This window comes from Bacteroides sp. AF25-38AC (genome assembly GCF_003602995.1).
Lineage (GTDB): Bacteria > Bacteroidota > Bacteroidia > Bacteroidales > Bacteroidaceae > Bacteroides > Bacteroides uniformis.
Map to the genome: position 1 here is coordinate 1 of NZ_QTMD01000014.1, position 57,671 is coordinate 57,671.

A 57,671-nucleotide genomic window follows, 5' to 3' on the forward strand; every position below is an offset into this window, starting at 1 on the left:
CGGTTTAGGGCACTGAAAAGTGCCCTTTCAAAGGGGGATGCCCTAAATTGAGTGCTTACCTTACACATCTTTATACGCTGGATATCCCCAATAAAGAAGTGCGCATGGGGTTGATGAAATTGGGTATAGAATGAAGAAGGGAGCCTTTTACAGCCCCCTATACTCTCTTTCCGCATCGAAACACGGACAAGCTTTCGCTGGATTCAAATCATGGTGCCCCACAATCAGCGCCCGTGGAAAGATACGCTTCAACTCACGTAGCAGTGCCAGTAACGAAGCCTTCTGTTCCAATGTACGGGTATCGGCAGGAAAACTTGCAGCGTCTAGTCCTCCTTCATAACAGATGCCGATAGAATGGCGGTTGTGATTGAGGCAATGCGCACCTATTTTTTCCAACGGGCGACCGCGGTGTATTTCGCCGTTGCGGGTCAGATAGAAATGATAGCCGATGTCACGGAAGCCGCGGTGGTGGATGTGGTCGCGGCGGCAATCCTCAAAGCCCAGGGCCACGCCTTGAGGCGTGGCTGAGCAATGAACAATGAGCAGGGTAATCGTACGCATGGCTATTTGCAAGCGCCCAGACCTAAAGCTCCCGCTATGGCGGTAGCTACGGTGATGATTACTTTGAGGACAATGCCCCACACGGATTTTGACTTTTTGTCTTCACTCATGATGATTGGTAATTGATAATTAGTAATTTGTAATTATTCTCATCCTAACGGATTCTCGCCCTGATTGCCGTCACTTCCTCCGGAACCGCCGTCGGAACCACTGCCATCGGGAGCTTTTCCACCTACGGTGTACAGGGAAGATTCTTTCAGCTGTCCATCCAGGTTGATTTGGGCATTACTCAGTTCGCCGGTGGCACGGGCGCGGAGCTTCAGCCCCTTCACGTTGTTGGCCAGCGAGAAGTCGGCAGCAGATTGCGCCCCTTTCTTGCTGACGATTCCTACGGAGAAGATGGCAAGGTCGTCCAGTTTCACGTTCTTGCCGTCCAGAATCAGCTCCTTGGTGCAGGAAACCATGTCGGCCAGTACTCCCTTGATGACACCACTCGAATAGGGGGTGTTGTGATTGGACATGTGCTTGGCCAGCTTTTCGATGTCGAAGGTTTCTTCGATTACGGGGCGTGCATACCAGAGGCCTTTCAGCGGGCTGTCTTCGCCCGTCACTTGATACTTTTTGTAACGAATCATACAATTAAAATTTAGAAGTTAAAGGATAAAAACATTTGCTGTGTTGAACTCAACGATGCAAAGATAAGGCTGTGGATACGGGCGTTTGCCGGTTTTTGCAGGTTCTCGTCTGTTTGGGTCTGTTTTAGTCGGTTATTTACGCTTGTAAGTTTGATAATGTCATGATTTATAGTTACTTTTGATGAAATATAAATCGTAACTGTCAACTATGGATTCTTTTGTCATACGTACATACGGGCGTACTGAATTGGCCCAAATCTATTGTCCCAATCTTTGTCCAGAGGCTGCCTTCCGCAAACTGAAACACTGGATAGACCTTTGTCCCGATTTGCGTGACGGACTTTCCGCCTTGGGCGGTTCTTCCCGTTCCCGCTCTTATACGCCTGCCCAGGTGCGGCTGATAGTGGCTGCACTGGGAGAGCCTTAAACTTGAGGTTGGGCGGCGTAAAGGTCAGGTTGGGAAGCGTAAACCTGAGGTTGGTACACTTGGTACAGAGGTTCATCCATCCTTTCGCCTCACACACATACGCGTGCGTGAAGCGAAGTGAATGTCAGACTTTGGGTTTCCGGTAGTTTCCCTTGCCATCCACATTTTCCACCAGCCCGTGTTTCTGCATACGTTTGAGCCAGGTGGAGGCGGTTTCCGATTTGATGCCCATCTCTCCGGCTTTCTGCAGGAAAGAGGCCCGTGTGAATTCTTCTTCCATGCTGTCTACCAGCGCATCCCGGTCGGCATTGCCGCGGCTTGCCACTTCGGTGTTGGGCAGGAAGGAGAGGATATGGGTGGTATGCCGGTAAAGGCTTTCGGCCAGTGAGAGTACGGCATGAAAGTCATCGGAAGCAATGAGGAGATTCCATCGGCTGACAATGTGGTCTTTCAGATTGTCTGTGGCTGTGTGGGGGTCGGGCGACACGTAAGGCGAGGCGGTGATTTCCCCTTGTTCCATTGCGCGGAGCATGGCCACCACTTCCATGATGCGGCAGATGTTGATGGCCAGACGTGCCACGCTGCTTGACATCTCGTTTCCATTGGCCAGTCCGGAGCGTACGAAAAGCCGGGAGAAGAGCCGGGTGAATTCATCTTTCTGTCCGTCCGTAAGGTGAAGGGTGAATATTCCGTTCATGACAATGGTTTTCAGTTTGTCCTTCCATTCCATGCCCAGAGCCTTGAAGGTATCTTCAAGATTGCCGTCATTACGGTCGAACTGGTTTTGCCAATGATGTATGGCAGGCATGTAGTAGAATACTTGGCGGGAAAAGAGCCCGTTCTCGGCAGTGGGAATCAGTGGTTTCACTTGTGAGGGGGTGCCTGACAGAAGTACGGAAAGATAAGTTTTCTTTACCTCTCGGTATTCGTGGTCGGTGCGCCGGTTGTAGGACAGTCGGTCGTGGTCGAAGGCTTTGCGCATGGTGTCGCTCCAGTGTCCGTATTCCGAACCGATGGCGGTGGAGATGGTGTCGGCTTCGCTTTCGCATATCAGTCCGGTACCGTCGGAGTCCATCAGGTTTTGCAGGATGCCGGTTCCGGTGTTGTTGCCCGAGATGAGGAACATCTTGTTGAGAGGCATTACGGGAGTCTCCGTTTTTCCACGTTCCTTGCCCAGTGTGTCGTATTTTGCTTTTTCGCGGCGGTAACATGCCATGCTTTCGTCTACCTGCCCACGTATTTCATCGTGAATGGGCTCGGCAAGCAGGCGTACCAAGGAGAGCACTCCTTTGCCGGATGCAGGTAGGGCTACTACAAAGGTTTGCAGGCAGGGGGACATCATTTTTCCTCCGTAGGAACATCGGACGTGTTTTCCCATACTGGCACCCAATACGGTGATGGCACCCAGTAGCAGTACATCGTATTGGGCGGGGGAGGTTCCGCAGCTCATGATGTGATTCAGGGGATAAGGCCAGTGGAGGTGTTCGTCGAAAGTGGGTAATGGAGACAGTGGTTCAATGCCCGATGCGGACTCTTCCTCGCGTGCGCGTGTGTGTGAGGTAGAAGAGAGGGGTGAACTTTGTGTACCAAGTGTACCAATGGCGGGTGCGGCTTCATGCTGAATCTTCACGCCGCAAAGCTCGGCCAGATGAAAGGCGGTTCCCAGATGCACGTCGTTACGGCCGGTCTTCAAGGCATTGCTGAAGAGCTTGTCGGCTGCCCGTCGGTCGTACTTGGACGACAGGCTGCACAGACTTAAAAAATCATGCCGTCCTGCTTCTCCGCAGTCGGTGGCAATGGCAAATGCCAGTTGTATATATTCTTGATAGGTTGGAGCAATGTCTGCTCCTGCATTTCTGACTGCTTCGGCCAGAAGGTGCAATGAAGATAGTGGTTCCATCGGATTTGGTAATTTATAATTAGTAATTTGTAGTCGGTGATTTGCAATGACTCATCATTCGAAGTTCACAACTTTTCTGAGCAGTGCTTTCGGGTCATGGCAGAGGAAACAGGCGCGTACGAGGTCTTTCCCCGAAGTGTCCACTCCTTTTCCGGGTTGTGTGTTTTCGGCGTCATACATGCAGTGGACGTAATTCATGGCCCATTGTATTCCTTCTGCAGGATTCTGTCCGTGAAGACAGGGAACAAACGCTTTTACGCCCCGTCCGGTGGGGCTGATGAACACCAGCGCAGGGCATAGATAGGGGTCATCGAATAGTTGTTGTCGTAAGTTTTCCGTTTCTTCTGCGGATTCAAGGTGGTCGATATCGACTACAACCAGGCCGGAGGATTCCGTGAGGCAGTCGCTTCGTCGTCGGGTGAATACGCCGCAGGGAGTGACGTAGGGCAGTGTTTGCTGCTTTAGGCATCGGCAGGCGGTTTCGTCGCCTCGCAGTGCGGCGTTTCTTACAGCAAGTGTCAGTGTGGCAAGGCGTTCATTGGAGGTGATTAGTTTGTACACTTCCTCGAGATTCATAGTTCGCAGTGGAGTCAGCGTGGCGCTTTTTACGTTTTTTCCGGTTGCCGCATCTTTTACGGGTGAGATGGGCGGCATGAATAGCGACATTTTAAGAGTGTTTTTCATCGTATGTTTTTTAAAATTATTGTGCAAAGTTAGGTAACTTATTTCACCGAATCTTTTCCGTATACGGAAAAGATTTTAAGCTGGCTAAAGCATAAATAACAATCTATAACATTGTAGAAACTATTATACAATTCACATAACCGAAAATTGACATGAATGAAAACAGTATGCACTCTTCATTGGGTGCTTTTATCGAAACTTTACGTAAAATGAGAAAGATTACTATCGCGGAACTTACTTTGGAAGCTCATATCAGTACAAAAACGTATATCCATATAAAAAAGGGCTCGATGCAAGACTAAGCGCCTACTTATCGCTGATTTTCTACTATTTCAGGGATTTGGAGGATGAGGAAATTAGGCGGGTGATTAATGGGTGGCTGGATGAATGGTTTAAGGTGAGAAAGAAGGAATAAGAGTAAGAGAAGGTGCCTTGCTCTCAGTCACTTTTATATAAATTATATGATAAAGTCAATTATTCAACTTCTTCGCCCACATCAATGGCTGAAGAATCTATTCATTTTTTTGCCGCTCTTTTTCGACCGTCAATTGACGGATCTGGATAAACTATTGGCAGTGGTGGGAGCATTTGTAGCGTACAGTCTTGCCGCCAGTGCGATTTACTGTTTCAATGACATTTGGGACGTAGAGGCTGATAGGCAACATCCCAAGAAGTGTAAACGCCCTATTGCTTCAGGAAAAATATCAAAAGGGATGGGATATGGTATTAGTGCGATACTTGTCACAATGTCACTGCTTTTACTTGTTACTTATACAGGAAGGGAAAAATGGTATTTATTTGGCATAATATGTTTCTATCTACTTCTTAATATTGCCTACTGTGTGAAGTTGAAACAGATTACGATTATTGATGTATTTATCATTGCATTCGGATTTGTACTTCGCATTTTTGTGGGTGGTGTAGCTGTGGGTATTCACCTCTCTCATTGGATTATTTTGATGACGTTCTTATTGGCTCTCTTCTTGGCTTTTGCCAAACGTCGGGATGACGTGGTCATCTACCAAGAAACTGGAGTGTCGGCTCGAAAAAACGTCAACCGCTATAACCTTGAGTTTATGAATCAAACCATTGGTATTATTGCTAGCATTACGATGGTTTGTTACATCATGTACACGGTGAGTGAGGAGGTTGTGGAGCGCATGCATACGCAATACCTTTATGCCACTTCCGTCTTTGTATTGGCAGGCATCGTCCGCTATTTGCAAATCACTATTGTCGATGTAAAGAGTGGAAGTCCCACTAAGGTGCTGATGAAAGACCGCTTTGTACAACTCTGTATCATAGGTTGGATATTGACGTTTATTCTCATACTCTATTGTTAAATTGCTAAGATGAAACAGATTGTTGCATTCGACTTCGATGGTACCATTACCAATCGAGATACACTGCTTGAGTTCATCAAGTTCGCAAAAGGCAAGACAGCTTTTTATCTTGGCTTTTTGCTTCATCTGCCTTGGTTGTTGGCTATGAAGTGTCACCTCTATCCCAATTGGAAGACCAAGCAGATGATTTTCTCCTATTTTTTTAAAGGAGTGAATTTGGATGAGTTCGATGCAGTCTGTTATAGATTCTTTATGGAGAGAGGTGAAAATTTGCTCTATCAGGATGCGGTTAAACAGATAAAACAGCACCTATATAGAGGCGATGAAATAGTCGTTATTAGTGCCAGCATTGATAATTGGGTAAAGCCATTTGCTGAGAGCTTAGGCATTAATCAAGTTTTGGGGACTCAGCTGGAGTTATCAGGAACCGGACACCTTACGGGTCGTTTCGCTACTGCCAATTGCTATGGCGAAGAGAAGGTGAAACGCTTGCTGCAGCTCTATCCTGACAGAACTCAATATCGACTGGTAGTTTATGGAGACAGTCGAGGAGATAAGGAACTCCTTGCTTTTTCGGATGAATCATATTACAAACAGTTCAATAGATGAATATTCTTTTAATTCTTATTAGTGTGCTGCTAAATTGCGCTGCTCAGCTTTGTATCCGCAAGGGTATGCTGATTGTAGGTGAAGTCGGTATGAGTGGCATGGTGCAAAATTTGGGTGCCATGATATCCAACCTCTGGTTGTGGGGAGCCATGGTTTGTTATGCTGTGAGCATTTTGATGTGGATGGCTGTATTGAGCAAAGTAGAAGTAAGTTTTGCCTATCCGTTCCTAAGTATCGGCTATGTGGTGGCAGCTTTGGTGGGTTACTATTTCTTTGATGAATCACTGACGTTCACACGCATTGCTGGCATAATGGTGATTTGTGTTGGTGTTTATTTAATTTCTAGAAGTTGACAAGATGAAATATTTTATATTTGGAGGTAATGGCTTTGTGGGCCGTTACTTGGCGAATGCCTTACTGGAGAGAAATGAAAAGGTGGTTGTATGTGACTTACACCCAACCCTTGATGAACGAGTTACAAAGGGTTGCGAGTATCGACAGACTGATATTCGTGATAAGCAACAATTGTCTACTATACCCATTTCTGCGGATGACATTATTATCAATCTTGCTGCTAATCAATACCATACCAAGGTGCCCCGTGATAGAAGAAACTACTTCTTTAGCGTAAATACTGTTGGCACAGAGAATATCCTTGAAGCGATTTACAACAAGGGATGTCGAAATTACCTGATGTTCACGACAGATATGACCTACGGAAAACCTCAATACTTGCCTGTTGACATTGAACATCCGCAAAATCCTTTCGGCCCATACGGTCAGAGCAAGAAAGCATGTGAAGAAATCTGCTTTGAATATCGGAAGAAGGGTATGAATATCACCATCTTCCGTCCCCGTATGATTAACGGTCCCGGCCGTTTGGGTATATTGGTGAAACTCTTCAAACTGATTGATATGAACTTGCCTGTTCCCACCATTGGTAACGGAAAGAATCACTATCAGATGATTTCTGTATTCGATTGTGTGAGTGCAATTCTCTGCGCCATTGATAAAGGTTTGCCTAATAAGGAGTACAATCTCGGTTCCAAAAACTCACCCGATATACGTACACTTTTAAAAGGTGTAATTGCATCAGCCCATTCACACTCGGCTGTGATTCCTACCCCCGGGAAATTAGTTAAGTTTATACTCAATATTTTTGATAGCATCGGCTTGACCATCATGTACAAAGAACAATTCATGATAGCAGATGAAGAGTATATTCTTGATATTAAGCAGACAGAAGACGATTTGGATTGGCATCCTCAATATAATGACGAGGATATGCTGAAGGAGGCGTATCAAATGTATAAAAAGCAATAAAAATTGGACCATGAGACTAAAGAATAAAAATGTGTTGTTTTTTACAAAGCTGATTGTGTTTGGCGCTTTATTTATGATGATACTTCCCTTTATTTTGTTTGGGGAGAACAATTACATCACTGTTCATGATAACTTAGACCAATTTCCACCCTTTTGGTCAATTGCTAAAAAGGTTGGACTTTTCTCTTTTGATGTATCTACCGGAGTCATGGATAACACACCGGCTGTCTATTTCGGCTGGGGAGGCTTTACCATCCAGAACTTTGCCTATTATCTCTTACCGGCTTATGTCGCCTACGTATTGACTTATTTAATTTCATTGCTCGTTGGCTTCTTTTCAATGTACAAGTTGCAGTGTATATTATTTGGAAAGGAGCATCGTGAAATCCTATTATTCACTTCTCTGCTTTTTGCCATTTTACCGGTAATCCCTGCTTGGTCTATCTCAGTGGCATCCATACCGTTGGCTTGTATCGTGTTTTATCATATTTATAAGGGAGGAAGTAAATGGTGGCTGTTGGCGGCACTTTTCCTCCCCTTCTTGATGGAGTTTCATTGCAGTGCTTTGTTTGCCTGTGGCTTTTGGTTAGCGGGTATGGTTATCGCTTCAATAAAAAGCAAGCGTTTTCACTCCACACTATTTGTGGCATTCTTACTGTTATGCATTGGTGTGGTGATATTCAACTTTAAACTGTTCTACATGCAGTTTGCCGTTGGTGAAGACCTGAATCGGAATCACTTTATTATAGAACCAATCAACATTGCTATTGGTTTGTACCATTATTTTGTGGAGGGTTTTTATCATGCTTCTACCATTCAGAAATACGTGGTATTTCCAGTTTGTTTTATTACGTGCTGTTATGTGGCTTGGCAGTGGATAAGAAACAAAACCGTTACAAAAGAGCAATCTGTCTTTTTTATTTGTGGAACCATGGCGTTTATTTGTTCATTCGTAGCAGCAGCAGATGAAGCCTTTTGGTTCGATGACCTTAAAAATTTAATCTCCGCCCTAGATGGTTTTTCCTTTGCACGCTTATTTGTCTTCAACCGTCTCTTTTGGTACGTAGCTTTCAGCGCCAGCCTTATGATGTGCTTGCGTAATCGGTATCTCAAACGGATTGTACCTTTTATTCTGATTGTCCAGTTAGGTTATATAATGCTGTCGCGTACTACTTATAACGACTCCATTTATTCATTAGCAGCGAACACGATTCCTTCACTAAAGAAAGATCATCTCACTTGGAAGGAGTTTTATGACGAAGCTCTTTTTACGAAGATAAAGAAGGATATTAATTATAAAGGTGAACCGGTAGCTGCTGTAGGCTATCATGAAATGATATTGATGTACAATGGTTTTAATTGTATCGGTGGATATCTTTCCTGCTATCCCTATAAAGATATGTTGAAATACCGTCGTTTGATTGAGCCACAACTCAACGTGAACGAAGAAATCCGCCATTACTATGATATTTGGGGTGGTCGCCGCTACCTTTATTGTGAAGGTGTGGACTATCAGCCCACTCGGAAAAAGTGTGAACAATCGGTTGAGTTACTTATTAATGCCGATGTATTTCGCAATGAATTTGGCGGCAAGTATATACTTAGTCGTGCGAAACTTTCCAATGCGGCAGATTTGGGGTTTGACTTTGTAGGGAAGTGGGATAGTGTCGAAGGGGTTTATACAATGTATGTTTATGAAATGAAGTAATTTTGTGGATAGAAAATCAAGATGGGATATGGAAAATGAAATGATAGCAAGTAAACTGTCGAATTTTTGATTTAATGGCAATAATATCCCAACTTCGTAATAATAAGATCCTTCTTAAGGGTGGGCTGTTTTCTCTCTTCTCTTTCTTTAATCAGGGTGTGGGCTTCCTGCTTCTGATCATTTTGGCTAAATACATCGTTCCTGCAGAGTACGGAACGTTGAGTTTGTTCAATACAATCGTCACTTTTCTGGGATTTCTGGTGTCTCTCTCAACGAATGGATATGTGTCGGTGTCGTTTTTCAGGAAGAGCCGGGACGAGTTTCGGCAAAGTTTAAGCATTGTCTTCTTGATTACTTTTGCCGTAGCTTCTTTCTTTGCATTGGTGCTATTAGTGGGTAACTCGGCTTTGGCGCGAATGACGGAGCTGCGACTTGCTTTTTTGTGGTCTGCGCTCGCCATTGCCTTAATGAACTGCTATTTCCAGATAGTTCTTGATTATTTCCGCATCCGTGAGAAACTCATTTTTTATGGTTTGCTGAGTTGTAGCTTTGCTATAGTAAACTTTGCTATATCGTTGCTGCTGGTAGTGGCAATGAAACTTGGATGGGAAGGACGTATTTATGCACAGGTAACTTGCGCAATGCTTTATGGGCTGATTGCTATTTACGTTTGCTGTAGATATCGTCTGTTTCTGTTTAAGGGTATTTCGTGGTTCAAGATAAGACCTATCTTGATGTGGGGTGTTCCACTTATTCCTCATCTGGCCACTTCTTGGATTAAGCAGGGAGGTGATAGGTATATTATCAATTACTATTATACGTTTGCAGAGGTAGGAATCTTTAGTTTTGCTCTCAACTTGAGCAATATCATTGACATGATTGGCTCTGCCTTTAATCAAACCAATTCGGTATCTATCTATCAGGTTTTGTCGTCTAATCTGGATGACAAATGGGAGAGATTGCAACGGCAGATTAAAGCCATATTCATTGTTTATACGATAGGAGTTGTTGCGGTACTGGCCGTTTGCTCTATCTTAATTCCCTTGGTATTGCCACGATATGCAGCTTCGCTTCCTTACTTCTACTTATTGGCTTTGTCAGGTTACTTTCAGTGTATTTATTTTCTTTACACCAACTATTTGTTCTATTATGACAAAACCAAAGATTTGATGATGATTACATTTTTTTCTTCGTTACTTCACTTGATGCTGTCGATGTGGCTGACGCAATATAGTCTCTATTATACCTGCCTGATTTATGTGTTCTTAAAGTTCATCATGGTGGCACTTGTGGTGTATCGGGCTAATTTACTTCTGAATAAATATGTGAAGACGTAGATGGTTATGGAAAAAAAAGGATGTATTGACCCCAAAAAAGGACTGCAGTATGAGTGTAGTCTCTCTTGTAAAAGATTTGAGTATGAAAAAGTTTAATGGAATTACTGCGGTATGTTTTGTGGATTCTGTTTATTCAATGCTGTTGTATCTGCTTGTTTATGGTAAAAAGCAATTTGAATCAACTTATTTTTTTGTTTCAGAAGCAATCTCAGTTGAAGTACAGAGTAAGCTGAAATATAAGCAATTTCTCTCTTTACATAAAATGGAAGCGATGCCTCGTCTTGTCAGGTGTATTTATCGTTTTCTTCTTTACCGTACTTGTTATTGGCATTGGCCTTTTTTAAAGACATTACCCATTTATGGACACGATCACTTGTGGTTTTCATCCGCATTGCTGCATAAACGAACCATGGTGGTAATTGAAGATGGTTTAGGTAATTACGATGAGAAATGGTTGATAAAGCCCCAGCTACGAAAGCATAAAAAACTTTTGCAATTCATTTATGGTCCCAATATTGTGAAGGGTGATTATGGACTAACCGATCAAGCAAAAGAAGTGGTACTGACAGAATTGGCCTCCATACCGGAGTGCTTGAAATCTAAAGCAAAAATTGTAAATGTTCAGGATTTGTGGAAAAAGAGTGATGCCAAGGACTACATTACATCTTTGTTTGGAATTACTGATGATGACTTGTTGATGTTGGCTGAAAAAAAAGTGATTATATTAACTCAACCTTACAATATACAGATTGGAGATGATAATCTTATCGAAATATATCGTAAGATTATTGATAAATACAATTCTGAAGAAGTGGTGATTAAGACGCACCCGCGTGATAATTTGGATTACGAAAAGGCATTTCCGGGAGTGAAAGTATATTCTAAGAAAGTACCCGCCGAACTTTTTGCTCTTTTGGGCATTCACTTCGATGATGTCTACACCATTAATAGTACCAGCATATATTCGTTTCCCCCCCAATCAAATCTACACTATTTAGGTGTTAAATGTCACCCGAAATTGATAGAACTTTATGGACAAGACACTATTGAAGGCCTTGCTCAGAACTGATTGGTTCGTTTGGATCATTTTCTTCTGCTGCCCTATACTTGCCATGCCTATGGTGATAAATGGATGTTATAGACGAAAACGAAATGCTTACGTGCTGTTTGCGTTGTTTATGGGACTGTGTTCAATGTTGTTGTTCCTACCTACTGCTGACGCGTATAGGCATGCTGAATTATTCTATGAAATGGAAACATGGAATTGGGATGAATTATTGCTTTATCTTTCCTTTAATATAAAAGTTGATTTCATACTTTTCCTTTATGAATTTGGAATTATTCAGTTAGGGTTGACATACGGTTTCGTTCGTTTTGGATGGGTGGTCATTGCCTACCTTATATATTTCTACATATATGATTGCATGCTTGATTCTCCACAAATAAAATGCCTCAATCGTTGGTTGGTTTTATGGATGGTTATTTTGGTGGTTCCTATTGGAGGTATTTCTTCTGGCTTGCGCTATGGATTTGCAGCTACATTAATTTCTCTTGTGTTGTGTAGAAGATACTTATTAAATAAAACGGGGCTTATTGATTATATAATAATAGTAGTTGCTATATTTGTTCACTTTGCAACTATATTCGTTGTACCTTTGCTCGTAGCAAATAAATTAAAAATTTTCCCACATACAAAAAAAAACTTTTGGATATTTTTTGTAGTGCTGTTTTTGATTTCTTCATCACTTCCATTAATCTTACAACTCTTTCCATTAGGTGAAATTAATAATTATCTGCTGATGTATACTGAAGGTAAATATAGCGATACTAGCTATCTTTCAGGTAATGTTTTCTTCTGGTTGCCTATATGGATTGGTCAGGTCGCATCTTTGTCATTATTTGTTTTCTTCATATTATATGTGCCTATTAGTCATCAATCGTCTATAATGTATAATTTGTTTTTGTTATGGGCGTTTACGTCTAATTATTCGGCAATCAATGGACGTGTACAGTTTTTCTTTTATGGTGTTGGTGTTTTCTATTTATTATATAATGCTAAATTGAAAAATATTCAAATAGTGTTTGGTGTTTTCTTGTTTAGCATCATAACTGGTCAAGTGATAGGTTATAGAAAACATACTGTTACACGTTGGCCATACTTATTTGCACCTTACCCTGTTGCACTTCAAATGGATTATGATGTTAATTGGATTTATAATAATGTTGACCCTAATACTGCAGATCTCTATCTTTGGCAAAAGAGCGGTCATTAAATAATTTATATTAGGAGAATATGAAAGCTTTAATAGTTAATTTGCAGGATTGCGAAGAACGCCGAGATGCAATAAAAAAACAAATGGAAGCCTTGCGTTCTATAGACTATGAATTTATTGATGCTGTAGATGGACGTAAAATGAACACGCAAGAGTTGAATCAACTTTTTAATTTAAAACGATTTAAATCACTTTATTTTAGAGAAGCTCGTCCTGGTGAAGTGGGATGTACCATGAGTCATCAACGATGCTTCCAGGCCATTATCGATCAGAATTTGCCATATGCTTTACTCTTAGAAGATGATGCTGTATTGGGTGATGTGAATCGTATTATTCACTCAATACATACAGTGCAAAATTGGCTTGACAAACAAGAACTACCCACAGTCATATTATTTTCATCATGGTTTTGGCATTGTGAAGATGTAATTAATATTGATGATATTAGGATAGTAAAAGTGTTTGATGCATTTTTTACTTATGCTTATGTAATAAATCGTAAAGCTGTGCTGCTAATGAAGGAAGAACGACCGTTTGTTACTGCTGATGATTGGTTTTACTGGCGCAAAAAAGGTATTCAGATATTAGGAGTAACTCCGTTTGTTATAAACCATCCTACGGATGAAAGTGTGGAGAGTACAATATCTGGTGCTTCTTCAAAAAGGACCACCGTTAATCAGATGCTTTACCGCATTACGCACTTTAAACGATTATTTATACGTAAATGGTTAGAAAGAAAAGGAAACTATGAGAAGTTTAAACCGATAGCTCACGATTTGTTGTAAATCAATTGAAGGTATTAAAGAATGAAGATAGTTTACACAATAACAGGAATGTATAATTCCGGAGGTATGGAGCGTGTATTGGCTAACAAGGCTAATTATCTTTCTCATGCGAAAGGGGTAGATGGTAAATCAAACAAAGTTATTATCATAACAACCGACCAAAAAAATCGCAAGCCTTTTTTTTATCTTTTTGAAGATGTACGTTGTATTGACTTAGGAATTAATTATGAAGATGATGCACAGTTACCCCTCCCTTTCAGGTTGTTTGCTACAAAAAAAAAGAAAGCTATACACCGAATGCGTCTAAGGGACGTATTGTTGAAAGAAAAGGCGGACATCGTAATTTCAATGTTCGACTATGACTTTGACATTCTGTGCGATGTAGAGGACGGTAGTTCTAAAATTTTAGAGTATCATTTTTCTCGAGAGGCAAAAATGATAGAAGCGCGTTCATGGTTGAAACGAACGATACAATCCATGAGACTAAAAAGCTGGTTGAAAATAATTCGAAAGTATGATAAATTTGTTGTTTTGACCGAACGTGACAAGCGTTCGTGGGGAGATTTACCTAATATTATGGTGATTCCAAACTATCTTCCTACATTCCCGGATAAGCTTGCTCCTCTAAATAATAAAATAGTGTTGAGTGTGGGTCGATTATCATACCAAAAAAATTTTCATCTTTTAATTCGAGCATGGAGTAAAGTACATATAAAATGTCCTGATTGGCGACTTGTAATACGTGGGAATGGTGATGATAAAGATAGCATTATACAATTAATTGACAAATTGTCATTATCCGAATCAGTAAGCTTACTTCCTTCAACTTCACAGATTGCTTCTGAGTATTTAAACGCTTCTTTTTTAGCTATGAGTTCAAGATATGAAGGCTTTCCTATGGTGATGCTTGAAGCAATGGCTCATGGACTTCCCATAGTAACAGTTGATTATCCTTGTGGCGCATCTGATGTTATAACTAATGGCTTAAACGGAATTGTTGTTGGCTCCTCTGATTCACTTGGCTTGGCAAATGCCATAATAACTCTTATTAATGATAATGCAAATCTAAGAAAAATGAGTGTTTCTGCGCGTCATAAAGCAGAAGAATATACTGAATCTCGTGTGATGGGAATATGGCAGAACCTATTTCGGGAAATTAGTTCAAAATCTTAAATTTATTTTTGCCTTTTTGTATGAATATATTTCTATCAATAATAATTCCATGTTTCAATTGTGGTAAGTTGATGAGTCGTTGCATAGAGTCTTTGCAACGTCAAACGTGTCAAGATTTTGAGGTGATTTTTGTAGATGATTACTCTACAGATGATACTTGTCTTTTTCTCCAAAATTTCATCGACTCAAATTCGATTTTGGCATCTCTAATCAATGCTCCTTATAATGGGGGACCTGGTAAAGCCAGAGAGCTTGGGGTAAAAGAAGCTAAAGGAAAATATGTTGCTTTTTTAGATTCTGACGATTGGTATCGTGACGATTTTGTGGAAGCAATAAAAAAGCGTATGGAATCAGATATGCTTGACTTGCTATTTTTTGATTATAACCGTTGCTATGAAAGTGGGAAGACTTTTCATATTTCTTCTATTCCATTTTATAGTGACGGGTTTGTAAAATCTGATTTTATGGCTTTAACGGGCGATAGCGTGTGTGGTATATGTATAAAAGCCAACATCATAAAGAAAATAAAAATGCCTTGTTTTTACAATAGCGAAGATGCTGCGGTAGTTCCATTATTGGTATATGAATCAAAAAGTATTGCTTATTTGCCCGAAGCATTTTATAACTATTTTGCGCGTAGTAATTCTTTATCAACATCCGTTAATCCTAATATTTATAAGGGCTTTTTACAAGCAAGTAATTATATACGCCAGAATATACCCGATACTTTGATACGAGAAAAAGAGTTTAGATGTATTAATTTAGTGTTATATGGTGCTGTTTTCCGTGCTTTATTCTCGGGCGTTGACAAACGAATAGTACTTCGCTTTATTGATGATTTTGAGGTTCTGTATCCTAATTGGCGGCATAATAAATACTACTGTCATTTCCCTTTTAGGAAAAGAGTTTTCCTTGCTCTTGTTAGGAATCGATCCTTTCTGCTCATTAAATCTTTTATAAAAACACAAAAAATCGTTTTAAGTTTTCGGTAAAGACTCGTAATAGTTATGTTGAAACTACTGACAAAATATAAGATGTCAAGTAATTGTATTTAATTGGAAAAGAATAGTGTGTAGATTTCGATAAGAACATCGTGGTTTGTGGTGGTATTGGGTTTACACAGACTGTGTATACTATCACGCTTTACAAAAGTAAAAAGATGCTTTGTGGACTTTTATAATGATTGTCTAACTGAAAAGGATAAGAAATATCCGGAACTAAAGGATTTTATGAGTTCCTTATTTGTAATAAAAAAACGCAATAATCTATAATAAGTGTATGAACAATCAATATCAAGTAACAGCTACTATAGTGCTCTATAAAAACAATATAGAAGAACTGAAGAGGGCTATTTGGAGTTTTTTAAACACAAATCTGAAGGTGCGGATTTATCTGGTGGATAATTCGCCTATAGATGAGTTGAAATCATTAGCGTCATTAGATGAACGAGTGGAGTACCTTTTTATGAATTGCAATAATGGATTTGGTGCGGGACATAATAAGATTATGCGTCAGCTTGATAAAATGGGAGAATTCCATTTGGTGCTCAATCCGGATATCTATTTTGAAGCAGGGGTGATTGAGGCTCTTTATGAGTACATGCAGGCTAATCCTGATGTGGGCAATGTGCTTCCTAAAGTGATTTATCCTAATGGTGATTTGCAATATTTGTGCAAGCTTCTGCCTACTCCTATGGACTGGATTGGTCGAATGTTTATTCCTTTTAAGAGTATCAAGAAGCGTATTAATGATAATTTTGAGATGCGCTTTAGCGGTTATGATAAGGAAATGAATGCTCCATATTTATCAGGATGCTTTATGTTTCTTCGCAAATCAGTTATTGAAGAAGTTGGAGTTTTTGACGAAGGGATTTTTATGTATGGAGAAGATACTGATTTAAATCGTCGTATTTTTCAGAAATATAGAACAATGTATTATCCAAGTGCCACAATTACTCATGCTTTTGAGAAAGGATCTCATAAAAAAATTCGTTTGTTTTGGATACATGTTAAGGCTGCCGTTTATTATTTAAATAAATGGGGGTGGTTTTTTGATAAAGAAAGGCGGGAGATAAATAAAAAAGCGAAATTAGCATATACGAATATGAAATTAACTAATCGATAGAACTATCGACAATAAAATAACTGAGTTTTTACTAGTGATTTTCCTAATATATTTTTCATGAAACTTTTATTTACTGGAGCTTCTGGTTTCTTGGGTAGCAATGTGCGTCCTCTTTTGGAGGGGATGTATGGCGTTAAGACTGTGGGGCTGTCGCCGAAGGATGATTATACTATAGATATAGCAAAGGAGATTCCGGTATTGCGTGAACGGTATGATATTGTTCTTCATGTTGCTGGAAAGGCACATTCTGTTCCTAAAACGGAAGCGGAAAGACAGGTGTTCTTTGATGTGAATCTGCAAGGTACAAAGAATCTTTGTACTGCATTGGAGCGGAGAAGAGTGCCACGGGCCTTCATTTTTATTTCCACTGTAGCAGTTTACGGTTGTGCTTATGGTGAGAATATTACGGAAGACCATCCTTTGGATGGAGATACACCATACGCCATGAGTAAACGTCTTGCGGAGGAATATCTACAAAAGTGGTGTTACGAACATAATGTCATTTTAGGTATAATCCGTCCTTCCTTGATTGCCGGTCCTAACCCTCCGGGAAATCTGGGGGCTATGATTCATGGTATCCGTAGTGGGAAATACCTCAGCATTGCTGGCGGTCAGGCACGAAAGAGTGTATTGATGGTACAGGATATTGCAAAGTTGGTCTCTCTGTTGGCAGAAAAGGGAGGCATCTACAATGTATGTGACAGTCATCACCCCACTTTCAGAGAACTTGAGACTACTATTTGCAGGCAATTGGACAAGAAATTACCTTTCTCAATACCTTATTGGGCAGCTAAATGTATGGCTTTGGTAGGAGATTGCTTAGGAAAGAAAGCGCCTATCAATTCTTTGAAACTGAAGAAAATCACAGAATCGCTTACTTTCAGTAACGAAAAGGCGATGCGTGAATTGGGATGGAAGCCGACCCGTGTATTGGAAAACTTCAAGATAGAATGAATGTATATTTAGATGTCATATTGATAGGGCTGGGTATTATATCTTTGGGATTTACATGTATTCAGCTTTGGTTTTACTGGATAATCAAAAACGGATGATGTATTATTTGATGGTTTTGGTTCTGCTGTTTTTAGCAGAACTTTTTTATTTTAGAATAGCTGATAGGTGTAATATCATCGATAAGCCCAATGAGCGCAGTTCCCATACGAAAGTGACTTTGCGTGGTGGTGGGATTATTTTCTATTTCGGGGCGTTGGCCTATTTCCTGACGAGTGGCTTTGAATATCCCTGGTTCCTGCTTGCCTTGACACTGGTGACGTTCATCAGCTTCGTGGACGATATAAAATCCACCGGGCAGATGACAAGACTGCTTTTTCATTTCTCTGCTATGGTTATGATGTTTTATCAGTGGGGGCTGTTCTCCTTGTCCTGGTGGTGGATAGTCATAGCCTTGATAGTCTGTACGGGCATCATCAATGCCTATAACTTTATGGATGGCATTAACGGCATAACCGGCGGTTATTCTCTGGTTATTCTTGCTGCGTTGGCTTATGTCAATAAGGAGGTGGTTACTTTTGTGGAAGCGGATTTCATCTATACCGTTATCTGTTCCGTTCTCGTTTTCTGTTTCTTCAATTTCCGCAAGCATGCCAAGTGCTTTGCCGGTGATGTGGGTTCTGTGAGCATTGCCTTCATTCTTCTTTTCTTGATAGGAAGACTTATCATTGGAACGGGTGATTTCAGCTGGATAGTTCTTTTATCCGTTTATGGTGTTGACAGTGTACTGACTATCATTCACCGCCTGATGCTTCATGAGAATATCGGTTTGCCGCATCGCAAGCATCTGTATCAGATTATGGCGAATGAGCTGAAGATTCCCCATATAATGGTTTCTTCTATTTACATGGCAGTGCAGGCAATCATCATCGTAGGATATATAATGTGTTTAGGTTACGGTTATTGGTATTTGGCAGGTATAATTCTTTTGCTTTGTTTTCTTTATATCTGTTTTATGAAGAAGTATTTCGGATTGCACCAGTCTACGTGAGTAATGCTGAAATGATAATTAGTAGAATAATGAAAGGCGATGGAGACTAAAATCTCCATCGCCTTTCGTCTTTTTTTGAAATATAAATCGTACCTTTGTCATACACCAATCAGGTTATAATAATAACATGGAACAGATGCGTAAACTGCCGATAGGCATACAGACTTTTGAGGAAATACGTAGGGATGGTTATCTCTATGTAGATAAAACGGCTATGGTTTATCAAATTGCAAATGTAGGTAAACCTTATTTCCTGAGCCGTCCCCGTCGATTTGGCAAGAGTCTGCTTCTTTCTACCTTTGAAGCCTACTTTCAAGGACGCAAGGATTTGTTTCAAGGTTTGGCCATCGAACAGCTGGAAAAGGAATGGGAAGAATATCCGGTTTTGCACTTGGATTTGAATGCCCGGAAATATGAAACTGCTGCTGACCTGACGGCTATGCTTAATCAGTATCTGGAGAAATGGGAGCTGCTCTATGGTCAGGAGAAGAAAGACCGTAGTCCGGAAGAGCGTTTTGCTTACGTGATAGAGCGGGCATGCACGCTGACGGGAAAGCAGGTTGTTGTGCTGATTGATGAGTATGACAAGCCATTGCTTCAAGCGGTCTTGGATGAGAACTTGCTGGATGAGTATCGGAAAATATTGAAAGCGTTCTACGGTGTCTTGAAGAGCGCTGACCGTTATCTTCGTTTTGTTTTCCTGACCGGAGTGACCAAGTTTGCGCAAGTAAGTGTGTTCAGTGACTTGAACCAGCTGAATGATATAAGCATGGATAGAGCATACAAAGCTTTGTGCGGCATTACACAAGATGAACTTATAAAAACATTTGGCCCGGAAATACAACGGTTAAGTGAGAATGAAGAACTGACTTTGGAGGAAACGATTTTTCGTTTGGCAAAGAAATATGACGGCTATCATTTTTGTGAAGATACTTCGGTGGGGCTTTTTAACCCTTTCAGCCTTCTGAATGTATTCCAGAAATTGAAGTTCGGCAACTTCTGGTTTCAGACGGGTACACCTACTTATTTGGTGGATTTATTAAAAAAGAGTGACTATGATCTTCGCCTTTTGCTGAATGGCGTAGAGGTTACTGCCTCTGCCTTCTCTGAATATCGTGCAGAAGCTAATAATCCTCTGCCTATGATTTATCAGAGCGGTTACTTGACTATAAAAGCTTATGATAAAGAGGTTTGCCTTTATACGCTTCAATTTCCGAATGATGAAGTTTGTTATGGTTTCCTCAATTTTCTGGTTCCTTTTTATACTAAAGTTACTGATGATGAAACTGGTTTCCACATCGCTAAATTCATGCGTGAATTGAAGAGTGGGGATGTGGAGGCGTTTATGGAGCGTCTTAAGATATTCTTCTCCGGTATTCCGTACGAGTTGAGTGATGATACGGAACGTCATTATCAGGTTATTTTTCATGTAGTGTTTACTTTGCTGGGACAGTTCATCCGGTCCGAGGTTCGCAGCAGCCGCGGCCGTGCGGACGCAGTCGTTCATACCCCTACCGCTATTTATGTTTTTGAGTTTAAACTGGACGGTACGGCCGACGCAGCTCTGAAACAAATAGATGAGAAGGGGTATCTGATTCCTTATACCTTGGATGGCAGAAAATTAGTGAAAGTAGGTGTGAACTTCAGTAAAGAAACACGGAATATTGATGAATATATTGTCGTAAAGGAATAGGAACGAACAATCCTATATACGGAAAAGGCGATGGAGAATCAAATCTTCATCGCCTTTTCCATATATAGTATTTCATTTTATTTCTTCATCCTCAGTACCCGTATTCCCGTCCACTTATTATTGTCTTTCAGCATTTGGGACAAGGGGACTTTGGAGACGACCACTTTCTTGTCGGTAGAGGAAGCGTGTACCAGCAGGAGTTTGCTATCCGCATAGAAAGCGATTCCCATGTGGGCTACATCCAGCCCCGGAGTGTTGGTGGTGATGGCTATGATATCGCCGTCTTTAATCCACGGGAGACCATCGGCGGGAAGTTTGGCTTTGGGAAGATAGTGAACTTCCTTGCCGGACAAGGATTGTTCAATCTTCTTCATTTTGGCTACGTTCTCCGGAGAATTGGCCAGCTGCTTGTAGAGTTGGGGGTGGGAAGACATGTAGGAGATGGACAACCGTTCGGTGTCGGGACTCATGGCGCCCGTTACATCCTGAAGGAAGCCGTTGCGTACGCCATTGTTTATCCAGTCGGCAATATAATGCAGGCGGGAAGTGTACCCGTCGATTTTACCGTCACGGTAACGGATTTTTTGCAGGTTATCGGCGAAAGCGCTTTCCGAGATGTCTCCGTCGGCCAATTTGGGGGTAAGCGTCTCTGCCAGTACATATTCCACCAGCGTGGTACAGTCTACTTCATCGCAGTTGATGACGAGTTCTTCGGGACCATCTGCCTCCAGCGTATGGGCTACGTATGGCACATCCAGATACTTTATTCCATTGCTCAACATATCTTTCCCTCCCTGGGCAGAAACGGAAGTTACCATGGCTGCGGCGCAGAGGGCGCTGAACATAAATTTAGTCATTGTTTTCATTTTTCTCTCTTTTGATTATTATTGTTCTTAAACGTAAAAAGGATGCAGCAAATTTACTACATCCTTTTTATAAAAGCTTAATCCGGAGGGATTAAATTCAATATTGCCGGATTAAATATTTATAATCTTCCTTTTTATCGAACGGAACAAGGGTAAAACCGTATTCGATGGCATTCTCCTTGCCCGGACGGATCAGATAGGGTTCATGGGCGGTTGCGCCCCAACTGTCGTCTCCACCGACACCCATCATGCGGTAGTCAATGAACAAATCGACCATCTTTTCCGGCAGAGGGTCGGTGAGGTGGCGGTGATTGGTCTTTTCGGTACGCGGGGCACCGTTGTCAATCGTATCGCCGCTATCCATGCTTTCCAGGGGATAGTTGGAGGCGTTCAGCTCAAAGGTGCGGTCGGCGATGAGCAGCAGGCCCCGTTGCGTCTTATCGGTAAAGGCACACCAATAGATATCTGTGCGATGGTTGTTCTCTTGTGGGCGGACATACGGCTCGTACATGTTCTTGACCGGGATGGCATACTCTCCGATGAACTGGGAGGTACGGCGGTCTCGGTAATTCTCTTTCGGACCGCGACCGTAGTAGGTCAAGTCTGTAAAGCTTTCCGGCAACTGCATCCGCAGGCCCACACGCGGTATCATCGGAGCTTGGTCTCCTTCGGCCACGAACCGGTTGTCTACCTTGATGACTCCGCTGGCATATATCTTATAGGTGATGTCCCAACGGGCGTCTGTCTGTGGAAAACGGTAGGTCACCTTTATTGTCGTGGCATTGCTGCCCGGAGTCACTTGGAAACTTTCGGCTTTCGGTTCCTGGTAGCTTGCCTCTTTCCAGGCTTTGAGGCGGACGGGGAGGTTGGCTCCATAATCATTGTCCGTCGGTGCACGCCAGAAGAATGGGCGGGGACCTTGACCGTTCAGTATGTACTCGTGCTTCTTGTACAAATAGGAGGTGAGTAGGCCGCTTTGCTTGTCGAAGGTGGCTTTGAAGTCGGGACCGGAGAACACCACCAAATTTCCTTCTTCCTTAGAAGTGGCGGGCTTCTGTGCCGTAGCCTCTTTCTTGTAGAAGGTATGGACGTAGGTCTGTTCGTGTGCAATGACCGTGCCGGCCGGGAGGAAAGGTTCTGCCGTCTTGATGGCTGCATAGAACTCGATGCGTACATCTCCCGTTGTCTGTTTCTCTTTGGGGATGCCGTTCAGAAAGCCGGTGGTTACCGTCTTGCCCGGTGCAGCATGGATATTTTCAATCTTGCCACGGTAGACTTCCTTTCCGTGGTCGCGGATGATGTAGTAGAAGTCGTACTTGTCGAGATTGGTGAAGGAGAAATCATTGCGGATTTTCACGGTGGAAGTCTGCTTGTCGAAGTCGAGGAACTTGATGTTCTGGTAGACCTTCCCCATCTCTTCCGTCTGCGGTTTGACACTGCGGTCGGGATATACCACGCCGTTGATGCAGAAATTGCCATCGGAGGGGGTACCGTTCTCGCCATAGTCGCCGCCATAGGCCCAGTATTTGCGCCCGTCGTCTGTCTTGGCGGCAAAGCCCTGGTCTACCCAATCCCAGACACAGCCACCCTGGAGGATGGGATATTTTTCGATGATGTCCCAATACTCCTGGAAGTTGCCGAGGCTGTTGCCCATGGCATGGGCATACTCGCAAAGAATGAGGGGACGCGTCATCTCCTTGTTCCGGGCATACTTCTCCAGATAGGAAGGGGGAGCGTACATCGGGCAGTAGATGTCCGTATTCCATTCCAACAGTGCGCGTTCATACTGGATGGGACGACTGTCGAGCGTCTTCAAGGTGTTGTAGGTAACGTAGAAATTCAATCCGTTTCCGGCTTCGTTGCCCAGCGACCAGATGATGACTGACGGATGGTTCTTGTCCCGTTCGTACATATTCATGGTACGGTCGAGGTGGGCATTCATGAAGAGCGGATTGTTTCCCAGCGTGCCGCCTACACGCAGGTCGTAACCCATGCCGTGGCTTTCGATATTGGCTTCGTCGATGACGTAGATACCATATTCGTCACAGAGTTCGTAGAAACGTTCCTGCTGGGGATAGTGACAGGTGCGGACGGTATTGACATTGTATCTCTTCCAAAGCTCGAAATCTTTCTTCATCAGTTCTTCGGAGACATAGTGACCGGTATTCTCGTTGTGTTCGTGATAGTTCACGCCTTTCACGAGGATAGGTTGTCCGTTTACCAACAGTTGCTTGTCCTTGATTTCCACTGTACGGAAACCTACTTTGCAGCTTGTCGCTTCAATCACATCTCCGTTCGGGCGCTTCAAGCTGACGACGAGGGTATAGAGGTTGGGCGTTTCGGCTGTCCATTGCAGGGGTTCCTGGATGGTCTTCTTGGTGAATTCCACTTCCGTTTGGTCACCGCTGACCTGAGTAGAGGACTGGGCTATCTGCTGGTCGTTCTTGTCCAGCAGGCGGTAACCAACGACAAATGGGGAATTTTGTCCGCTTTCATTGGTAAACTGCACCTTTACCTTGAGGATACCGTTCCGGTAGTTCTCATCCAAAGGAGACTCCACCTTGAAGTCCGTGAGATGGATTTGAGGCTGGGCATATAAGTAAATGTCCCGTTCGATACCACTGATGCGCCAGAAGTCCTGGCATTCCAGATAGTTGGCATCGGAAAAGCGGTGTATCTGAATGGCAATGACATTCTTCCCTTTCTTGGCAATGGCGCTGACGTTGAAACGCGCCGGAGTCTTTGCATCTTTACTCATGCCTACAAACTTGCCGTTGAGGTAGTAGAAGGCTGCCCCGCGTACGCCGTCGGCACTCAGGAAAATTTCCTTATCGTCCCAGTCTCCCGGAAGAGTGAACTCGCGGCGGTAGGTGCCGGTGGGATTCCATTCTTGGGGAACGTATGGAGGATTGGGCTTGTCCCAATAAGGAGGATAGCCCGAAGAACAGAATTCATAAGGCTGGTTCACATAGATGGGCGTACCGAATCCCTGCAACTCCCAGTTTCCGGGTACATTGATGTCCGGCCAGCGGCTGGCGTCCACACGGTCCATCATGAAGTCCGTGGGGCGGTCGGCGAAGGTTTCCACATAATGGAATTTCCATTTCCCGTTAAGGGACAAGCGGAATGTTCCGTTCTTGCGGTCATTGATGACGGCATCAGCCTCCGTGACGTAGGAGGTGAACGTGCTGCGGGCAGGCTCCCGGTTGATGCTTGTCAGCTTGGGGTTGGTAATCTCTTCGTAGCGATTGTTCTCCTGAGCAGTCAGGGCAAAGGGAAACGCTGCGAGGCAAGTGAGTAAAAAATACTTTTTATTCATAATTGCTTTTATTTCTTTGTGGTAGGTTCAGAGACCGGGAATACGAGCCCTTCACGCAACCACTTCTCCAGTTCTTCCGTCCATTGACGCTTGTAGGTGAAGTTGTCCCGGAATCCCCAGCCATGTCCGCCGGTGGGGTAGGCATGCAGGCTGGCAGGTACTTTATGGTCGCGCAGGGCAAGGAAGTAACCGATGCCGTTGATGGGCGGCACTGCGTCATCGTCCGAAGAAAGCATGATGAAAGCTTGCGGAGTGCGTGGGGACACTTGCCTTTCGAGGGAGTATTTTTGTTCCAGTTCCTGAGATGGATTTTCTCCGATAAGGTTCTTACGGGAACCTCCATGGGTAACGCCTTTCTGCATGGAAATCACCGGATAGAACAAGATCTGGAAGTCGGGACGGGTCTTGTCACTGCTGTATAGTGTGGCAAGCGAAGCTGCCAGATGGCCGCCGGCAGAAGCGCCCATGATGCCTACACGCTGAGGATTGACACCCCATTCGGCGGCATGTTCGCGTACCATGCGGATGGCTTGTTCGGCATCGGAAAGGGGCACTTCATGGTGCCCGTTGGGCATACGGTATTTCAGTACTGCATAGGTGATGCCTTGTGTGTTGAACCAGGGAGCCATGTCGTGTCCCTCGTGCTTCATGGCCAGCCCCCCGTAGCCGCCTCCCGGACACATGATGATGGCCATGCCGTTGGGGTGGGAGGCAGGGTACACCGTAAGGGTAGGGGTGGTGACATCGGACACCCATTCGTTGTTATGGTTCTGTCCGGAATTGGTCAGTTCGTTGTTATTGGGGGCACCGTTGGGCCATAGGGGCAGCTCAACGGGCTTTTGTGCAGATAACATGGTCGCTGCAAATAGAAAAGATAAAAGTAGAATCTTTTTCATGTTCTTGGTATTTAAAAGTTATTTGGTTTTCATGGAAGCTTTGATGAGGTAGAATATCAGAATGGCATAAGCACCCAGCGCCAGCACTTCGGACCAGGTGTTCTGCAACCATGCATCGTTTACGAGGTTGATTCCTCCGAAACGCATGGCAGCACTTGCCACGCCCATCAATGCACCGCCGGCAATGAAACCGGAGGCAAGCAGGGTACCTTTCTCCCCGCGTTCGGCATTGAGAGCGGCATCCTTGCTGCGGCTGGTCACGTACCAGTTGATGGCACCGCCCACTACCAACGGAACATTCAGTTCCAATGGGATGAACATACCCAATGCAAATGCCAGTGCGGGAATCTTGCAGAAATTGAGGATGACGGCCAGCACTGCACCGATGCCGTAGAGCAGCCAAGGAGCACCCACACCGTTCATCAGAGGTTCGATAACGGCCGCCATGGCATTGGCTTGCGGAGCGGCCAGCTGTCCGCTGGTGAAACCGTATGTCTTGTTTAGGATAATCATTACACCACCTACGGTAGCGGCAGAAACGATGGTTCCGAGGAACTTCCAGGTCTCCTGCTTGGCAGGCGTGCTACCCAGCCAGTAACCGATTTTCAAGTCTGTGATGAAGCCTCCCGCCATGGACAGTGCCGTACATACAACACCGCCCATCACCAGTGCCGCAACCATCCCTTCGGGACCTTTCAGCCCTACGGCTACCATGACTACGGATGCCAGGATTAATGTCATCAGCGTCATTCCGGATACGGGGTTTGTGCCCACAATCGCAATGGCATTGGCTGCCACGGTGGTGAACAGGAAAGCGATACCTGCAACAAGCAGGATAGCTACAATGGTATGTGTCAAGTTGCCCTGCATCACATCGAAGTAGAAGAAGAGAACAACCAGCAGCAGCGTGATGATGGAACCGATGGCGATAATCTTCATGGAGATGTCCCGCTGTGTGCGTTTCACACTGGCTTCCACGTTGGACTTACCTCCCATTTCCTTGGCAGCCAGTCCTACGGCACTCTTGATGATGCCCCAAGACTTGATAATGCCGATGATACCTGCCATGGCAATGCCACCGATACCGATGCTCTTGGCATAGTATTTGAAGATTTCTTCCGGAGCCATAGCGCCTATGGTTGCCGTGATTTCGGGGTTCCATTGGTTCAGTACGGAATCTCCCCAAATCATGGACATACCGGGGATGATAATCCACCATACGGCCAGTGAGCCGGCACAGATGATGGACGCGTATTTCAGTCCCACAATATAACCCAGACCGAGCACGGCAGCACCCGTATTAACCTTGAATACCAGCTTGGCTTTCTCGGCCAGCATTTCGCCGAAGCCGCATACGCGGGTAGTGAAATTCTCGTTCCACCAGCCGAAGGTTGCCACAATGAAGTCGTATAGACCTCCGATAATACCAGCCATGAGTAATGGTTTTGCCTGGCTGCCGCCCTTTTCACCGGAGACGAGCACTTGTGTGGTGGCTGTCGCCTCGGGGAAGGGATACTTGCCGTGCATGTCGCTCACGAAATATTTGCGGAAGGGGATAAGGAAAAGAATACCCAGCACACCTCCCAGCAGGGAACTGATAAAGACTTGTGCAAAGGTGACGGTGATTTCTTTCGGATAGGTTTCTTGGAGAATATAGAGTGCCGGAAGGGTGAAGATGGCACCTGCCACGATGACGCCCGAGCTGGCACCGATAGACTGGATAATGACGTTTTCGCCCAATGCGTTTTTGCGTTTGGCGGCACCCGATACGCCGACGGCAATGATGGCGATGGGGATGGCGGCTTCGAATACTTGCCCCACCTTCAGCCCCAGATAGGCGGCTGCGGCCGAAAAGAGGATGGCCATCAGAATACCCCATGTCACCGACCAGGCATTTACTTCTGAATACTTCTTATCCGGGCTCATCAGAGGGTTGTACACTTCTCCCGGTTTCAATTCACGGAACGCATTTTCCGGTAGTCCGGTAATAGGTTCTTCTTCTTGTTTCATAGGTTTTGTAGTTTTATGTTTTTCTTTAATAGACTTCAAAGAAAGCAAAAAAAAAGGAGATTTAAAAAAATCTCCTTAATTCTGTATGGTAAAATGCTTATTTGGTATCTTTAGCGGTCATGTCCCCTTCGATAAACAATCGCATTATTTCCGTTTTGGCATTGGTGCGCAGGGTAATGGATTTCTTGAAGTGTCCGGGGTATCTTCCGGTTCCATTATAAGTTACTTTCACTGTTCCTGTCTTTCCCGGTGCTATCGGTTCTTGTGAATATTCGGGAACGGTACATCCGCAGGAAGCTACAGCCTGATGGATGACAAGCGGAGCATCGCCTACGTTCGTAAACTTAAAGGTGTAGCTGACCACAGGACTGTTTTCGGAGAATGTGCCGAAGTTGTGGGTGGTCTGTTCGAATTTGATGTCTGCCTTTCCTTGTGCATAGGCATAACCGATGCTCATAACCAGCAGCATCATATAAAAAGCGACTTTCTTCATGTTCTTATCTTTTTTATATTTCAACGGCGCAAAGGTAACCCATTTTCATTAAAATAATGCCTATGGCGTGCGAAATTGTATTAAATCGGGCTCAAAAGGTCTCTGTACGAATGATAAGCAGGGAAAAATAGGGGAAGCGGATGGTCGCTATCCGCTTGCTGTCATTGATATACTTCTCTTCCGGAGTGCCTACATTCTCAAAATAGTGATACCGGCATTCGGGATGCAGGCGGATGCAGCGGTGAATCTCATCGGTGCATCTGGACAACTTCATGATGACAACCGCACTGTTTTCGCTTGTCAGTTTCTCTATCTCTTCTGTCGTAGTAATGCCGGGTATCACCGTCAGCCGCTCTTCCTGGCTGGCCACATGGAGCCCGCCCAGTGCGCCGGCGGCAATGAAGGCGGGGATACCGGGGATGTGCTTCACGGGGATGCCGTCTGCCTGCAGTTTGTCATATACATAATGTATGGAAGAGTAGAATCCGGCATCTCCTTCGGCAACGATACAGACCTTCTTTCCTTGTTGCCGGAGGGTGGAGCTCTCCATATAGACCTCGTCGTAGGCGCTCAGGGCTTTTTCGCGCTGTTTGCTCATGGGGAGTGGAAAGCGGTGCACCGTGTTTTCCGGAATGTCGAGTTGCAATAGGATGTCGGCTGCGCGTGAAACTCTGTTTCCATCTTTGGCCAGTGTCTCGGGACAGAATATACAGTCGGCTGTCTGCAGGGCTTTCAAGCCTTTTACGGTAATCAGTTCCGGTTCGCCGGGACCGAGAGATACAAATATGACGGGGAACATTTGCATGAAGACATTAAAGGTTAAAAATTAAAGAACAGCAAAACGGCTACAAAAGTGGGGAAATAATCTGTAGCAAACAAGATATTCGCTATCTTTGTTATTTACTAAAACAATCTGTTTTTTATGGATTATCAACTGAACACCCGTTTGAATGGCAACATAGCCATGACTTCCAGCTACCATGAGCGTGCGTCGCTGCAACGTGACAAGACTCTGTACAAATTCATTTGGGTACAGAGCGGTACGCTGACTCTGGAAATAGACCATATCCCCATGCGCCTGGAAAAGGATGAAATCGTGACCTTGACCCCGTTGCATCACCTGGAGGTAAAAGAGGTGGACGGTGAATACCTGACGTTTGTATTCAACAGCAATTTTTATTGCATCTATGGACATGACAACGAGGTCTCTTGCAATGGATTCCTTTTTTATGGCTCTTCCAAGGTGATGAAACTGGCACTTTCTGCCGGGCAGTCTTCCAACTTGCATGACATAGTCCGCATTTTCCGGCAGGAATCGGTCATCCATGACAACCTGCAGGAGGAGATGCTGCGGATTGTCTTGAAACGTTTCATCATTACCTGCACACGCATTGCGCGCCAGCGTTTTGGGGTGGGGCAGGAGAAGGAAAAGACGTTTGACATCATCCGGCAGTATTACGTATTAGTGGACCGGCATTTCAAGGAGAAGAAGCAAGTGCAGGATTATGCCGATATTCTTTGCCGTTCTCCCAAGACACTTTCCAATCTGTTCTCGACCTGCGGGTTGCCTTCCCCTTTACGGGTGATTCATGACCGCATTGAGGCAGAAGCCATGAGATTGCTGCTGTATACCCACAAAAGCGCTAAGGAAATCAGCTCCATTCTGGGCTTCGAAGACTTGTCCGCGTTCAGCCGTTTTTTCAAGAAAATGACCGGCGAGAGTGTCTCGGACTACCGGAAAAGAGTGAAACGGGAAGAATTGCCAACTGTTGCGGAATAATTGCCATTTCGTACGTGGTGGAAAACAAGGAACTTTGCAAAAACAAAAATCAAGTCATATTACTGAAACCATTTAAAAAGTAGAACAAAGATGAAAACGAAATTGCAAAACTTGTTTATGGCTGCGTTGACGCTGGCCGCTTCCACTCAAAAGTTGGGTGTTAATTTGATTCGTGTAGCCATCCTGGTTATTTTCGTATGGATTGGTGGGTTGAAATTCTGGAATTATGAGGCTGAAGGGATTGTCCCTTTTGTGGCGAACAGCCCGTTCATGAGCTTCTTTTATACAAAGAGTGCCCCGGAGTACAAGGAGTATAAGCTGAAAGAGGGCGAGTTCAATGAGGCGAAACATCAGTGGCACGTGGAGAACAATACGTATGGTTTCTCTCACGGTCTGGGCATTCTGATTATGACCATCGGCATTCTGACATTTCTGGGGATATTCTCTCCGAAAATCGGACTGGCGGGAGCTGCACTGGCCATTGTCATGACAATAGGTACCCTCTCTTTCCTGGTGACAACCCCTGAGGTGTGGGTGCCCGACTTGGGAAGCGGGGAGCACGGCTTTCCGTTGCTGACGGGGGCAGGGCGCTTGGTCATCAAGGATACGGCCATTCTTGCCGGTGCCATTGTCGTACTGTCTGACAGTGCAAAAAGAGTATTGAACCAATTAAGGAAATAGACGTATGAAACAGTATGATGTCATTATCATCGGATTCGGCAAAGGCGGAAAGACATTGGCTGCCGAGTTGGCAAAACGGAAGCTGGACGTTGCCGTAGTGGAGCGTTCGGAAAAGATGTACGGAGGGACATGTATCAATATCGGTTGCATTCCCACAAAAACATTGGTGCATGCGGCAAAGCATGCGGACAAAGACGCTTCTTGGGAGGTCAAGAAGGCATACTATCGTCAGTCCATTGCAAGGAAGGAAGAGGTCGTCTCTTTCCTACGTCAGAAGAACTATCACAATCTGGCCGACAATCCTCATATAACGGTCTATACGGGTATCGGCTCCTTTGCAGGTCCGGATGTGGTGGAAGTTGGGATGGTGGAAGGGACATTACAATTGCAAGCTCCCCGGATATTCATCAATACGGGTGCCGAAACCGTCATTCCACCGATAGAGGGGATACAAGGTAACCCACGGGTATATACCAGCACCTCCATTATGGAACTGACTGAGCTGCCGGCACAGCTCGTCATTGTAGGTGGGGGATACATCGGACTAGAATTTGCTTCCATGTATGCTTCATTCGGTTCGCAAGTCACGGTGCTCGAGGGCTCTTCCGAACTGATATCCCGGGAGGACCGGGACATTGCGGACAGTGTCCGGGAGGTATTGGAACAGAAAGGAATCGTTTTCAGGCTGAATGCACGCGTGCAGTCCGTGAAAGACTCTGACGTCATTTACCGGGATGCGGTCACGGGAGAGGAACATCAGTTACACGCAGATGCCATCCTGCTGGCTACCGGCCGGCGTCCGAATACGGCTGGCTTGAATCTGGCGGCGGCAGGTGTAGAGGTGAATGAGCGCGGTGCTATTGTGGTGGACGACTATTTGCAGACTACCAACCCCAAGATACATGCTATCGGTGATGTAAAGGGCGGTTTGCAGTTTACCTACATTTCTTTGGATGATTACCGCATTCTGCGCGAAGACCTTTTCGGGGCAGGAGAACGCAAGGTGTCCGACCGTGACCCGGTGAGCTATTCGGTATTCATCGACCCGCCGCTTTCACGCATCGGGCTGAGCGAAGCGGAAGCACGCAAGAAAGGATTGAATATAAAGGTCAACAAACTGCCGGTAGCCGCTGTTCCGCGTGCCAGGACTTTGGGCGATACGAACGGATTGTTCAAGGTGGTGGTGGACGCCGATACGGACAAGATAGTGGGATGTACGCTGTTTGGTCCGGAATCGAGCGAGGTCATCAACCTGGTGGCAATGGCCATGAAGACCGGGCAGGAATATACCTTCCTCCGTGATTTTGTCTTTACACATCCCAGCATGAGCGAAGCGCTGAATGACTTGATGGGCTTTTAAAGATTATTTAGGCACAATATCCACCAATTTGCGGGAAGAGCATTTGCGTATTTCCCCAAAAATGACGAATATTGTGCCCGAATTCTATAAACCCCAATAGTCATGACCCGGATATCTGCCATAGGCATTGCACTGCTGTGCATTTTATGCGTAACCTCTTGCGGCTTAAAATCAAGACAGACTACTACCGAATCTTCTTCCGAAACGGGCTATTCTCCGGTTACGACAGACACGGCAGCTACCATTGTACCGTGCTATGCCAAAGGCTATACGGTGAAATATCTTCCGCACCATGTCCGTCTGGTGGATATACACGACCCTCAAAAAGAAAGCAGCAGCACTTTCCACTATGCGCTGGTACCGAAAGGCATAAAGCCTGTCGGTATACCGAGCGACTATACGGTGATTGAAACGCCGGTAGAGCACGTTATGTGTATGACATCCCTGCAACTTTCCAACTTCATCCGTCTGGATGCCTGCGATTATGTGGTGGGCATCACCAGTACGCGCCATCTCTTCAACAAGGAGATGAACGAACGTTTGAAGTCCGGCGAGACCGTGAAGATTGGTATCGAAGGGAACTTTGATAATGAAGTGATAATGAGCATGAATCCGGATGTTATCTTTATCTCTCCTTTCAAGCGGGGCGGATATGATGCCATGCGGGAAATCGGTATTCCACTGGTTCCCCATTTGGGATATAAGGAGATGACCCCGTTGGGGCAGGCTGAATGGATAAAATTCATCGGCATGTTTATAGGCCAGGAAGTGGAGGCGAATGAAAAGTTTGCTGCGATAGAGAAGCGCTATAACGAATTGAAGGAGCTGGCTGCCAACGTGAAGAAGCGTCCGATGGTATTCAGCGGCGAGATACGGGGTGGCAACTGGTATGCAGTGGGAGGAAAGAGCTTTCTTGCCGAACTGTTCCGTGATGCCGGTGCGGATTATTTCTTGAAAGACGATCCCCGTTCGGGAGGTGTCACGCTGGATTTTGAAACCGTATATAGCCAGGCGGAGAGTGCCGACTATTGGCGCATTGTCAACAGCTATGACGGGACATTCACGTATGATGCCTTGAAGTCCCTCGACCCGCGTTATGCCGACTTCCGTGCGTTTCGTGAGAAGGGAGTGGTATACTGCAACATGCGTGAGAAACCCTTCTACGAAAGTATGCCCATGCAGCCCGAAATTGTATTGGAAGACTTGATACATGCTTTCCATCCCGATTTGTTGCCTGACTATAAACCGACTTACTACGAACTGCTGAAATGATAAAAAGACCCGTACTTCCGTTGATGTTGCTGACACTGGCATCTATCTTTCTTTTTTTCCTGCTGAACCTGCTTTTGGGGTCGGTTCACATTCCTCTGCGCTCCGTGTGGAACATATTGTGGGGAAATACGGATGAATCCGTTATTTGGCAGAATATTATCTGGAAGTCCCGCGTGCCCCAAGCGTTGACGGCATTGGTGGCGGGAGCAGGGCTGTCAGTCAGCGGTCTGCAGATGCAGACGGTGTTCCGCAATCCGCTGGCAGGGCCTTCGGTATTGGGCATCAGTTCAGGTGCCAGCCTGGGTGTGGCTTGTGTGGTATTACTGTCCGGGGCGATGGGCGGTGTGGCATTGAGCCGTTTGGGGTATATGGGCGAGGTTGCCTTGTCGGTTGCCGCCATTATCGGTGCGCTGGCTGTGATGGCGCTCATTGTCTATGTCTCCCAGAAGGTGAAGGGCAACGTGACGCTGCTGATAATCGGTGTGATGATAGGCTATGTGGCAAGTGCCGTCATCGGCGTATTGAAATATTTCAGTGTGGAGGAAGATATACGTGCATATGTCATTTGGGGATTGGGTAGCTTTGCCCGTGTTTCGGGCGACCAGATGGTGCTGTTTGTCTGCATCATGGCTGTGCTGCTTCCGTTGTCCTTCCTGCTGATAAAGACGATGAATCTGTTGCTGCTGGGCGATGGCTATGCACGCAATCTGGGACTGAACATCAAGCGGGCACGCCTGCTGGTTATCTCATGCTCCGGCGTGCTGGTGGCTATTGTAACGGCCTATTGCGGTCCGATTATGTTTATCGGATTGGCGGTTCCCCATCTGTGCCGTGCCATCTTCCACTCTTCGGACCATCGGGTACTGATGCCTGCCACATTGCTGGTAGGCGCTTCCCTGGCATTGGTCTGCAATCTGATAGCCCGTATGCCCGGCTTCGAGGGAGCTTTGCCGGTCAACTCGGTGACGGCACTGGTAGGTGCGCCGGTAGTGGCTTCTGTACTTTTTAGAAAACGGAAAGGAGAATTGAATGAATAAGGAAACCATACATATAGAGAATCTTTCCATCGGTTACCCCGGTAAGGGGGATGTGAAAGTGGTGGCAGACGGCATTTGCGCCGGAATTAACAGTGGTGAGCTGACTTGCCTGTTGGGAGCCAATGGAGTGGGGAAGTCCACGTTGCTCCGTACGCTGTCCGCCTTCCAGCCGAAACTTGGAGGAAACATATTTATTGAAGGAAAAGAGATAGGGGACTATACCGACAAGCAGCTTTCGCGCGTCATCAGCGTGGTGCTGACGGAGAAGTGCGATATACGCAATATGTCCGTCGTAGAACTGATAGGTCTGGGGCGTAGCCCCTACACCGGTTTCTGGGGAACCCTTTCGAAAGAGGACAAGATTGTGGTGGACAAATCCATCGCCCTGGTAGGCATTCCCCATCTGGCACACCGCATGGTGCATACGCTGAGTGACGGTGAACGGCAGAAGGTGATGATAGCCAAGGCGCTCGCCCAGGAAACTCCCGTCATCTATCTGGATGAACCGACAGCTTTCCTTGATTTTCCCAGTAAAGTAGAGATGATGCAACTGCTTCACCAGCTCAGCCGGCAAACGGACAAGACGATTTTCCTTTCTACTCACGACCTGGAACTGGCCCTGCAGATAGCGGACAAAATATGGCTGATGGACAAGGTGAACGGCGTAACTATCGGTACGCCCGAGGACCTTTCGTTGAACGGCAGCCTGAGCAACTTCTTTGCCCGTAAGGGTATTGCCTTTGATTTGGAAACGGGACTGTTCAGGGTAGCCAATGAATATACCTCCCAGATACGCTTGGCGGGCCACGGGCAGAAGTATGCCATGGTGCGCAAGGCACTCCAGAGAAACGGGATTCTGGCAAACCGGAATGTTGAATCGGAGATTTATATCGAAACCGGAGATTTGAAGGGAGACGGCAGCTTCGTATTCCATCGACCGGGCAAGGAGCCGGTAACAGTGTACTCCATTGAGAAATTGCTGCAAATAGTCTTGTCATTCCATTCCCTATGATGCACCATTCCGCAAAGGATAATTATGTCCACTTAACGACGACTCCGGTCCCCCGGCTGATTACGTCATTGGCTGTGCCGACCATCATCAGCATGCTGGTGACGTCCTTCTACAACATGGCAGATACCTATTTTGTGGGTAAAATAAATACCCAGTCTACGGCTGCCGTAGGTATCGTGTTTTCTGTGATGTCCATTATCCAGGCTGTGGGATTCTTCTTCGGTCATGGTTCGGGGAACTACATCTCCCGTAAGTTGGGGGCGCAGGAAACGGAGAGTGCCGAGAAGATGGCATCCACCGGCTTCTTTTTTGCCTTGTTTATCGGAGCGGCTCTGGCTGTGCTGGGATTGCTGTTCCTTACACCGCTTTCCCTTGCTTTGGGGTCGACGCCTACTATTCTTCCGTATACGGAGCGCTATTTGGGAATCATTCTGCTGGGTACTCCTTTTATGACCGCCTCATTGGTGCTGAATAACCAAATACGTTTTCAAGGTAATGCGGCGTATGCCATGGTGGGGATTGTGAGTGGGGCGGTCATCAACGTGGTGCTCGACCCTATCCTGATTTTTGTATGCGATATGGGCATATCCGGTGCCGCACTTGCCACAGTAGTCAGCCAGATATGTAGTTTCATCCTTTTGCTATATATGGGGCGCAGAGGAGGAAATATACGTATACGTTACAGAAACTTTACGCCTACACTGGCTTTCATCAAGGAAATTATTGGGGGTGGAACTCCGTCACTCACCCGGCAGGGACTGGCAAGCGTGGCAACCATTTTGCTGAACGTGGCGGCCGGTGCATATGGTGACGCAGCTATTGCAGGGATGTCCATTGTGACGCGTATCTCTATGTTTATCAATGCTTTCCTAATTGGTTTCGGGCAAGGCTTCCAACCGGTATGCGGATTCAATTATGGTGCCGGGCTGTATGCCAGAGTGCGCCAAGGATTCTGGTTCTGTGTGAAGGTAGGCTTTTTCTTTTTGCTGGTTTGTGCGGTGGCAGGTATGGGATATGCCGAGGAGATTGTCTCCATCTTCCGCAAGGGAGACCCTGCTGTTGTAGCTACCGGTGCGGCAGCATTGCGCTGGCAGTTCATCACCTATCCGTTGGGTGCATGGATTGTGGTCAGCAACATGATGCTGCAGACTATCCGCAAGCCCGTACGCGCTACGATACTTTCCTCTGCCCGTCAAGGGCTGTTCTTCATCCCCCTCATCTTCATTCTTCCTTATTTCTTAGGACTGAAAGGGGTGGAGATGTGCCAGGCGGCGTCGGACATGCTGACCTTCTTCCTCGCCATTCCATTGACCTGCGGGGTGCTGGCGGAGATGAAGAGGAAGGAGGCGGAACAACTGCAACAGCGGCAATCTTGAAGTTTCTGCGTCCCTATTCAATTTTCACGGGAGCTATCGGTTGCCGCTTCACTTTATCGAGGGGAGCTGCATGGTACTCGATGCGCCCGAAGTCTATCTGTCTCAAATCAATGCTTCTGATTGTACTGTTGTACATGGTGCGATAGTAGATGATACCGTTTGTCATATCTGTGGCCGATGTCCATTGGGTGGCACTTGGAATATTGGCAGGAACCTGGCCGAGGGGAAACTCGATGCCTACGGGTATATCAAAGTTATTCAGTATCTGAAAACATTGGAGAACGGTTTCCTGTGCGGTATTCTGTGGTGGTGTAGAAGTCTGGTAGAAAGCGGCACGGATAAAGCGGGAAGGGGGAGTCACATCTCCCGGAATTCCCAAAAAGCCGCTTCCCGAACCGAAAGGGGCTATAGTCACATTGCCCAGCGATTTGCTTTCGGCACTGCCCGGGTAGAGGTTCACATAATTGTTTAAGTTGGTCATCTGCCAGTCAAAGCCGGGGGAGTTTGTCAATACTCCCAGTTTGTTTTCATAGAAACGGGGCTGTCCGTCGATGAACTCCAATACCAGTTGGCGGCCGGTCTTGTCTGCAATCCGCCAATGTACGGTGGAGGCGCGTGGGTCAATGGCTATGACCGTCACATTTTCAATAGCCTCCTTTACCTCGTCCACAGTAGAAAAGCTTCCCAACAGCCATGATACCAATTGTAAATCGGCTATGCTCGACGCTTTTCGTGTGGGGTCGTACTCCTCATATTTGCCATATCCGGGAAAGTAGAACAGCCCGGCGGAGAGCCCGGCTTCATTCAGACCTTCGGCCACGAACTCCTTTTGCTCCACTGCCAGGCCTACGTAGCCATAGCGTGAGGTGAACTCCATGCCGGACAGACTGCCTCCGGGTGTCAGTGATTGTTGCGAATAACCGCGCGGTACGATGACGTACTGGCTGTTCAGCTCACTGCCTCCCCATTCGATGGTGCGAGCTACGACGTGCGCATTGTCTTTGGCCGTCAGGGTGATACCGGTACATGCCTCTGCTGTTTGAGGGGCGAAGGTGAGGGCTGTCATTGCTGCCAGCAGGATAGGAATTCTTTTTGCCATATTATTCAGTTTATATTGTTGAGTATCTGTTTGTATACTAAACAACTCTGTATGGCAAAATGTTCCCTTACCAGAACCGGTACCCCAGCGTAAAGAATGCGGCGAAGTTCTTGGGAAAATATCCTCCTTCTTCCGAATGACCTATCATCTGGTTTATCTGCTCATTGACTTTTACCAGTCCCACTTGTGTCTCTGCACCGATGATGAATCTTCTGTATTCAAAAGTAAGTCCCAGGGCAATACCTGCATCGAAACGGTTGTTACCCATTTTCCCGTCTACCATACTGCCGAAAGTGTCTATCTTGAACTGGTATCCTCCCTGCATACTGCTGCTGCTATAATCGTAGGTCTCGCCGGAGGTCTTGCCTGCCACGCCTATGGCCGCATAAGGGCCGACGCTCAGCGAGGCATGATAATCCCTGCCCAGATGGAGGCGGGCCGCTATCATGAGGGGGATTTGCAGATACAGTTCATGCATTTTGGCCTTGCCGATGTGGCTTATCTCGTCTTTACCGCCGATGGACACAAACTCCAATGCGGATTGCAGCACCCAGGTCTTGTTGAGGACATATTCTGTACCGACACCAGCTTTGTAAGCTATTTGGGTGTCACTACTGGAGTGTTTTCCATGAAAATGGGAGGTACCGATTCCTGCTTTTGCATGAAAGGACAGCGGGCTTTGTGCCAGACCGGTCAGTACGGTCATTGCCATACAGACGGTAATGATTATCTTCTTCTTCATGAGTAAATTTTTCCGTTTTCGGTTATGAGTAATATTGTTAGTTCGCCATTGGGCAGTAAGGGGGCACAGTGCCGGTGACAGAGCTCAATCAGTGCCTTGCCAAACTTTTCCAGCAGCTCTTCGGGAATGATGTCCCAGAGTTCGCGCGCCAGGTTCATCTGTCCGATGGCGGCAAGTGTTTCTTCGCTGCATCCCGTCTGGCGTGCCAGGTCTTGAATGAATTCCTTATTCATGGTCACTTTCTTGCTGTGGGTATCCAGATTGCCTTCGGCCAGTTTCACGGCCTTTCCCATCATCACGCCGAGGGTGACGTGCGGTACTTGCTCTTCGGCTGCTATTTTCAAGGTTTCGCCGATAAAGTTGCCGTAATGCACGAAAGCCTGGGCGGGGAGGTCGGGATAATACGCCTTGATGAAACGTTCGCTCTTTGCGCCGGAGCTGATGACGATACGAGGGTTCCGGGTTGCCTTTGCCACTTCCATGGACTTCCGGATGGAATTGATGAAGGCTTCCGAGGAGAATGGCTTCACGATGCCGGAGGTCCCGATAATGGAAATGCCTCCTTCGATACCGAGGCGGGGATTGAAGGTGCGTTTGGCTATTTCTTCTCCACCGGGGATGGAGATGGTAATGAGAATAGGATTGGGCTGTTTGGCAATATGGAGGCGTTCAAGCCATAGCTTGACGTTCTTCTTTATCATTTCGCGTGGGGTGTCGTTGATGGCAGAGCTACCGAGCTCAAGTCCCAGACCGGGCATGGTGACGACACCTACGCCTTCGCCGCCGCAGACGATGATGTTGTAGTCGTCCTGGGGAGTGTCTTCCGGCAGCGGGTCGTCTATGCGGAAAGGTATGGCTATATTGGCCACAACTTTCATTCCGTTGGTGATGTCCGGGTCGTCGCCGGCATCCTTGATGACGGTAGCGCTTGTCTCGAACATGCCGTCACCGTTTTCCAGAAGGTCGGAGTGGGGAATATGGTGCTGAGGCTCTACGGGAACCTGGATGGTTTCTCCGTTGGGAAGAACTACCGGAAATTCCGTAGGACGCTTTTTGAAGTAGATATTGAATACATCCCAGGTGGCGGCTACGGCGGCAGCGGCGGCACATGTTCCGGTGGTCAGTCCGCTGCGCAGGGGGAAGAAGTCGGGTAAATGTTTCTCGATTATGCGGCGCAGGCCATGCTCGCCGTTTACACAGATAAACTTGTCGGATGTCTTGGGGCGGCAGATGGCAAAGATGCGTATACCCAGTTGCCGGGCAGCTTCCACCTTTTCGCAGAATCCGCCCGATATCCCGCTTTCTTTGAGGAGGATGGCTTCGGGATGAAGCTGTTTCATCAGGACTTGCTCGTCTTCTCCGGGCGTGTAGTAGTAGAGGTTCTTCTCGGAGAAACCTTGTTCCCGGGCGAGCTTGCGCGAGCTGTCACGGTCGAGGATGCGGAAGTAACAGCAGGCATTCTGCCACAAAGGCTTCAGCTTACCTATGGTCTGTACGCCGGTCAGTGCAAGTAAGATGAAAATCTTTTCTTTCTGTATCTTCTCGATGGCATCGTCATAATCCCTGCACCAGGTGATGTGTTCTTCATCGCGTTTCGGGAAGATACGCTCGAAACGGATGACGGGGATATTCGATTCCACGGAGACTTGTTCCAGAGTCTCATGCAGCTGTGTGGCAAAGGGGTGCGCGGCGTCTATCAGCAGCTTTATGTGATGCTGTGCACAGAATGTTTCTATTTCTATTGCATCCATCGCGCCTTGCAGGCGGATGCCATTATGCAGAAGTACGTCCTGCTCATCCCCTTTGGTAGAATAGTAGAAAGTTTTTCCGGCTTCTTCAAGGGTTTGGATGGCTATGCGTCCTTCGGTGGTTCCGCCAAATATTAATATCATGTTTGAATGTTTATGGGTGATTAATCGTTGATTTATTTCCGGTACAGATGCTTGAACTCGTGTGCATAGAGCCGTGACAGACCTTCACGGTTGCCGATGGCTTCGCCTACGACAATCATGGTTGTCAAGGTGAGGTTATTTTCCTTCACTATTCTGGCAAGGTCTTTGAGTTCCCCCCTGAATATTTGTTCGTCTTTCCATGTCAAGTGGTAGCAGACAGCTACGGGGGTAGTTTCCGGATATTCCTGCAACAGTTCTTCCTGCACCTGCTCTGCAATGCTTGCACTGAGGAAGATGCACATGGTACTTTGTGAGCGTGCCATGAGATGTAGCTTTTCGCGTTCGGGCATGGGCGTACGTCCTTCGCCGCGTGTTAGGATGATGCTTTGCACTTTTTCCGGAATGGTGAACTGCGACTTCAAGGCAGCTGCCGCCGCCTGGAAGGAGGATATGCCGGGGGTGATGTGGTAGCTCATATCGTGCCGGTCAAAGTAGTTCATCTGTTCCTGAATGGCACCATAGATACATGGGTCACCCGTATGCAGGCGTACGATGAATTTTCCCTTGTCATAGAACTTCTTCATCACTTCAAATTGTTCTTCCAAATCCATGGAAGCGGAGCTGAGTACGGTAGCCCCGGCCTTGGCACAGAGAGTCAGCTCCCTGGGAACGAGACTGCCGGCATACAGAATGAGGTCGGCGCGTTCCAGCATTTGGCGTCCGCGTACGGAAACCAGGTCCGGGTCGCCCGGGCCGGCACCCACTATTTCGATGTGGCCCTGGCGCACAGTTCTTATGTCAAGGGCGGCGGCCACGGTATAGTTCTCTCCTTTCTTCTTGGGCACCAGCAGCCGGGAGTTGTTTGCACTCAGTAAGGCGGCGGCTTCGCTGACGCTGGGGGTACCCATGTGCTTCATGACGGTTTTGCTGGGATGGGGCACCTCTATCTCTGTCAGTTCCTCGGCTGTATAGAAGTAGACCGGGAACTTCTTTTGGAGCGCTTTCACTACCGGTTCGTCACTTTTGGCTTTAATCGTGGAGATGGAGGCGATGCTTTGGGGCATGATGCCGTATTCCTTCAGTGTGTTCATAATCTCTTTCTCCACTTTCCGCACGGGACCTGCCAGCCGGGCAAGGCCGATGCCGAGGTGTACGACACAGGGCACGTAGCATATCATAGGCATTTCCGGGAAGTTGGGGACTTGGGGAGATACGCACAGAATCAGTTTGAAGCGTGAAGGTTTAATGTCCTGCACCCGGTAGAATACTTCTACATGAGGCGGCAGGTGCGCCTCCATCCAGTCCGTGCCTTCATTGCGCACCGTGAGCAGCAGGGCGGTGGGCTTGCCGGAAACGAAGAGGCTGATATGCTCGTTCATGCATACTCTTTTTTTCTCTTCGGGCGTCTTGGCAAGTTCTGCCAACAGGAGGGTGGAGGGCTCGGCGTTGATGACCGGAAACCACCCGAAACGTTGGGGCAGGGTATCGAGTCCCCATAGACCGGTGCAGTCGCTTTGCGTGGTGACTACCGGTTCGGCCCCGAGGATATTCGCTACCTGGTGGGTCAGTTCGTTGGCTCCTCCGATGTGTCCGGAAAGTACGGAGATGGCAAATTTACCGGTACTGTCCACGCAAACCACGGCAGGGTCGGTATATTTGTTCTTCACGCAAGGAGCGATGGTGCGGACACAGATTCCCATGGCGCCAATGAAGACAAAGGCATCATAGCGGTTGAAGTTTTCCGCTGTGAATTTGCCGGCGGATTCTATATGTGTGCATCCCTCTTCGTGCCTGAGGGTGAAGATTTCGGAGTCGGGAAGTTCGTTGAGTAGTGATTGGGCTATGCTCAAACCGGCTTCGGAGATTAGAATAATAGCTGTTTTCATAATGGGTATGTTTAAGAAAGCGTGGCTTTCATAATTTCAATGGGGTTATATTCGTTCAAGGCGATATGGGTGGAAGGGTGGAGCACCATTCCGTTCCGCTCGATTCCTCGGCAGAACGCCTCCTTGCTTTCTGCCGATACGGAGTTGAAGACGATGCAGCCTTCGGGGTGCAGCACTTGTTTCACTTTCTCTATCATTTCCTCCAGATGTCCGCCGTGTCCACCGATGAAGACGGCATCGGGGCGGGCAAAGGGAGTGAGGTCGGTGTGCAGGAAATCTCCGGTTACCGCCGTAATGCCCGGTGCGCCGAAGCGGCGGGAGTTGGTGTCCATCAGCTCTTTTCCTTCGGGGCGTATCTCGAAGGAGATGACGGCGAGATGGGGAAATTGCAGGCGGGCTTCGATGGAGACGGAACCGGTACAGAAACCGATGTCCCAGAAAACGCGGCGGCGGTTCAGTTCCAATGCCTGCAGGGTGAGCAGGCGGATGGGAGCCTTGGTTATCATGCGGGCGCGTCCGTCAAGATGTGCAAACTCTTCATCGGGGATGCCGAAGGGACGGACTGGAAAGTCCGGGGCTTGTACGCTGCCGTGCAGGGAGTTTGTGCGGCATTGTCCGGGATGGCTGTCCAGCAGCAGGCAGTTGGGATGTTCGAAGTCGCCGGCAACCGCTTCCCGGGGTGTCATCCGGCGTATGCGTTCCTTTTCGGGATTGCCGAGATGTTCGCCGATGTATAGCGTGTAATGGGAGTACCCGTATTTCAGCATGCGGGCGGCAATGGTGACCGGGGTATGTTCGCGGTCGGTGAGGATGCCTATTTGGGGGGCACGCTCTATGAGGGCACGGTCGAACTCCTGCCAGGGGCGTCCTGTCAGGGAGACGGTGCGCATGTCGTCATACGGCATGACGAGGCGGTGTGCCAATGTCTGCAAGGAATTGAAAGCGGGATAGAGCAGAATGTCTGCCTCGGGAAGCTTACGCTTTATGGTATTGGCAAAACCGAAGAACAACGGGTCGCCGGACGCGAATACAATGATGGAGTTGTCCGTAGCCGTCTCTTCGAAGCGGGTAAATATTTCTTCATAATGGGAAAAGACACAGTCCAGCGGTACGGTGATGGAAATCCATTCGGCCCCGGCAGGCAGCAGAGGACCGACAATCTCCTTATGCCGTATGCCACCGGAGAAGACCTTCCCCTTCCGTATCTGTGCCAGTGCTTCCGGTGGAAAGAAGGGGGAACGGTTGTCATCCATTCCTATGATTATAAATCTGTGTTTCATTCAATGAGTAATCTTATGAAAATATCAAGTAATGTAAGGGGGCATAACAAGTAATGTTATCGGTCGTAACAAGTAATGTTATGGAATGTCTCTTTTCACTTACACATCCCTGCCCGGGCGCAACTGCTCCGCATCGTTGTAGCACAGCACGGAGTTCACCAGCGTGGCAGCTAAGTTACTGCCTCCCTTACGTCCTTCTACGATAATCTTGGGTATTTCCGTAAAGGGTTTCACCATGTGTTTGGACTCCTGCACATGCACGAAGCCTACCGGTGCAGCAACAATGCCCGCCGGATGTGCCTTGCCCTTACGTATCAGGTCGCAGAGTTCCATAAGTGCCGTAGGTGCATTGCCGAATACAAAGAAAGCATCGGGATGCTCCTCCACAGCCAGGCGGATGCCTGCCTGGGTACGGGTGATGCCTTTCTCTGCAGCCATCGTCGCTGTGCGCAGGTCGCCAAGGTAACATTTCACCTCTACGCCCAGCCGCTGCAAAGCTCCTTTGCGGATACCGCTGGCTGCCATCGTGACGTCTGTGACAATGGTCTTGATTCCGCCTTTCTCGATGGCTTGATACAAGGAAGCCACGGCACCTTCGTCCGTATGCAGCAGATACTCCATTTCAAAATCGGCGGTGGTATGTATGGCATGGAGTAAAGCCCATTTATGGTCGAGGGGAATATGTTTGTTCTTCAGTTCCTTTTCGATGGTACGGAAACTGCGAATCATGATGTCTTGCCCGATGCCCGTGGCTTCGGTATTCGTGTCCCGGTAATAGCCGCGCGGAGTGATGAAGGCTCCGTTCCATTCGTAGGACTGTGAGTTGCCTATCAATATGACTGTAAACATATCCACCTCTTCGGGATTGAAATCTCCCAGCGTGGTGATGTGTACCGCTTGTTCCGGGCGTCCTGCCTGGCGTACATATCCCACGGGCGTTTCCGGTGAGCGTCCTTCCTGCAGAAAGAGTTCTTTCAAGCGGTAAAGCTGCCAGTAGCGTCCTTCACTTTTGGGGTTGTAGACTGCCGTCACGAAGTCGGCGGCAGCGGCTGCGATGATACGCCTTTCAATACGCTCCCAGGGAGTCATCAGGTCTGAAAGGGAGATGACACAGAAGTCATGTCCTACGGGAGCTCCCAGCAGTGAGGCTGCCTTTTGGAAAGCGCTGATGCCCGGCAGCGAAACGATTTCCACGTCGCTGTTCCTTTCCCGCTTCATCTCGTAGACAAGCGGCGTCATACCATAGATGCCCGCATCCCCGGAACTGATGACGCAGACCGTCTTTCCCTGCTCCGCCAGCTCGAAAGCCTGCTCGGCACGGGCGCGTTCACGCTTCATGCCGGTATCTATGCATGCTGTTGAGGGGTGGAGATAAGGGATTACAAATTGAAAATAATACTTATATCCCACCACTACATCTGATTCTTGCAAAGCGGAAATTACGGCGGGAGTCATATCCGATTCATTGCCCGGTCCGATGCCGGCAACAATTATTTTGGGGTGTTTCATATCCATATGTTCTATTGGCATACAAAGATAGAACTTATATTTGATGAAACCGAAAAAACTCTGCGCTAATCCGCGTAATCTGTGGTGAAACTTTATTGTCTAAACCTGCAAGTGCCGGTATTCGCTCGGAGTATAGCCTACGTTCTTCTTGAACACGCGGTTGAAGTGCTGCGAATACTGGTATCCCAGTTCATAGGCAATCTGGCTGACTGTCTTCCCGCTTCCTATAATCATTTCTTTGGCCAGGTCGATGATTTTGTTCTGGATATATTCCTGCGCCGTCTTTCCGGTTTCCTTCTTCACCAAATCTCCGAAATAGTTGGAGGAGAGGAACACTTTGTCTGCGAAGTATTTCACGGAAGGCAGTCCTTCGGTCTGCGGTTTGTCGCTTTGGAAATAGTCGTCTATCAGTGCTTCGAATTTCATCAGGATGTCCTTGTTGGCTGCCGAGCGGGTGATGAACTGGCGTTCGTAGAAACGCATGCAGTAGTCCAGCAGCAGCTCGATGTTGCGCGCAATCAGACCCTTGCTGTGCTTATCGATGGGGCGTTGGATTTCCATCTTAATCTTCTTCAGACAGTCGAGGAAGATTTCTTTCTCGTCTTCGGACAAATGCAGTGCCTCGGTAGAGGAATAGGAAAAGAAGGAATACTGCTTTATTCCTTGTCCCAGCGAGGTGCCTTTTATCAGGTCGGGGTGGAACAGCAGGCCGGAGGCGCTGGGCTGCATACCTTCCAGCATGTTGACCTCGGTCACCTGGCCCGGGGCGAAGCTGGTTACCGTGCCTTCCTGGTAATCGTAATACTGTTTTCCATAGCGTATGTCTCCGCATTTGGTGTTTTTGAGGAAAAGGGCGTATACGCCATAGTTCAAGGTGAAATGCCTGGGATATCCGGTGGCTTCGGACAAATCGACTACGCTGACCAGCGGATGCAGGGTTTCGAGACCGAACATCTTGTTGTATTGGTCTACAGCATTGAGCTTGATTACTTCTTCCATAAACGTTCCTGTTAGTTTTGTACAAATGTAGAGAATAATCCGGAAAGTTCCATATTGCAGGAGGAGGAATCCGTAATATGGTTACAAATGTCCGTAATCTGTGTACATTGAAAAGAGCTACACCCTTTGTCCGGGATGGTGTAGCCATCCGGAGCAAAGGGTGTAGCCTTGGTATGTAAAAGGTGTAACCCTTTTACGCTTGCTGGTTATCAATCTTTTAGCATAGCTTTGATGTGTTCCATATAGAGCTGGCGGATGGCTTTGTTTTCGCCCAGTCCCTGCATGCGTACATTCACTTGATAGCCTTGCTTTTCAAGTTCCGTCTTCCACACGCCGGCAATGTCTTCCTTGGTATGGTTGCCGCATACCAACAGCAACGGAACCAATGTCACGCTCTTGGGGCGTGTCTCTTTCAGTTGCAGCAGGGTTGCGTCCAGGGTAGGATATCCTTCAATGGTGCTGACGTGGAAGTTCTTCAGTCCATGGGCTTTCATCATGAAGTCGAGCATGGCGTAAGTAGCCGTGCTGGGTAGCTGGTTGCCGTGCCCCACATAGACAATGTCTTCTTTCTTTTCCGGCTGTTCGGCGGTCAGTATACCGATTACCTTCTCGCAGTCTTCGACGGAGTAGAGCAGGGGATTTCCCACTTTTATCTCCTTGAAGAAGGGACGGAGCTTGTCTGCATCCCTGCGGACGGAGGTCATCTCACTGCCTTCTATCAAGGTGGTGCTCTGGACGTAGATGGTCCGGTAGCCTTCGGCGCGAAGTTTCAGCAGTGCATCTGTAGGGCTGTCTTTGTACACACCCTCCTTGGCAAGTCTTTTTCGTACAATCGGCGAGATGTATGCTTCGCGCACTGTAAACTGCGGAAAGGCTTCTTGTGCCTCACGGGTCACGACGTCGAGCGTCAAGGCACGTGTCTGAGGGTCCGAACTGCCATAATGGGTGATGAGCAGAGCCGCCTTCTCCTCTTGTTGTGCGGAGGAGAAGAGGCTGATGCCGAGTAAATAGAGAGTGATGAAAAAATGTTTCATAATTGTTGTTGTTTCTAAATGCGTTATGGAGAGATTATTTTAGTCTGAGTGCCAGGCTGATTACTACCGAACGTCCCGGAGAATACAAGGCGAAGTTCTTGTTCAGCGGGCGGTTGTCTTTCTTGTTGAAGATATTGTCTATGCCGATGCCCGGTTCGATGACAAAGTTGCGGAAGCCGTCGAAGGTATGGCGGGTATTGAGGTTCCAGATGCCGTAACCCGGAGCATTGCCGTCTGCGTCACCCGGATAATAGACTTTGCTTTGCAGACGACCGTTCAGGTTGAGGTTCAAGGTATAGTCGCTCCAGCTGTGTGTATAGTTTCCGGTGATGGTGGCTGTATGGCGTATGCTGCGCTCGATGTTTTGCCATTCGCCTCCTTCGTTCAGACCGCGTCCATAGGCGTAGGTATAGTTTCCGGCCAGGGTGAAGCCCGGGAACAGATTGCCGTTCAAGTTCACTTCAAAGCCTTTGACGGTAGCTTTCTCGAAGTTGAAGTAGTTTTTGACACTTAGGTTTTTTGTGGATGAAAGGTCACCGATTTCGGGGAACTCTTCACGCAACTGGTTCTGCTCTGCTTCCGGTAGGTCATCGAATTTAGTGGATTTGGAAGTTACCATGTTCTTTACATAGTTCAGGTAACCGGTGACAGAAGCACTGAAACGGTTGGTACGGTATTCCATGTTGATGGAGTAATAGTTGCTGTGTTCGGGGTCGAGGTTCTCGTCACCCAATGAGATGGTGGCTCGTGTACCCATTGTCTTCTTGAACATGTGGTAGTAGAGCTCGTCAATTCCCGGAGCGCGGAATCCGGCAGCATAGGTGGCACGTACATTGAAGTTGCCTATGTTGTACATGGCTGCCACTTTGGGGGTGAAGCGTCCGCCCGTCTGTTCGTGATGGTCGTAGCGTACACCCACAACACCGGTCAGATGGTTCCATAGCTTCACTTCATGCTGGCCGTAGGCTGATGTCGTATAGACACTTTTGTCCAAATCGGAGTCGGGACGGCGGAGCACTTCACGGCGATAGTCCACACCGAACACCGTAGTGCTGTTGGTTGTAAAACCGAAGATACCTTTCAACTCGGCATCATGGAATTTCTGAAGCTTGGTAAGCGCATACTGTCCGGGCAGGTATCCGCTGTTTTCTATCAGGTATTTGTAGCGTGATGCGTAATTGTTTCCTGAATAGTCGAACTGGATAACGTTGCGTTTACTCAGTTTGTATTTGGCGCCTGCCCCCCAGTTGTAACCTTCGTAGGCAGTGTTGTACTTGCTTCCGCCGGTGATGTCTTCGCGTTCTACCGGACGTTCGAGTCCGCGGTTATAGTATCCGCCGTTGGCATAGAAGGAAAGCTGGTCCGTAGCATCATAGGTAAACTTCTGCGAAAAGTTATTCGAGCTGTAGCCCAGGGAGAGCGGGGCAATCGTTTCGATGATGTCTTCTCCATCTTCTGTCAGATGGCTGTTTTGCCAACCGTCGGAGTGGTCGTATTTATAGGAAGTATAGGACCCTATTTTTCCTTGGGCGATGTCCAGATTCAAGCCTTGGGAGAATTGATTCTTTCTCGTATAGCTGCTATTGCTGCTGAAGGCTACCACATCTTTAGGCTCGTTGGTAATGATATTGATTACACCGCTGATGGCATCCGAACCATAAAGGGAAGAAGCGGCTCCGTTCAGCACCTCGATGCGCTTGACGCGGGTCATGTCTATTTGGTTGAGGTCGATGTTACCGGTAATGTCTCCCGTGACCTTGCGTCCGTTTACCAATATCAGCACGTGTTTGTTGGAGAGTCCGTTCATCATCAGATAGGACCCCATCGCGTTCGGACGGAAGGAGAGCGAGGGTACCATCATGGTCAAGGCCTGCTGGAAGTCGGTGATACCGGCACGCTTTATCTCGTTGGCAGTGATAACCGATACCGGAGACGGAGTGTTCTTCAGTCGCTGATGTGTACCCGTACCCGTTACTACGACCGGGTTCAACTCGTGAGTTTTCTTGGTCATATCGTCGCTGTCACCTTTTTCTGCTTGTGCATAGGCACCGGTGGCGATGATTCCTCCCATAAGGAGAGCTGTGAGAAGTCTTTGCTTTATCATATATTGTTTTATTTTATATAACGCTGCAAAGGTACATACCATTATCGGAGGGTGAAATACTTAATAGTTGTTATACTGCGATGGCCAAATAGCTATTAATAGGTACTGTATTCCCTTATTCCGGCACATAGATAATCTCTCCATTTTCAAGCTGATAGGCAACTCCCACTTTCTTTCCTCTTTTACCGGAGGTCTTTTGGTCTTCGCTGGGAGTGTATTTCTTGATTTCCTGCCCTTCTTTGGTAATGATTTCCATATTTTCCTTTCCGGGATTCTTCACCATGGTGAAGTCTTCTTTAGAAAACATCTCCGTCATATTGAAGCGGGAGACGAGAGCCACCATCAAGGCTACGGCAAAGACCATTGCTACGTCAAAAAGATTGGCTACCGTACCCATGGGGTCGGAGTCCGAATCGCTGTGCAGTAATCTGTTTCTCTTACTCTTCATAGTTTTCGTATCGTTAGTCCGTTATTCCTTTTCGGCCGTTTGGCGGCTTATCACTTTGTACAGATATTCCAAGTCGTTCATTTCGCGGGCATACCAGCGTTGTTTCACTTGCAGGGTAATGATGCCGACAGCAGCAATGACCAAACCTACCACTGTAGTGGCAAAAGCCACCTGCATATTGTAGGCCATGGAGGAGATGTCTCCTTGTGCCAGCCCCACCAGTGCGGGACCCATCGGGATGAGGGTACCCATCAGTCCCAACATGGGACCCAGTTTGATGAATGTACGCGAACGTTCCAACTCCTTCTCGGCTTCCACTTCATAGTTGGCAAGCAGGTGTTCGCAGTAGGCAGCGTCGTCCCGGTGTGCGGACAATTTGGACAAGCTGCGGAGGAGAGGGGAGTTGCCTGCCGATGGGAGTTGCTGCAGCAGTCCGTCTATATTCTCTGGGATGATGTTCTCCAGTGTTTCAGTGAATTGCTTCTGTAATTTCATCCGCTGGTAGAACTCGCCGAAGAAACCTCCCGCAAGGATAATGGCACGTAGAAAGAATAGCAGCAGCAGGACTACGACGGGAACCAGCAGCCCGTTTGAAATCCAGAACAGTGTGTTTGAGATTGTTTCCATATATCTTTTTAGTTTTTAATTCTTTAATTTATTTCAATAGCCCGTGGCAATGATGCTCAATATAACAATGAAAATATTAACAATGAACAGTACTTCCAAGCGCAGTGGTTTATCACCGATAGCATGCCGCAGCAGAAGGCTCCCAGCACAAACTGCAAGGAAAGTAACGCCGGCTGCTATCCATGAGAGACTGCCGAAATCTATTCCGGGAAAAGTGAAAAGCAGCAGTGCCAGGACATAGCATATTACTCCGCCTATCAGTATGCCGGGGTATAACTTCAGGAAGAGGGTGACCGCTTGTTTGAAGGCCGTGTTGCGGGTACGCATTTCTGCGAAACAGTCGAAACAGAAAGTTATCATTACGGCGGCTTCCAGAGTGACACATACCGACAAGTTCAACATCTGTGGACGGGAGGCAAAGAAAGCTGCCACCACGGTCTTGGACTGTTCCGTCATCCATGGAGTCACCAGCCACGCAAAAAAGGCATAGCCTGCGGCAACCGTCCACATTCCCCAGCGTGGATAGAACCCCACCTTTAATAGAAAATTGAGGGCGATGAATAGGGCTAACAGATGAATGGCGTATTCCATAATACTCTGTTTCTATTTATTCTTTTTTTCTTTTCTTCAACAGTACGACCAGTCCGATGAAGGTGATGACGACAAGACTGCCTGCAATCACTCCGTTCACCCTGTTCTTACGTACCGTTTGTTCGGAAGTCAGTTTGTGTTCTTTCAGTACGACATCCTTGCCATCGGTTGCGGATGCTTCGTGTACCTCCTTCATGTTCTGGGTATAGGTCTGCTTCTCGCTATTATCCAACTGGTCGGCAACGAACGACTGTAGCTTGTCATTGTCGCAAACGAATTCGGTACAAGCGGCACCTTTTTCGCGTGTGATTTGTGCATGCAGGGAAGCAGTGGTTTTCAGTTGCTCATCAGATGCTTTCCAGTAACCTTTGCGGGCGCTTTCCAGCATGACGGCTGTCATAGCCTGGAATGCGGCGGGATTGACGCGGAGGAAGTACTCGTGAATGCCCAGCTTATTCTCATCCTTTATATACATTCTATACAAGTCATTGAACAGTTCTTTGTCCATGGCCGACGGACGCATGACGTGCCAGCCGAAGATGTTGCGGAAGATTTCGCCGAACATCTGCGCCGAACCTTCCCCGCCTTTCATCCGCTCTTGTATAAAGGTAGGGTTCAAGATGGTGGAACGTGTCTCTACGGCAATGGCCTCTTTGGCATCCTGCATGCGGCGGTTGGTCCGGTTGCGGTAGTCTGCCATATAAGCATCCGGTTCCTTGCCGGTCACGGTTTTGACGGTGAGCGAGAGTCCACCCGTAAATTCGTATACATGATCCAGGGAGATGGGGCCCCATGTGTTACTTTGACGGGGCTGGATGACAACATCCGTTTCGGACAGTGCCGAGGCAAACAAACCTTCCTGGACGTCTCCCCAATTTCCGTCGTCCCCATAAGAGGCACCCATATTGTTGAGGTATCCTTCGGCTATCTCCTTTTCGCTTTCCCACGAGCCGCTGTGCTCGGTATAGGCCATCATACCGGTACTGTATCCGCTGTTGATCGGTCCGAATACACGCATCACAGACATTTCACGGGCACGTTTGGGGGAAGTTCCCTTTTCCACCAGTAATTTTTCCTGCAACAGTGTACCCGATGCCACATAGTTGGGATAGGTCTCATCTCCGGCTTCCGATGCCAGACGTATAGCATCGGTCAGTAACTTCAAGCGGGAACCGGCTATGTCGCGTAGCTGTCCGGACACTTGTACCAGCACATTGATGCGCGGACGCCCCAGTTCTTCACTGGGCACCAGTTTCAGGTCAACCACTCTGCCTTGGGCGTCGCGTACGGGTTCTACTCCCAGCATCCAGAATACCTGGGCCAGCGTAGCTCCTTCCGTATTGATGAATTCGCCTGCCCAGAAGGTATAGCTTACTTTCCGGGGATATTCGCCGTGCTTGCTGATGTACTGTTTTAAAGTCGCTTCTGCCAATCGCTTTCCATCTTCCCAAGCCCTTGGGTTGGGAGTATTCTCGGCGTTGATGCTGTACATGTTGCGTCCGGTGGGCAGAACGTTCGGGTTCAGTACGGGGTCACCTCCCGGCGCAGGGAATACGGTTCCTCCGCTGAGTGCACGCACCATGGCATTCTGTTCGTTGACGGAGGAGGCAAGCAACTGTTCGCGATAGAGTAGGGCGGGGCGAAGCTCCGGTGCTACAGATGCAGTATCCTTGGGTGGATTCTGGAGTAAGGCGGTCAGTCTTTTCCTGGCGGCAGGCAAGTAGTGGTGGGCTATATAGGTGAAGTCTTGCAACTGCTCTGTGGTGATTTTGCCTTTATCGCGGTCCTTGCGGGCCGTTTCGTATGCCAGCGGGTCGGCAGCGACGGCGAGAGTGGTGGTCAGCAGGTCGCGGTCAGAATAAGGCTCGTTCATGGTGTAGTACGCACCCAGTATCTTTTCGTTGGCTATCTCTTCGGTGAAGGCATCCAGACGTTCCAACTCCTCGGCTGTATAGGGTTCGCCGGATATGGAATCCAGATTGAGGTCGCGGTGCAGCCCCAGGCGCATGGCCTCTTTTTTGATGTTCATTCCCAGAGCCCGGTGTTTGGCAGTCCCTTCGTCCAGCACTTTGTGAATATCTTCCAGCAAGGCCGAATAGCGTTGGCGCATACCGCTCTCCACGTAGGGCGGAGTGAGATGGGTGACCAGTACGGCATGTGTCCGGCGTTTGGCAATGATACCCTCGCCTACGTTTCCGGTGGTATAGAAATAGAAGTGGGGGAGGTTACCAATCAGTACATCCGACCAGTCGGCCTGCGACTGTGCCACATTCTTTCCGGGCGTGTATTCCAAGTTGCCGTGGGTGCCGAAGTGAATCACTGCATCTGCCTTGAATCCTTTTTGCATATACAGATAAGGAGCCAGGTAGCTGTGGGGCGGCGCTACCGGCATTCCATGCACCAGTTTGAACTCATCATCTCCCAATGCCGGGCGGGGCTGGGGGAAGAGTAGGATATTGCCGAATTGCAAGCAGGCAATGGCAATACTGTCCTCTGTTACCAGCAGATTGCCGGGCGCATCTCCATATCTGTCTGTTACTTCCTGATATTTCTCGGGAAAGAGTACTTCGTGTGCCCATTGTTCGTATTGCTCGGTAGAAAGCCATATCGGGTGTGCCGTTTTCAAAAACTGTTCTTGTGCTCCTTTGGCATACGAACCCATGACGGCACCGTCACGATGTATCCGCTTGCCGAACTCCTCTACAGTAGCAGGCAGTCCACTGACGTCGTACCCTTCCGAACGCAGGCGTTTCAAGAAGTTATAGAGTGAAGGAATCACTTCCATACCGCTTGCCAGCAGGGCGTCTTTTCCCGGAGTCTTGAAGTAACAGATAGCAACGCGCTTTTCTTTGTTGGACATGTCTCTCAAGGACATGTACTTGGTAATATGGTCCACTACGGCATCTATCCGTTCATTTTCAGCGGTGTACAGATAGTATCCGTGTTTGTTTTCGTTTTGGGTAGCGATGCAGAGGGGTAGCATGCCTCCATCTATCTCAGGCACCACTACACGGGCGGTCAGTGTGCCACCGCTGACGGGGGTATCCGGGTCCAGCCATTCCTCGTGGGGCTGAATCAGCGGGAAGGGCATGAATAAAGGAATGTTTTCCTGGTGCAGCCAGTTGATGAGTGAGTCATTGCCCAGCCGTCCCATAGGCAGGTAGACTACTGCATCGGGATGGAGGGTACGTATCATATCGGCACGCGGTTGACCTCCGGCTGTGAAAGGATAGACATTGAAGCCTGCTTGTGTCAAGCACGTGATGAGGGAATCTACGTGGGCACGGTTTCCTTCCATCGGAAAGTTGAGTCCGGAAATCAGGGCAAGGTTGCGTCCGTCCTCATGGTAGAGATTTTTTTCTTTCAGATAGGCGGTCACCTCTTGCGGAGTACTGAAGTAGCGGCCGTATTCGCGGTGGTAGAACATGTTCTCCAGCAATGGGATGGGAGGCTCGTAATCCTGGTGTCCCCACCGGTGGGGAGTGGCGATGTGGCGCAGGTAGAGTAAGGCATTCCGGTAGTTGTGCTTGTTGCCGTTCTTGAGATACTCCCGTAGCGTATGCTGTTGTTCATTGGTAACATTGTGATTGAGGGAGAGGGTGAAATTTCGTAACGTATTCGTAAAGACTGGTACTCCGCTGGCACCCACCCGTTCCACTTCGGCAATCTGGCCGTCGTCAAGGTATAGCCCTCTGCTGTACATCACGATGGCATCATAGCCGGAAAGGTCCTTCACCTCTTCTTTTTTTATGCAGGTGACTTCTATCCGGGCGCAGTCATTGTTCAGGGCAATGTCGGCAGCTTGTGCCAGGGTTGCGTTGATAATAAGTATACGTGTAGGAGCAAGCCAGTACTGATAGGCCGCAAAGCTGCAGACAATCAATAGGGCTATGCTGCCGAGGAATATTCCAAGTCTTTTCTTATTCATACAAGTTTATTCTCGTTAATAGCGTTTTTGTCTTTTACAACATTTTCTTCTTATATAATTCACACTTAACGCCACACCCGTGATGCAAACGGCTGTACCTCCAAGCAGCAATACCCAAAGCACAGTCTTGCGCAGGGTGGCATTGGAGTTCAGACCGGGCAGACGCATGCGGTGCAGGGCTGTATAGCTCCAGTATTTCCAGCGGGAGGAGGTGTCTACATGGCGGATGATTCCCGTTTCCGGGTGAATGTAATAGACGCTCCGGTCCGGGTCGTCCACCGTTATCTTCCAGACGGGAAGCTGGGGTCGTCCGCGATACATATTGCTCATGTCGCGATAGTAGGTCTCGAAATGTTCGAGCCGGGAGATACGTATGCCGGGGATATGTTGTGAAGAATCACGCTGGGAGGTATAAATGCTTTCCACGCCTTTCAGGATTTCTTCTTCGGAGAGTTGTAACGGACGCGGCAGGCTGTCGGCGGCATCGATGTAATACTCGTTTTTTCTATCTTTTACGATGTAGTAGGGATGTTCGCGGAAGTTGCGCCACTCTATCTGCAAAGCTTGGGGATAGGCAGCTATGACACGGCGGTAGTCCAAGGGGTAATCCTCCGGTTGTGGGGCACGGGCATGGAGCGTGCGTGTGGCGCTGCCTTTCTTCAGTGCCGGTTTATGAATCCATTCGGGAATGTCTGCCAGAGACATCATGCCGCTGAAGGTGAAGGTCAGTACGAAGATGCCGAAAAAGATTCCGCTGACGTAGTGCCAGTGATACCATCTTTTTCGGTAGGGGGAGAACTTGGGATGGCGGCTTCGGTGCGTCTTACGCCATACATCCACAGTTACCCAAATGCCGGCAATGACCATGAGACAACCCAGAGCTGTGAGCCAGATGACGGTCTTAGTCCAAAGGACGGTGTCCTGCCGCAGCCAGGTGAAGTATACCCAGTGGGGAATGGCACCCAGCCATGCCCAGAAGCGTTCGCTTCTGTTGGAGAACTGCAAGGCCTCACCGTTTTGTGAACTCAGATAGAGCTGTGTCCCGGCATCGTCGGCAAAGTATATTTTATAAATGGGCATTTCCTTTTTCAGTTCAGCGAAGGGAATCCATTGGTCCAGAGAGTGGAGGGTGTCGATACGGGTAATGGGAGAAGAACACCACAAAGCTGCTGTCCGGTGCAGGTGTTCGCTGTCCAGAGAGGGTCGTGAGATGGTGGAATCGGCAAGGAAATGAAGCGTGCCTTTTGTGGTACTAAAGCTGAACTCGGGGTGTCCGGCATTGAGGTTCAGTATCGTAGACCTGACCTTTACGCCACGGGGCAGGCGGGCTGTGACGGAGGAGATGTCCGGAAGTGAGTCTCCGGTTTGGGAGAGCATATCCAGCTTTTGCATTTTCTCTTTGGCGCTGACACGGGGAAAGCGGTGGTACATCATCACGAAGGCGGAGAGGAACCACATGAGAAATAGGATACAGAGCAAAGTGCCCAGTATCCTATGAATAGAGTACATCAGTTTGGTGATAACATTCATTGTCGTTCGCTTTTTTCCTGCAAAAGTACAAGATGATTCAAGAACACTAAATACCCACTAATGGGTATATTATTCTGTGTCTTTTCCGGCAGCATAGGCCGCCTTCTTCGTCATGATGTCCAGCATGCGGTGCTTCAGTCCGAAACGGATATGGTCAATGAATATTTCTTGAATTTCCGGAATTTGTCCCAGTCCTTCCAGTTGTGCACTGACGGTGAAGCCTTCTTTCTCGAGCATCTCCTTCCACTCTCCGGCAATGTCGTTTTTGGCATGGTCTCCGGCAACAAACATGAAGGGTATGAGGGTCACACGTTTGGCTTTCCCGGCTTTCAGTTGTGCCAGCATGGTGTCAAAGGTTGGATAACCTTCGATGGTGCCCACATGGAAATTGGTCAGTCCGCCTGCTTTCAGCATATAGTCCATCTGACTGTAGATGGCGGTACTGGGGGTATAGGTGCCGTGGCCCACAAGGACGAAGTGTTCTTTGGTAGCTTTCTTGCTTTGTGCCGGGGCGTTGTAGCGGTTCCCCAGAATACTTGCCACTTTCTCTGCATCTTCGATAGAGTAGAGCAGGGGAGTACCTACACGTATTTCCTTGAAGAAGGGTAGTGCGCTTTCCACATCCCGGCGGAGGGATTCCATTTCTACTCCGTCAATGATGTTGGTACTCTGTACGATGAGGTGTGTGTAACCTTCGCTGCGCAGTTTCAGCATGGCATCCAGTGGAGTCAGCTTCGTGATGCCGCGCTCTTTCAAGCGGCGGATGATGATGCGCGACGTATAGGCTTCTTGGAACTTCAACTCCGGGAAGGCGGCTTGTGCCTTGGCGTTGATGGCATCAATGGTGAGGGCACGGGTATCGTCATGCGTAGTGCCGAAGTGCACCATGAGCAGGGCGGCCTTGTCACCGGGTTTCATACTTGCAAGCATATCGCTGTGCTCGTAATTGCCTCCCCCGTGCGCATGGCAGAGGAGGAGGAAATTACAAAGGAATAAAAAGACAAACAAATTCTTCATAAATACTGATGCTTGTTTTAATCGTTCTCTATGACACGTATCATATCGAAGTAGAAGCGTCCGTCCACTTCGGCTCCTTTCTCTACATTACCGGTCTTGATGTCATAGATGTAGATAACGGCGTTGGCATCTTCTTCAGTGTTTACACCAATGTATGCTTTGTTGTTGAAGATGACAGAACGCTGTGAGAAGCGACCGCCGCTGTAACCGATTTCCTTGCCATCATAGCTTAAGCGTGTCTTGGTTCCGGTGGTAAGATCGAGGATGGCGTAGTAGTGAGAGTAAGCGTCGATGCCGGGTTGCTTA

At 47.5% G+C, this 57,671-nt stretch carries 50 protein-coding genes (1 of these 50 running past the window's edge); 23 read left to right on the forward strand and 27 right to left on the reverse strand.

Annotation, left to right across the window (positions count from 1 at the left end):
• Nucleotides 1–147: 147 nt before the first annotated feature.
• Genes DWY55_RS10945 through DWY55_RS10950 form a run of 3 tightly spaced genes read right to left on the reverse strand, consistent with a single transcriptional unit; the run spans nucleotide 148 to nucleotide 1,196 of the window.
• The gene (locus tag DWY55_RS10945; RefSeq protein ID WP_035448365.1) at nucleotides 148–561 is read right to left on the reverse strand and encodes an N-acetylmuramoyl-L-alanine amidase; all 414 of its coding nucleotides are present in this window, start codon (nucleotides 559–561) and stop codon (nucleotides 148–150) included.
• 2 nt (nucleotides 562–563) lie between these two features.
• Nucleotides 564–671, reverse strand: a complete 108-nt coding sequence (locus DWY55_RS22585; protein ID WP_005829485.1) for a smalltalk protein — start codon at nucleotides 669–671, stop codon at nucleotides 564–566.
• Nucleotides 672–710: 39 nt separating this feature from the next.
• Nucleotides 711–1,196, reverse strand: coding sequence for a DNA-binding protein (locus DWY55_RS10950; RefSeq protein WP_005829481.1), 486 nt, complete (start codon nucleotides 1,194–1,196; stop codon nucleotides 711–713).
• Nucleotides 1,197–1,404: 208 nt separating this feature from the next.
• On the opposite strand from DWY55_RS10950, the gene DWY55_RS10955 reads away from it, so the two are divergent.
• The gene (locus DWY55_RS10955; protein ID WP_005829478.1) at nucleotides 1,405–1,623 is read left to right on the forward strand and encodes a DUF4248 domain-containing protein; all 219 of its coding nucleotides are present in this window, start codon (nucleotides 1,405–1,407) and stop codon (nucleotides 1,621–1,623) included.
• Nucleotides 1,624–1,747: 124 nt separating this feature from the next.
• Here the strand turns inward: DWY55_RS10955 and DWY55_RS10960 are convergent, their stop codons facing one another.
• Nucleotides 1,748–3,523, reverse strand: coding sequence for a DUF3987 domain-containing protein (locus tag DWY55_RS10960; protein WP_117878159.1), 1,776 nt, complete (start codon nucleotides 3,521–3,523; stop codon nucleotides 1,748–1,750).
• Nucleotides 3,524–3,577: 54 nt separating this feature from the next.
• Entirely contained in the window at nucleotides 3,578–4,207 is a 630-nt protein-coding gene (locus DWY55_RS10965; RefSeq protein WP_181986303.1) for a BT4734/BF3469 family protein, read from the reverse strand.
• Between the two features lie 461 nt (nucleotides 4,208–4,668).
• On the opposite strand from DWY55_RS10965, the gene DWY55_RS10970 reads away from it, so the two are divergent.
• The 15 genes from DWY55_RS10970 (at nucleotide 4,669) to DWY55_RS11040 (ending at nucleotide 20,577) form a co-directional block, all read left to right on the forward strand.
• The gene (locus DWY55_RS10970) at nucleotides 4,669–5,550 is read left to right on the forward strand and encodes a decaprenyl-phosphate phosphoribosyltransferase (protein ID WP_171029016.1); all 882 of its coding nucleotides are present in this window, start codon (nucleotides 4,669–4,671) and stop codon (nucleotides 5,548–5,550) included.
• A gap of 9 nt (nucleotides 5,551–5,559) precedes the next feature.
• Nucleotides 5,560–6,159: an HAD-IB family hydrolase gene (locus DWY55_RS10975; protein WP_035448372.1), complete on the forward strand. Its 600-nt coding sequence runs from the start codon at nucleotides 5,560–5,562 to the stop codon at nucleotides 6,157–6,159.
• Between the two features lie 23 nt (nucleotides 6,160–6,182).
• Nucleotides 6,183–6,512 carry a DMT family transporter gene (locus DWY55_RS10980; RefSeq protein ID WP_227212738.1) on the forward strand — a complete coding sequence of 110 codons (330 nt, stop codon included), beginning with the start codon at nucleotides 6,183–6,185 and terminating at the stop codon, nucleotides 6,510–6,512.
• Between the two features lie 4 nt (nucleotides 6,513–6,516).
• Complete coding sequence (locus tag DWY55_RS10985) at nucleotides 6,517–7,482, forward strand: NAD-dependent epimerase/dehydratase family protein (RefSeq protein WP_057252541.1); 966 nt, start codon at nucleotides 6,517–6,519, stop codon at nucleotides 7,480–7,482.
• Between the two features lie 10 nt (nucleotides 7,483–7,492).
• Nucleotides 7,493–9,190 (forward strand): DUF6044 family protein, encoded by a 1,698-nt coding sequence (locus tag DWY55_RS10990; RefSeq protein ID WP_035448378.1) that lies wholly within the window; start codon nucleotides 7,493–7,495, stop codon nucleotides 9,188–9,190.
• A 74-nt stretch (nucleotides 9,191–9,264) separates the two neighbouring features.
• On the forward strand, nucleotides 9,265–10,527 hold the full coding sequence (locus DWY55_RS10995) for a lipopolysaccharide biosynthesis protein (RefSeq protein WP_117878155.1): 1,263 nt from the start codon (nucleotides 9,265–9,267) through the stop codon (nucleotides 10,525–10,527).
• Between the two features lie 82 nt (nucleotides 10,528–10,609).
• Entirely contained in the window at nucleotides 10,610–11,596 is a 987-nt protein-coding gene (locus DWY55_RS11000) for a glycosyltransferase family 52 (RefSeq protein ID WP_035449259.1), read from the forward strand.
• Nucleotides 11,559–12,800 (forward strand): hypothetical protein, encoded by a 1,242-nt coding sequence (locus DWY55_RS11005; protein WP_133303147.1) that lies wholly within the window; start codon nucleotides 11,559–11,561, stop codon nucleotides 12,798–12,800. Before DWY55_RS11000 ends, DWY55_RS11005 begins: the two co-directional genes overlap by 38 nt.
• 20 nt (nucleotides 12,801–12,820) lie before the next feature.
• On the forward strand, nucleotides 12,821–13,585 hold the full coding sequence (locus DWY55_RS11010) for a glycosyltransferase family 25 protein (RefSeq protein ID WP_035448381.1): 765 nt from the start codon (nucleotides 12,821–12,823) through the stop codon (nucleotides 13,583–13,585).
• A gap of 21 nt (nucleotides 13,586–13,606) precedes the next feature.
• Nucleotides 13,607–14,758 carry a glycosyltransferase family 4 protein gene (locus DWY55_RS11015; RefSeq protein ID WP_035448382.1) on the forward strand — a complete coding sequence of 384 codons (1,152 nt, stop codon included), beginning with the start codon at nucleotides 13,607–13,609 and terminating at the stop codon, nucleotides 14,756–14,758.
• A 20-nt stretch (nucleotides 14,759–14,778) separates the two neighbouring features.
• A complete protein-coding gene (locus DWY55_RS11020; RefSeq protein WP_035448383.1) occupies nucleotides 14,779–15,750 on the forward strand; it encodes a glycosyltransferase family 2 protein in 972 nt (323 codons plus the stop codon).
• A 286-nt stretch (nucleotides 15,751–16,036) separates the two neighbouring features.
• Nucleotides 16,037–16,882, forward strand: coding sequence for a glycosyltransferase family 2 protein (locus DWY55_RS11025; RefSeq protein WP_035448384.1), 846 nt, complete (start codon nucleotides 16,037–16,039; stop codon nucleotides 16,880–16,882).
• Nucleotides 16,883–16,939: 57 nt separating this feature from the next.
• Nucleotides 16,940–17,836 (forward strand): NAD-dependent epimerase/dehydratase family protein, encoded by an 897-nt coding sequence (locus tag DWY55_RS11030; protein ID WP_035448386.1) that lies wholly within the window; start codon nucleotides 16,940–16,942, stop codon nucleotides 17,834–17,836.
• A gap of 97 nt (nucleotides 17,837–17,933) precedes the next feature.
• Nucleotides 17,934–18,884, forward strand: a complete 951-nt coding sequence (locus DWY55_RS11035; RefSeq protein WP_035448388.1) for an MraY family glycosyltransferase — start codon at nucleotides 17,934–17,936, stop codon at nucleotides 18,882–18,884.
• A 127-nt stretch (nucleotides 18,885–19,011) separates the two neighbouring features.
• The gene (locus DWY55_RS11040) at nucleotides 19,012–20,577 is read left to right on the forward strand and encodes an ATP-binding protein (RefSeq protein ID WP_117878151.1); all 1,566 of its coding nucleotides are present in this window, start codon (nucleotides 19,012–19,014) and stop codon (nucleotides 20,575–20,577) included.
• A gap of 77 nt (nucleotides 20,578–20,654) precedes the next feature.
• Here DWY55_RS11040 and DWY55_RS11045 read toward each other — a convergent pair whose 3' ends face one another.
• From DWY55_RS11045 to DWY55_RS11070, 6 genes are all read right to left on the reverse strand, one after another.
• Entirely contained in the window at nucleotides 20,655–21,443 is a 789-nt protein-coding gene (locus tag DWY55_RS11045) for an N-acetylmuramoyl-L-alanine amidase-like domain-containing protein (protein WP_034523162.1), read from the reverse strand.
• Between the two features lie 97 nt (nucleotides 21,444–21,540).
• A complete protein-coding gene (locus DWY55_RS11050) occupies nucleotides 21,541–24,762 on the reverse strand; it encodes a glycoside hydrolase family 2 TIM barrel-domain containing protein (RefSeq protein ID WP_120178088.1) in 3,222 nt (1,073 codons plus the stop codon).
• 8 nt (nucleotides 24,763–24,770) lie between these two features.
• On the reverse strand, nucleotides 24,771–25,658 hold the full coding sequence (locus DWY55_RS11055) for an alpha/beta hydrolase (RefSeq protein WP_005836645.1): 888 nt from the start codon (nucleotides 25,656–25,658) through the stop codon (nucleotides 24,771–24,773).
• 18 nt (nucleotides 25,659–25,676) lie between these two features.
• Nucleotides 25,677–27,668: an OPT family oligopeptide transporter gene (locus DWY55_RS11060; protein WP_005829422.1), complete on the reverse strand. Its 1,992-nt coding sequence runs from the start codon at nucleotides 27,666–27,668 to the stop codon at nucleotides 25,677–25,679.
• A 97-nt stretch (nucleotides 27,669–27,765) separates the two neighbouring features.
• Entirely contained in the window at nucleotides 27,766–28,161 is a 396-nt protein-coding gene (locus tag DWY55_RS11065) for a DUF1573 domain-containing protein (RefSeq protein ID WP_117878216.1), read from the reverse strand.
• Between the two features lie 91 nt (nucleotides 28,162–28,252).
• Entirely contained in the window at nucleotides 28,253–28,960 is a 708-nt protein-coding gene (locus tag DWY55_RS11070; protein ID WP_181986302.1) for a precorrin-2 C(20)-methyltransferase, read from the reverse strand.
• A gap of 123 nt (nucleotides 28,961–29,083) precedes the next feature.
• Here DWY55_RS11070 and DWY55_RS11075 point away from each other — a divergent pair, with 123 nt between their 5' ends.
• The 7 genes from DWY55_RS11075 (at nucleotide 29,084) to DWY55_RS11105 (ending at nucleotide 36,679) form a co-directional block, all read left to right on the forward strand.
• A complete protein-coding gene (locus DWY55_RS11075) occupies nucleotides 29,084–29,941 on the forward strand; it encodes an AraC family transcriptional regulator (protein WP_005836651.1) in 858 nt (285 codons plus the stop codon).
• A gap of 90 nt (nucleotides 29,942–30,031) precedes the next feature.
• Nucleotides 30,032–30,622: a DUF417 family protein gene (locus tag DWY55_RS11080; RefSeq protein ID WP_005829413.1), complete on the forward strand. Its 591-nt coding sequence runs from the start codon at nucleotides 30,032–30,034 to the stop codon at nucleotides 30,620–30,622.
• 4 nt (nucleotides 30,623–30,626) lie between these two features.
• Entirely contained in the window at nucleotides 30,627–31,982 is a 1,356-nt protein-coding gene (locus tag DWY55_RS11085) for an FAD-dependent oxidoreductase (protein WP_005829411.1), read from the forward strand.
• A 102-nt stretch (nucleotides 31,983–32,084) separates the two neighbouring features.
• On the forward strand, nucleotides 32,085–33,254 hold the full coding sequence (locus DWY55_RS11090; RefSeq protein ID WP_009038557.1) for an ABC transporter substrate-binding protein: 1,170 nt from the start codon (nucleotides 32,085–32,087) through the stop codon (nucleotides 33,252–33,254).
• Entirely contained in the window at nucleotides 33,254–34,291 is a 1,038-nt protein-coding gene (locus DWY55_RS11095; protein WP_034529853.1) for an iron ABC transporter permease, read from the forward strand. The genes DWY55_RS11090 and DWY55_RS11095 overlap by 1 nt, the downstream gene beginning before the upstream one ends.
• On the forward strand, nucleotides 34,284–35,303 hold the full coding sequence (locus DWY55_RS11100) for an ABC transporter ATP-binding protein (protein ID WP_009038555.1): 1,020 nt from the start codon (nucleotides 34,284–34,286) through the stop codon (nucleotides 35,301–35,303). The genes DWY55_RS11095 and DWY55_RS11100 overlap by 8 nt, the downstream gene beginning before the upstream one ends.
• The gene (locus DWY55_RS11105) at nucleotides 35,300–36,679 is read left to right on the forward strand and encodes an MATE family efflux transporter (RefSeq protein ID WP_005829402.1); all 1,380 of its coding nucleotides are present in this window, start codon (nucleotides 35,300–35,302) and stop codon (nucleotides 36,677–36,679) included. The genes DWY55_RS11100 and DWY55_RS11105 overlap by 4 nt, the downstream gene beginning before the upstream one ends.
• 13 nt (nucleotides 36,680–36,692) lie before the next feature.
• Here the strand turns inward: DWY55_RS11105 and DWY55_RS11110 are convergent, their stop codons facing one another.
• The 16 genes from DWY55_RS11110 to DWY55_RS11185 all read right to left on the reverse strand — a co-directional run.
• Nucleotides 36,693–37,778, reverse strand: a complete 1,086-nt coding sequence (locus DWY55_RS11110; RefSeq protein WP_005829400.1) for a linear amide C-N hydrolase — start codon at nucleotides 37,776–37,778, stop codon at nucleotides 36,693–36,695.
• A 67-nt stretch (nucleotides 37,779–37,845) separates the two neighbouring features.
• Nucleotides 37,846–38,520: an outer membrane beta-barrel protein gene (locus DWY55_RS11115; RefSeq protein ID WP_005836660.1), complete on the reverse strand. Its 675-nt coding sequence runs from the start codon at nucleotides 38,518–38,520 to the stop codon at nucleotides 37,846–37,848.
• Complete coding sequence (gene cbiD, locus DWY55_RS11120; protein ID WP_005836661.1) at nucleotides 38,517–40,412, reverse strand: cobalt-precorrin-5B (C(1))-methyltransferase CbiD; 1,896 nt, start codon at nucleotides 40,410–40,412, stop codon at nucleotides 38,517–38,519. Before cbiD ends, DWY55_RS11115 begins: the two co-directional genes overlap by 4 nt.
• Nucleotides 40,413–40,444: 32 nt before the next feature.
• A complete protein-coding gene (cobM, locus tag DWY55_RS11125; protein WP_117878145.1) occupies nucleotides 40,445–42,298 on the reverse strand; it encodes a precorrin-4 C(11)-methyltransferase in 1,854 nt (617 codons plus the stop codon).
• 11 nt (nucleotides 42,299–42,309) lie between these two features.
• Entirely contained in the window at nucleotides 42,310–43,578 is a 1,269-nt protein-coding gene (gene cbiE, locus DWY55_RS11130) for a precorrin-6y C5,15-methyltransferase (decarboxylating) subunit CbiE (RefSeq protein ID WP_117878143.1), read from the reverse strand.
• A 99-nt stretch (nucleotides 43,579–43,677) separates the two neighbouring features.
• A complete protein-coding gene (gene cobJ, locus DWY55_RS11135; protein WP_117878214.1) occupies nucleotides 43,678–45,087 on the reverse strand; it encodes a precorrin-3B C(17)-methyltransferase in 1,410 nt (469 codons plus the stop codon).
• Nucleotides 45,088–45,186: 99 nt separating this feature from the next.
• Nucleotides 45,187–46,086, reverse strand: coding sequence for a helix-turn-helix domain-containing protein (locus DWY55_RS11140; protein ID WP_005836667.1), 900 nt, complete (start codon nucleotides 46,084–46,086; stop codon nucleotides 45,187–45,189).
• A 209-nt stretch (nucleotides 46,087–46,295) separates the two neighbouring features.
• Nucleotides 46,296–47,120, reverse strand: a complete 825-nt coding sequence (locus tag DWY55_RS11145; RefSeq protein WP_057087706.1) for a sirohydrochlorin cobaltochelatase — start codon at nucleotides 47,118–47,120, stop codon at nucleotides 46,296–46,298.
• Nucleotides 47,121–47,154: 34 nt separating this feature from the next.
• Nucleotides 47,155–49,224: a TonB-dependent receptor plug domain-containing protein gene (locus DWY55_RS11150; protein WP_181986301.1), complete on the reverse strand. Its 2,070-nt coding sequence runs from the start codon at nucleotides 49,222–49,224 to the stop codon at nucleotides 47,155–47,157.
• A gap of 115 nt (nucleotides 49,225–49,339) precedes the next feature.
• The gene (locus DWY55_RS11155; protein ID WP_005829376.1) at nucleotides 49,340–49,672 is read right to left on the reverse strand and encodes a DUF2149 domain-containing protein; all 333 of its coding nucleotides are present in this window, start codon (nucleotides 49,670–49,672) and stop codon (nucleotides 49,340–49,342) included.
• Nucleotides 49,673–49,693: 21 nt separating this feature from the next.
• Nucleotides 49,694–50,299 (reverse strand): MotA/TolQ/ExbB proton channel family protein, encoded by a 606-nt coding sequence (locus DWY55_RS11160; protein WP_005836673.1) that lies wholly within the window; start codon nucleotides 50,297–50,299, stop codon nucleotides 49,694–49,696.
• A 33-nt stretch (nucleotides 50,300–50,332) separates the two neighbouring features.
• Complete coding sequence (locus tag DWY55_RS11165; RefSeq protein WP_008663409.1) at nucleotides 50,333–50,890, reverse strand: hypothetical protein; 558 nt, start codon at nucleotides 50,888–50,890, stop codon at nucleotides 50,333–50,335.
• 16 nt (nucleotides 50,891–50,906) lie between these two features.
• Nucleotides 50,907–54,818, reverse strand: coding sequence for a cobaltochelatase subunit CobN (locus DWY55_RS11170; protein WP_117878139.1), 3,912 nt, complete (start codon nucleotides 54,816–54,818; stop codon nucleotides 50,907–50,909).
• Nucleotides 54,819–54,833: 15 nt separating this feature from the next.
• A complete protein-coding gene (locus tag DWY55_RS11175; protein ID WP_005836677.1) occupies nucleotides 54,834–56,348 on the reverse strand; it encodes a PepSY domain-containing protein in 1,515 nt (504 codons plus the stop codon).
• A 69-nt stretch (nucleotides 56,349–56,417) separates the two neighbouring features.
• On the reverse strand, nucleotides 56,418–57,365 hold the full coding sequence (locus DWY55_RS11180) for a sirohydrochlorin cobaltochelatase (protein WP_117681281.1): 948 nt from the start codon (nucleotides 57,363–57,365) through the stop codon (nucleotides 56,418–56,420).
• Nucleotides 57,366–57,382: 17 nt separating this feature from the next.
• Nucleotides 57,383–57,671 carry the 3' portion of a hypothetical protein gene (locus DWY55_RS11185; RefSeq protein ID WP_117599539.1) on the reverse strand. It continues 1,016 nt past the right edge of the window, so 289 of the gene's 1,305 nt are visible here — the last part of the coding sequence; its start codon lies off the right edge, out of view; the stop codon is at nucleotides 57,383–57,385.

Coding starts and splice junctions, on each gene's coding strand:
- DWY55_RS11030 (WP_035448386.1), top strand. CDS start 16,940: ATGAAACTTTTATTTACTGGAGCTTCTGGTTTCTTGGGTAGCAATGTG.
- DWY55_RS11035 (WP_035448388.1), top strand. CDS start 17,934: ATGTATTATTTGATGGTTTTGGTTCTGCTGTTTTTAGCAGAACTTTTT.
- DWY55_RS10970 (WP_171029016.1), top strand. CDS start 4,669: ATGATAAAGTCAATTATTCAACTTCTTCGCCCACATCAATGGCTGAAG.
- DWY55_RS11175 (WP_005836677.1), bottom strand. CDS start 56,348: ATGAATGTTATCACCAAACTGATGTACTCTATTCATAGGATACTGGGC.
- cbiE (WP_117878143.1), bottom strand. CDS start 43,578: ATGAAACACAGATTTATAATCATAGGAATGGATGACAACCGTTCCCCC.
- cbiD (WP_005836661.1), bottom strand. CDS start 40,412: ATGATATTAATATTTGGCGGAACCACCGAAGGACGCATAGCCATCCAA.
- DWY55_RS11075 (WP_005836651.1), top strand. CDS start 29,084: ATGGATTATCAACTGAACACCCGTTTGAATGGCAACATAGCCATGACT.
- DWY55_RS11070 (WP_181986302.1), bottom strand. CDS start 28,960: ATGTTCCCCGTCATATTTGTATCTCTCGGTCCCGGCGAACCGGAACTG.
- DWY55_RS11065 (WP_117878216.1), bottom strand. CDS start 28,161: ATGAAGAAAGTCGCTTTTTATATGATGCTGCTGGTTATGAGCATCGGT.
- DWY55_RS11015 (WP_035448382.1), top strand. CDS start 13,607: ATGAAGATAGTTTACACAATAACAGGAATGTATAATTCCGGAGGTATG.
- DWY55_RS10995 (WP_117878155.1), top strand. CDS start 9,265: ATGGCAATAATATCCCAACTTCGTAATAATAAGATCCTTCTTAAGGGT.
- DWY55_RS11105 (WP_005829402.1), top strand. CDS start 35,300: ATGATGCACCATTCCGCAAAGGATAATTATGTCCACTTAACGACGACT.
- DWY55_RS11085 (WP_005829411.1), top strand. CDS start 30,627: ATGAAACAGTATGATGTCATTATCATCGGATTCGGCAAAGGCGGAAAG.
- DWY55_RS11145 (WP_057087706.1), bottom strand. CDS start 47,120: ATGAAACATTTTTTCATCACTCTCTATTTACTCGGCATCAGCCTCTTC.
- DWY55_RS22585 (WP_005829485.1), bottom strand. CDS start 671: ATGAGTGAAGACAAAAAGTCAAAATCCGTGTGGGGCATTGTCCTCAAA.
- DWY55_RS11090 (WP_009038557.1), top strand. CDS start 32,085: ATGACCCGGATATCTGCCATAGGCATTGCACTGCTGTGCATTTTATGC.
- DWY55_RS10960 (WP_117878159.1), bottom strand. CDS start 3,523: ATGGAACCACTATCTTCATTGCACCTTCTGGCCGAAGCAGTCAGAAAT.
- DWY55_RS10955 (WP_005829478.1), top strand. CDS start 1,405: ATGGATTCTTTTGTCATACGTACATACGGGCGTACTGAATTGGCCCAA.
- DWY55_RS11010 (WP_035448381.1), top strand. CDS start 12,821: ATGAAAGCTTTAATAGTTAATTTGCAGGATTGCGAAGAACGCCGAGAT.
- DWY55_RS11115 (WP_005836660.1), bottom strand. CDS start 38,520: ATGAAGAAGAAGATAATCATTACCGTCTGTATGGCAATGACCGTACTG.
- DWY55_RS11045 (WP_034523162.1), bottom strand. CDS start 21,443: ATGAAAACAATGACTAAATTTATGTTCAGCGCCCTCTGCGCCGCAGCC.
- DWY55_RS10985 (WP_057252541.1), top strand. CDS start 6,517: ATGAAATATTTTATATTTGGAGGTAATGGCTTTGTGGGCCGTTACTTG.
- DWY55_RS11005 (WP_133303147.1), top strand. CDS start 11,559: ATGGACAAGACACTATTGAAGGCCTTGCTCAGAACTGATTGGTTCGTT.
- DWY55_RS11180 (WP_117681281.1), bottom strand. CDS start 57,365: ATGAAGAATTTGTTTGTCTTTTTATTCCTTTGTAATTTCCTCCTCCTC.
- DWY55_RS10975 (WP_035448372.1), top strand. CDS start 5,560: ATGAAACAGATTGTTGCATTCGACTTCGATGGTACCATTACCAATCGA.
- DWY55_RS10945 (WP_035448365.1), bottom strand. CDS start 561: ATGCGTACGATTACCCTGCTCATTGTTCATTGCTCAGCCACGCCTCAA.
- DWY55_RS11020 (WP_035448383.1), top strand. CDS start 14,779: ATGAATATATTTCTATCAATAATAATTCCATGTTTCAATTGTGGTAAG.
- DWY55_RS11170 (WP_117878139.1), bottom strand. CDS start 54,818: ATGAATAAGAAAAGACTTGGAATATTCCTCGGCAGCATAGCCCTATTG.
- DWY55_RS11100 (WP_009038555.1), top strand. CDS start 34,284: ATGAATAAGGAAACCATACATATAGAGAATCTTTCCATCGGTTACCCC.
- DWY55_RS10990 (WP_035448378.1), top strand. CDS start 7,493: ATGAGACTAAAGAATAAAAATGTGTTGTTTTTTACAAAGCTGATTGTG.
- DWY55_RS11155 (WP_005829376.1), bottom strand. CDS start 49,672: ATGAAGAGTAAGAGAAACAGATTACTGCACAGCGATTCGGACTCCGAC.
- DWY55_RS11000 (WP_035449259.1), top strand. CDS start 10,610: ATGAAAAAGTTTAATGGAATTACTGCGGTATGTTTTGTGGATTCTGTT.
- DWY55_RS11110 (WP_005829400.1), bottom strand. CDS start 37,778: ATGGCAAAAAGAATTCCTATCCTGCTGGCAGCAATGACAGCCCTCACC.
- cobM (WP_117878145.1), bottom strand. CDS start 42,298: ATGAAAACAGCTATTATTCTAATCTCCGAAGCCGGTTTGAGCATAGCC.
- DWY55_RS10950 (WP_005829481.1), bottom strand. CDS start 1,196: ATGATTCGTTACAAAAAGTATCAAGTGACGGGCGAAGACAGCCCGCTG.
- DWY55_RS11165 (WP_008663409.1), bottom strand. CDS start 50,890: ATGGAATACGCCATTCATCTGTTAGCCCTATTCATCGCCCTCAATTTT.
- DWY55_RS10965 (WP_181986303.1), bottom strand. CDS start 4,207: ATGAAAAACACTCTTAAAATGTCGCTATTCATGCCGCCCATCTCACCC.
- cobJ (WP_117878214.1), bottom strand. CDS start 45,087: ATGAAACACCCCAAAATAATTGTTGCCGGCATCGGACCGGGCAATGAA.
- DWY55_RS11140 (WP_005836667.1), bottom strand. CDS start 46,086: ATGGAAGAAGTAATCAAGCTCAATGCTGTAGACCAATACAACAAGATG.
- DWY55_RS11150 (WP_181986301.1), bottom strand. CDS start 49,224: ATGATAAAGCAAAGACTTCTCACAGCTCTCCTTATGGGAGGAATCATC.
- DWY55_RS11050 (WP_120178088.1), bottom strand. CDS start 24,762: ATGAATAAAAAGTATTTTTTACTCACTTGCCTCGCAGCGTTTCCCTTT.
- DWY55_RS11060 (WP_005829422.1), bottom strand. CDS start 27,668: ATGAAACAAGAAGAAGAACCTATTACCGGACTACCGGAAAATGCGTTC.
- DWY55_RS11055 (WP_005836645.1), bottom strand. CDS start 25,658: ATGAAAAAGATTCTACTTTTATCTTTTCTATTTGCAGCGACCATGTTA.
- DWY55_RS11025 (WP_035448384.1), top strand. CDS start 16,037: ATGAACAATCAATATCAAGTAACAGCTACTATAGTGCTCTATAAAAAC.
- DWY55_RS11080 (WP_005829413.1), top strand. CDS start 30,032: ATGAAAACGAAATTGCAAAACTTGTTTATGGCTGCGTTGACGCTGGCC.
- DWY55_RS11160 (WP_005836673.1), bottom strand. CDS start 50,299: ATGGAAACAATCTCAAACACACTGTTCTGGATTTCAAACGGGCTGCTG.
- DWY55_RS11040 (WP_117878151.1), top strand. CDS start 19,012: ATGGAACAGATGCGTAAACTGCCGATAGGCATACAGACTTTTGAGGAA.